This window comes from Bacillus sp. OV322, assembly GCF_900112495.1.
In the GTDB taxonomy this organism is placed as follows: domain Bacteria; phylum Bacillota; class Bacilli; order Bacillales; family DSM-1321; genus Peribacillus.
Window position 1 is genome coordinate 634,385 of record NZ_FOMA01000001.1, and the last position, 57,671, is coordinate 692,055.

54 protein-coding genes (2 of these 54 running past the window's edge) are annotated in these 57,671 nt (G+C 43.5%); 52 read left to right on the plus strand and 2 right to left on the minus strand.

What is annotated here, in order from left to right; all coding sequences use genetic code 11:
• From BM126_RS03175 to pyrE, 26 genes are all read left to right on the plus strand, one after another.
• A protein-coding gene (locus tag BM126_RS03175; protein ID WP_090988045.1) for a cell division protein FtsQ/DivIB crosses the window boundary here: on the plus strand, nucleotides 1-52 show its 3' portion. The gene continues 740 nt to the left of window position 1, outside the view; the window shows 52 of its 792 coding nt (coding positions 741-792); the start codon falls outside the window, past its left edge; its stop codon occupies nucleotides 50-52.
• 615 nt (nucleotides 53-667) lie between these two features.
• Nucleotides 668-1,969 (plus strand): cell division protein FtsA, encoded by a 1,302-nt coding sequence (gene ftsA, locus BM126_RS03185; RefSeq protein WP_071349421.1) that lies wholly within the window; start codon nucleotides 668-670, stop codon nucleotides 1,967-1,969.
• A 50-nt stretch (nucleotides 1,970-2,019) separates the two neighbouring features.
• Nucleotides 2,020-3,168 (plus strand): cell division protein FtsZ, encoded by a 1,149-nt coding sequence (gene ftsZ / locus BM126_RS03190; protein WP_071349422.1) that lies wholly within the window; start codon nucleotides 2,020-2,022, stop codon nucleotides 3,166-3,168.
• Between the two features lie 331 nt (nucleotides 3,169-3,499).
• Nucleotides 3,500-4,426, plus strand: coding sequence for a sigma-E processing peptidase SpoIIGA (gene spoIIGA, locus BM126_RS03195; protein ID WP_256212974.1), 927 nt, complete (start codon nucleotides 3,500-3,502; stop codon nucleotides 4,424-4,426).
• Between the two features lie 60 nt (nucleotides 4,427-4,486).
• On the plus strand, nucleotides 4,487-5,206 hold the full coding sequence (gene sigE, locus BM126_RS03200; protein ID WP_090988051.1) for an RNA polymerase sporulation sigma factor SigE: 720 nt from the start codon (nucleotides 4,487-4,489) through the stop codon (nucleotides 5,204-5,206).
• 236 nt (nucleotides 5,207-5,442) lie between these two features.
• Complete coding sequence (gene sigG / locus BM126_RS03205; protein WP_071349424.1) at nucleotides 5,443-6,222, plus strand: RNA polymerase sporulation sigma factor SigG; 780 nt, start codon at nucleotides 5,443-5,445, stop codon at nucleotides 6,220-6,222.
• Nucleotides 6,223-6,411: 189 nt separating this feature from the next.
• On the plus strand, nucleotides 6,412-6,672 hold the full coding sequence (locus tag BM126_RS03210; RefSeq protein ID WP_071349564.1) for a YlmC/YmxH family sporulation protein: 261 nt from the start codon (nucleotides 6,412-6,414) through the stop codon (nucleotides 6,670-6,672).
• Nucleotides 6,673-6,748: 76 nt separating this feature from the next.
• Nucleotides 6,749-7,570, plus strand: a complete 822-nt coding sequence (gene pgeF, locus BM126_RS03215; RefSeq protein ID WP_090988053.1) for a peptidoglycan editing factor PgeF — start codon at nucleotides 6,749-6,751, stop codon at nucleotides 7,568-7,570.
• A 7-nt stretch (nucleotides 7,571-7,577) separates the two neighbouring features.
• Nucleotides 7,578-8,255 (plus strand): YggS family pyridoxal phosphate-dependent enzyme, encoded by a 678-nt coding sequence (locus BM126_RS03220; protein WP_090988055.1) that lies wholly within the window; start codon nucleotides 7,578-7,580, stop codon nucleotides 8,253-8,255.
• A gap of 15 nt (nucleotides 8,256-8,270) precedes the next feature.
• Nucleotides 8,271-8,732, plus strand: a complete 462-nt coding sequence (locus tag BM126_RS03225; RefSeq protein WP_090988057.1) for a cell division protein SepF — start codon at nucleotides 8,271-8,273, stop codon at nucleotides 8,730-8,732.
• A 6-nt stretch (nucleotides 8,733-8,738) separates the two neighbouring features.
• Nucleotides 8,739-9,002, plus strand: coding sequence for a YggT family protein (locus BM126_RS03230; protein ID WP_090988059.1), 264 nt, complete (start codon nucleotides 8,739-8,741; stop codon nucleotides 9,000-9,002).
• Between the two features lie 42 nt (nucleotides 9,003-9,044).
• Nucleotides 9,045-9,818, plus strand: a complete 774-nt coding sequence (locus tag BM126_RS03235; RefSeq protein WP_090988062.1) for a YlmH family RNA-binding protein — start codon at nucleotides 9,045-9,047, stop codon at nucleotides 9,816-9,818.
• A gap of 113 nt (nucleotides 9,819-9,931) precedes the next feature.
• Complete coding sequence (locus BM126_RS03240; RefSeq protein WP_090988064.1) at nucleotides 9,932-10,435, plus strand: DivIVA domain-containing protein; 504 nt, start codon at nucleotides 9,932-9,934, stop codon at nucleotides 10,433-10,435.
• 402 nt (nucleotides 10,436-10,837) lie between these two features.
• Complete coding sequence (gene ileS / locus BM126_RS03245; RefSeq protein WP_090988065.1) at nucleotides 10,838-13,606, plus strand: isoleucine--tRNA ligase; 2,769 nt, start codon at nucleotides 10,838-10,840, stop codon at nucleotides 13,604-13,606.
• A 185-nt stretch (nucleotides 13,607-13,791) separates the two neighbouring features.
• Nucleotides 13,792-14,262, plus strand: a complete 471-nt coding sequence (gene lspA / locus BM126_RS03250) for a signal peptidase II (RefSeq protein ID WP_090988067.1) — start codon at nucleotides 13,792-13,794, stop codon at nucleotides 14,260-14,262.
• Nucleotides 14,255-15,169, plus strand: coding sequence for an RluA family pseudouridine synthase (locus tag BM126_RS03255; RefSeq protein ID WP_090988069.1), 915 nt, complete (start codon nucleotides 14,255-14,257; stop codon nucleotides 15,167-15,169). Before lspA ends, BM126_RS03255 begins: the two co-directional genes overlap by 8 nt.
• Nucleotides 15,170-15,381: 212 nt before the next feature.
• On the plus strand, nucleotides 15,382-15,927 hold the full coding sequence (gene pyrR, locus BM126_RS03260) for a bifunctional pyr operon transcriptional regulator/uracil phosphoribosyltransferase PyrR (RefSeq protein ID WP_071349433.1): 546 nt from the start codon (nucleotides 15,382-15,384) through the stop codon (nucleotides 15,925-15,927).
• Nucleotides 15,928-16,168: 241 nt separating this feature from the next.
• The gene (locus tag BM126_RS03265; RefSeq protein WP_090988071.1) at nucleotides 16,169-17,509 is read left to right on the plus strand and encodes a solute carrier family 23 protein; all 1,341 of its coding nucleotides are present in this window, start codon (nucleotides 16,169-16,171) and stop codon (nucleotides 17,507-17,509) included.
• Nucleotides 17,510-17,720: 211 nt separating this feature from the next.
• Nucleotides 17,721-18,650, plus strand: coding sequence for an aspartate carbamoyltransferase catalytic subunit (locus BM126_RS03270; protein ID WP_090988073.1), 930 nt, complete (start codon nucleotides 17,721-17,723; stop codon nucleotides 18,648-18,650).
• Nucleotides 18,616-19,899, plus strand: a complete 1,284-nt coding sequence (locus BM126_RS03275; protein WP_090988076.1) for a dihydroorotase — start codon at nucleotides 18,616-18,618, stop codon at nucleotides 19,897-19,899. Before BM126_RS03270 ends, BM126_RS03275 begins: the two co-directional genes overlap by 35 nt.
• A complete protein-coding gene (locus BM126_RS03280) occupies nucleotides 19,899-20,981 on the plus strand; it encodes a carbamoyl phosphate synthase small subunit (protein ID WP_090988409.1) in 1,083 nt (360 codons plus the stop codon). Before BM126_RS03275 ends, BM126_RS03280 begins: the two co-directional genes overlap by 1 nt.
• Before the next feature lie 2 nt (nucleotides 20,982-20,983).
• The gene (carB, locus tag BM126_RS03285; RefSeq protein WP_090988078.1) at nucleotides 20,984-24,190 is read left to right on the plus strand and encodes a carbamoyl-phosphate synthase large subunit; all 3,207 of its coding nucleotides are present in this window, start codon (nucleotides 20,984-20,986) and stop codon (nucleotides 24,188-24,190) included.
• Nucleotides 24,187-24,966, plus strand: coding sequence for a dihydroorotate dehydrogenase electron transfer subunit (locus BM126_RS03290; protein WP_090988079.1), 780 nt, complete (start codon nucleotides 24,187-24,189; stop codon nucleotides 24,964-24,966). The genes carB and BM126_RS03290 overlap by 4 nt, the downstream gene beginning before the upstream one ends.
• Nucleotides 24,963-25,904: a dihydroorotate dehydrogenase gene (locus tag BM126_RS03295; protein ID WP_090988081.1), complete on the plus strand. Its 942-nt coding sequence runs from the start codon at nucleotides 24,963-24,965 to the stop codon at nucleotides 25,902-25,904. The genes BM126_RS03290 and BM126_RS03295 overlap by 4 nt, the downstream gene beginning before the upstream one ends.
• The gene (gene pyrF / locus BM126_RS03300) at nucleotides 25,876-26,592 is read left to right on the plus strand and encodes an orotidine-5'-phosphate decarboxylase (protein WP_090988083.1); all 717 of its coding nucleotides are present in this window, start codon (nucleotides 25,876-25,878) and stop codon (nucleotides 26,590-26,592) included. Before BM126_RS03295 ends, pyrF begins: the two co-directional genes overlap by 29 nt.
• Nucleotides 26,589-27,221, plus strand: coding sequence for an orotate phosphoribosyltransferase (gene pyrE, locus BM126_RS03305; protein WP_090988085.1), 633 nt, complete (start codon nucleotides 26,589-26,591; stop codon nucleotides 27,219-27,221). Before pyrF ends, pyrE begins: the two co-directional genes overlap by 4 nt.
• A 134-nt stretch (nucleotides 27,222-27,355) precedes the next feature.
• Here the strand turns inward: pyrE and BM126_RS03310 are convergent, their stop codons facing one another.
• The gene (locus BM126_RS03310; RefSeq protein ID WP_090988087.1) at nucleotides 27,356-29,080 is read right to left on the minus strand and encodes an Rqc2 family fibronectin-binding protein; all 1,725 of its coding nucleotides are present in this window, start codon (nucleotides 29,078-29,080) and stop codon (nucleotides 27,356-27,358) included.
• Between the two features lie 819 nt (nucleotides 29,081-29,899).
• On the opposite strand from BM126_RS03310, the gene BM126_RS03315 reads away from it, so the two are divergent.
• The 17 genes from BM126_RS03315 to spoVM all read left to right on the plus strand — a co-directional run bounded on the left by BM126_RS03315 (nucleotide 29,900) and on the right by spoVM (nucleotide 48,396).
• On the plus strand, nucleotides 29,900-32,578 hold the full coding sequence (locus BM126_RS03315; protein WP_090988089.1) for a calcium-translocating P-type ATPase, SERCA-type: 2,679 nt from the start codon (nucleotides 29,900-29,902) through the stop codon (nucleotides 32,576-32,578).
• Nucleotides 32,579-32,737: 159 nt separating this feature from the next.
• The gene (locus BM126_RS03320; RefSeq protein WP_090988091.1) at nucleotides 32,738-33,613 is read left to right on the plus strand and encodes a YicC/YloC family endoribonuclease; all 876 of its coding nucleotides are present in this window, start codon (nucleotides 32,738-32,740) and stop codon (nucleotides 33,611-33,613) included.
• Between the two features lie 54 nt (nucleotides 33,614-33,667).
• The gene (gene remA / locus BM126_RS03325; protein WP_071349446.1) at nucleotides 33,668-33,931 is read left to right on the plus strand and encodes an extracellular matrix/biofilm regulator RemA; all 264 of its coding nucleotides are present in this window, start codon (nucleotides 33,668-33,670) and stop codon (nucleotides 33,929-33,931) included.
• An 8-nt stretch (nucleotides 33,932-33,939) separates the two neighbouring features.
• Nucleotides 33,940-34,554, plus strand: coding sequence for a guanylate kinase (gmk, locus tag BM126_RS03330; RefSeq protein ID WP_071349447.1), 615 nt, complete (start codon nucleotides 33,940-33,942; stop codon nucleotides 34,552-34,554).
• 1 nt (nucleotide 34,555) lies between these two features.
• Nucleotides 34,556-34,762 (plus strand): DNA-directed RNA polymerase subunit omega, encoded by a 207-nt coding sequence (rpoZ, locus tag BM126_RS03335; protein WP_071349448.1) that lies wholly within the window; start codon nucleotides 34,556-34,558, stop codon nucleotides 34,760-34,762.
• Between the two features lie 251 nt (nucleotides 34,763-35,013).
• Entirely contained in the window at nucleotides 35,014-36,222 is a 1,209-nt protein-coding gene (gene coaBC, locus BM126_RS03340) for a bifunctional phosphopantothenoylcysteine decarboxylase/phosphopantothenate--cysteine ligase CoaBC (RefSeq protein WP_090988093.1), read from the plus strand.
• A 6-nt stretch (nucleotides 36,223-36,228) separates the two neighbouring features.
• Nucleotides 36,229-38,640, plus strand: coding sequence for a primosomal protein N' (gene priA, locus BM126_RS03345; protein ID WP_090988095.1), 2,412 nt, complete (start codon nucleotides 36,229-36,231; stop codon nucleotides 38,638-38,640).
• A 503-nt stretch (nucleotides 38,641-39,143) separates the two neighbouring features.
• Nucleotides 39,144-39,629 carry a peptide deformylase gene (def, locus tag BM126_RS03350; protein WP_090988096.1) on the plus strand — a complete coding sequence of 162 codons (486 nt, stop codon included), beginning with the start codon at nucleotides 39,144-39,146 and terminating at the stop codon, nucleotides 39,627-39,629.
• Nucleotides 39,626-40,585 (plus strand): methionyl-tRNA formyltransferase, encoded by a 960-nt coding sequence (gene fmt, locus BM126_RS03355; protein ID WP_090988098.1) that lies wholly within the window; start codon nucleotides 39,626-39,628, stop codon nucleotides 40,583-40,585. The genes def and fmt overlap by 4 nt, the downstream gene beginning before the upstream one ends.
• Entirely contained in the window at nucleotides 40,572-41,921 is a 1,350-nt protein-coding gene (gene rsmB / locus BM126_RS03360; protein ID WP_090988100.1) for a 16S rRNA (cytosine(967)-C(5))-methyltransferase RsmB, read from the plus strand. The genes fmt and rsmB overlap by 14 nt, the downstream gene beginning before the upstream one ends.
• The gene (gene rlmN, locus BM126_RS03365; RefSeq protein ID WP_090988102.1) at nucleotides 41,922-43,013 is read left to right on the plus strand and encodes a dual-specificity RNA methyltransferase RlmN; all 1,092 of its coding nucleotides are present in this window, start codon (nucleotides 41,922-41,924) and stop codon (nucleotides 43,011-43,013) included. It abuts the gene before it with no gap.
• A 4-nt stretch (nucleotides 43,014-43,017) separates the two neighbouring features.
• Complete coding sequence (locus BM126_RS03370) at nucleotides 43,018-43,767, plus strand: Stp1/IreP family PP2C-type Ser/Thr phosphatase (protein WP_090988104.1); 750 nt, start codon at nucleotides 43,018-43,020, stop codon at nucleotides 43,765-43,767.
• A gap of 5 nt (nucleotides 43,768-43,772) precedes the next feature.
• Nucleotides 43,773-45,803: a Stk1 family PASTA domain-containing Ser/Thr kinase gene (gene pknB / locus BM126_RS03375; protein WP_090988106.1), complete on the plus strand. Its 2,031-nt coding sequence runs from the start codon at nucleotides 43,773-43,775 to the stop codon at nucleotides 45,801-45,803.
• A 21-nt stretch (nucleotides 45,804-45,824) separates the two neighbouring features.
• Entirely contained in the window at nucleotides 45,825-46,706 is an 882-nt protein-coding gene (gene rsgA / locus BM126_RS03380) for a ribosome small subunit-dependent GTPase A (RefSeq protein ID WP_090988108.1), read from the plus strand.
• Between the two features lie 2 nt (nucleotides 46,707-46,708).
• Nucleotides 46,709-47,353 carry a ribulose-phosphate 3-epimerase gene (gene rpe, locus BM126_RS03385; RefSeq protein WP_090988110.1) on the plus strand — a complete coding sequence of 215 codons (645 nt, stop codon included), beginning with the start codon at nucleotides 46,709-46,711 and terminating at the stop codon, nucleotides 47,351-47,353.
• Nucleotides 47,354-47,547: 194 nt separating this feature from the next.
• The gene (locus BM126_RS03390; RefSeq protein WP_090988112.1) at nucleotides 47,548-48,201 is read left to right on the plus strand and encodes a thiamine diphosphokinase; all 654 of its coding nucleotides are present in this window, start codon (nucleotides 47,548-47,550) and stop codon (nucleotides 48,199-48,201) included.
• Nucleotides 48,202-48,315: 114 nt separating this feature from the next.
• Nucleotides 48,316-48,396 (plus strand): stage V sporulation protein SpoVM, encoded by an 81-nt coding sequence (gene spoVM / locus BM126_RS03395; protein WP_046522178.1) that lies wholly within the window; start codon nucleotides 48,316-48,318, stop codon nucleotides 48,394-48,396.
• A 180-nt stretch (nucleotides 48,397-48,576) separates the two neighbouring features.
• Here spoVM and rpmB read toward each other — a convergent pair whose 3' ends face one another.
• The gene (gene rpmB / locus BM126_RS03400) at nucleotides 48,577-48,765 is read right to left on the minus strand and encodes a 50S ribosomal protein L28 (RefSeq protein ID WP_028392895.1); all 189 of its coding nucleotides are present in this window, start codon (nucleotides 48,763-48,765) and stop codon (nucleotides 48,577-48,579) included.
• A gap of 250 nt (nucleotides 48,766-49,015) precedes the next feature.
• Here rpmB and BM126_RS03405 point away from each other — a divergent pair, with 250 nt between their 5' ends.
• The 9 genes from BM126_RS03405 to fabG form a co-directional block, all read left to right on the plus strand.
• Nucleotides 49,016-49,378 (plus strand): Asp23/Gls24 family envelope stress response protein, encoded by a 363-nt coding sequence (locus BM126_RS03405; RefSeq protein WP_071349460.1) that lies wholly within the window; start codon nucleotides 49,016-49,018, stop codon nucleotides 49,376-49,378.
• Between the two features lie 15 nt (nucleotides 49,379-49,393).
• Complete coding sequence (locus BM126_RS03410; protein ID WP_090988114.1) at nucleotides 49,394-51,067, plus strand: DAK2 domain-containing protein; 1,674 nt, start codon at nucleotides 49,394-49,396, stop codon at nucleotides 51,065-51,067.
• 205 nt (nucleotides 51,068-51,272) lie between these two features.
• Nucleotides 51,273-51,935 carry an L-serine ammonia-lyase, iron-sulfur-dependent subunit beta gene (gene sdaAB / locus BM126_RS03415; protein WP_090988116.1) on the plus strand — a complete coding sequence of 221 codons (663 nt, stop codon included), beginning with the start codon at nucleotides 51,273-51,275 and terminating at the stop codon, nucleotides 51,933-51,935.
• A 54-nt stretch (nucleotides 51,936-51,989) separates the two neighbouring features.
• Nucleotides 51,990-52,874 (plus strand): L-serine ammonia-lyase, iron-sulfur-dependent, subunit alpha, encoded by an 885-nt coding sequence (sdaAA, locus tag BM126_RS03420; protein WP_090988118.1) that lies wholly within the window; start codon nucleotides 51,990-51,992, stop codon nucleotides 52,872-52,874.
• On the plus strand, nucleotides 52,871-54,919 hold the full coding sequence (gene recG, locus BM126_RS03425; RefSeq protein ID WP_090988120.1) for an ATP-dependent DNA helicase RecG: 2,049 nt from the start codon (nucleotides 52,871-52,873) through the stop codon (nucleotides 54,917-54,919). The genes sdaAA and recG overlap by 4 nt, the downstream gene beginning before the upstream one ends.
• A 125-nt stretch (nucleotides 54,920-55,044) precedes the next feature.
• Nucleotides 55,045-55,629, plus strand: a complete 585-nt coding sequence (gene fapR / locus BM126_RS03430) for a transcription factor FapR (RefSeq protein ID WP_071349465.1) — start codon at nucleotides 55,045-55,047, stop codon at nucleotides 55,627-55,629.
• On the plus strand, nucleotides 55,626-56,609 hold the full coding sequence (gene plsX, locus BM126_RS03435; protein WP_090988122.1) for a phosphate acyltransferase PlsX: 984 nt from the start codon (nucleotides 55,626-55,628) through the stop codon (nucleotides 56,607-56,609). Before fapR ends, plsX begins: the two co-directional genes overlap by 4 nt.
• Before the next feature lie 21 nt (nucleotides 56,610-56,630).
• Complete coding sequence (gene fabD, locus BM126_RS03440) at nucleotides 56,631-57,572, plus strand: ACP S-malonyltransferase (RefSeq protein ID WP_090988124.1); 942 nt, start codon at nucleotides 56,631-56,633, stop codon at nucleotides 57,570-57,572.
• 1 nt (nucleotide 57,573) lies between these two features.
• Nucleotides 57,574-57,671, plus strand: partial view of a 3-oxoacyl-[acyl-carrier-protein] reductase gene (gene fabG, locus BM126_RS03445; protein WP_090988126.1) — the 5' end (the start) only. 646 nt of this gene lie beyond the right edge of the window; 98 of the gene's 744 nt are visible here — the first part of the coding sequence; the start codon lies at nucleotides 57,574-57,576; its stop codon lies off the right edge, out of view.

The following is a 57,671-nucleotide window of genomic DNA, read 5'->3' on the forward strand; positions in this document are numbered from 1 at the left end:
TAAGACTCCGGGACAGACTGATGGCACCGGGGATGATAGCAGCGGAAACTAGGGCTATATAGCTTAGTACCATGATTAAAACATGCTAACTGCATGGGGGCATGGGGTAAGATGCCCTTTGCTGATGAAGCTGAAGCTCCATTGCTCATGGCGGATCAGCTTCTGCAGGCGGAAACTTCGGGAGCGGGGGAGGCTCTGTGAATGGGCCTTGCATCTGAAGAAATCAGCAGGAAAGTTTTGCAGGGCATATTTCTTTATCCTGGAAAGGGCAAGTTTAGCTTTTCTAGGCGTACTTCTTGGTGTAGACTTGTATGTAGCCTCCCGCATAGCATGGAGGGAGATGGAAGCCTTGTTTCCCATATTAGAATTCTATTGCTGTTTCTTAATATAAAAATCATAAAAAGTTGAAATTTTAAAAGGGAATAGACACTGAGTGACGAATAATAAAGTAATGTATAACGATTGAAAAGACAGAAATAGATTGCCCTTAACAGGAGAAAAAAGGCATGAAATGCCAGAAGGCAAGAACAGTCAGCTCCTTTTTTTATATTTTTGGTAGTAATTTGCAGACAAGTATACTATCCTTTACTCTATAAGTATTTTAATATAAAAAAGAACCGGTATATAATCAGCTGAAAACGTTCAATATTGAAGGAGGTGCCATGGAATGAGCAGCAATGAAATTTATGTAAGTCTTGACATCGGTACATCCAGTGTAAAAGTTATCATTGGGGAAATGGTCAATGACTCGTTAAACATAATTGGAGTAGGCAATGTTAAATCTGATGGTTTAAAAAAGGGTTCAATCGTTGATATAGATGAAACGGTGCAATCCATTCAGCGTGCAGTGGAACAGGCCGAAAGAATGATAGGAATGGAAATTAAAAATGTAGTTGTCGGAATAAGCGGAAATCATGTATTGCTTGAGCCTTGCCATGGGGTAGTGGCTGTATCAAGCGAAAATAAAGAAATAACAGAGCATGATGTTCAGCGTGTAAGAGAAGCGGCAGAATTGGTGACCATCCCTTCCGATAGGGAAATCATAGATGTATTGCCGATTCATTACAAAGTTGATGAACTGGACGAAATCAGTGATCCCAGAGGCATGATCGGTGTGCGCCTGGAAATGCGGGGAATATTGATTACCGGATTGCGGACTATACTACATAATTCGTTAAGATGTGTTGAGAAAGCTGGGTTGGAAATTACTGACATAGCACTTCAGCCGCTTGCAGCAGGTTCACTTGTCCTTTCAAAAGACGAAAAGGAATTGGGTGTAGCGCTTGTGGATATTGGCGGAGGTTCTACTACTCTGTCTATCTTTGAACAAGGGTACCTTAGATATGCCTCTGTCATCCCTATAGGCGGAGAAACCATCACCAAGGATCTTTCCATCGTACTCCGCACGACTACTGAAGATGCAGAGAAAATTAAGATTAAACATGGACATGCCTTTTATGATGATGCCTCAGAGGATGAAGTGTTCAATATTCCGATTATCGGAAGTGACCAGCAGCAGCCTTGCAACCAGCTTATGATTTCAGAAATCATTGAAGCAAGGATGACTGAAATATTTGATCTTATCCAAGAGGACTTAAGCCGGCTTGGCTATCAGGATGTTCCGGGAGGTTTTGTGCTGACAGGCGGTGTTGTGAAAATGCCTGGGGTCCTTGAGCTTGCACAGTATGTTTTCCAAAATCGGGTTCGGACTGCAGAGCCAAACTATATCGGGGTCCGGGAGCCGCAGTATACAACAGCAGTCGGTCTGATCAAATTCGCATGCAAAAAAGCAAGAATGCAAAAAAACACCTCAAAAACTCCTGTTGCAGCGGGAGGGGCCGTTTATGAAAAAAATGAAGCCCGCCCCCAAAAGCAGCAGCCGCAGCCTCCAAAGGAGCGGACTGAAAAGAAACAGGCAGAAAAAGGTGAATCTAAGTTCAAAAAAATACTAGGTTACTTTTTTGAATAATATCGAATAAATACGGATATACGGGATTTCGTCAAAATAGGAGGATTGTCATGCTAGAGTTTGATTCTAATTTAGAGCAATTAGCTACAATAAAAGTCATTGGGGTAGGCGGCGGAGGAAATAACGCAGTTAACCGGATGATCGAGCACGGCGTACAGGGAGTGGAATTCATTTCAGTCAATACGGATGCCCAGGCTCTCAATCTATCAAAAGCAGAAATTAAAATGCAAATCGGCGGAAAGCTTACCAGGGGCCTCGGTGCAGGCGCAAATCCTGAAGTAGGGAAAAAGGCGGCTGAAGAAAGCAAGGAACAAATTGAGGAAGCTCTCCGCGGAGCAGATATGGTCTTTGTCACTGCAGGCATGGGCGGAGGAACTGGAACAGGAGCTGCTCCAGTCATTGCACAAATCGCTAAAGATCTTGGAGCATTGACTGTTGGCGTTGTAACACGTCCTTTCACATTTGAAGGACGCAAACGCTCCACACAGGCACAAGGCGGAATTTCTTCCATGAAGGAATCAGTAGATACACTGATTGTCATTCCGAACGACCGGCTTCTTGAGATTGTTGATAAAAGCACTCCAATGCTCGAAGCATTCCGCGAGGCGGATAATGTTCTCCGCCAGGGTGTTCAGGGCATCTCTGACCTGATTGCTGTTCCTGGTTTAATCAACCTGGATTTCGCTGATGTAAAAACCATTATGAGCAATAAGGGATCTGCTCTGATGGGCATCGGTATCTCTTCAGGAGAAAATCGCGCGGCAGAAGCAGCAAAGAAGGCAATCTCCAGCCCGCTTTTGGAAACCTCTATCGATGGAGCGCAAGGCGTATTAATGAATATTACGGGCGGAACCAATCTGAGCCTGTTTGAGGTTCAGGAGGCAGCTGATATCGTTGCAACAGCTTCAGATCAGGATGTTAATATGATTTTCGGATCGGTCATTAATGAAAACCTGAAGGACGAAATCGTTGTCACTGTGATTGCCACAGGCTTTAATGAAGTGGAAGTCCAAGCACGGCCAAATGCTATGCGCCCTTCTTTCGGGCAGCAGCAGCAATCAAGACCTGCTGGAACCATGAAAAGAGAGCCAGAAAGAAAAGAGCAGACTGAACAGCCTGCAAGAAACAACAATCAAAATCAGGCAGAGGAAGCTTTGGACATTCCAACCTTCCTTCGAAACAGAAACAGAAGAAGATAATTTTTTTAAAAAGCCATTCCTTGAAATTAAAGGGATGGCTTTTTTTATGTCAGGAATTATTTCTCTTGCCGCTTATTGAGGTGATTGTCATTGTTTCATAGGAATTCAGGTTCTTGCCGGGCTCTGCTGGCTAATCATGGTTAATGGCCAGACATAAAATGGACGGGCTATGAATATAAGTATTTTAATAGTGTCCTTTCAACAAAAAATGAAAAAATGTGTAAAAAACTCTTAAGTTTCCTGTACAAAAAGTGACACACTTCAATGGAGAAGCTGGGTTATACTTTGTTCAAATGAATCAAATGCGGCAGTAATTAAGGAGGGGGTATATCTGGCGTTATACTTAGACGTTATCTGGCTGTTGAATTGGTTCTTTGACTGCCTTCTCTTATATTGGTCAGCCGTCCTTCTGAAAAAAAGGCCTGCCCCCTGGAGAATTGGCCTTGGAGGTCTGATTGGATCATTGATCATAATTTTGGCATTTACCCCGTTTCACCTACTTGCGGATAAAGTCTATATGAAGCTTTTGTTTTCCGTTTTTATGGTACTTGCTGTATTTGGCTTTAACAGGTTCAATGTCTTGCTTAAAGCACTTATGACTCTTTATCTTGTAACGTTTCTTTCAGGAGGAATACTGCTTGGACTGCACTATTTCTTTCAGTCACATATTTTATCAATGCATCCTGAGAGATACCAGGGCATCAATAGATTTGGGGACCCTATGAGCTGGATGTTTGTGGTATTTGGCTTTCCGATCGCATGGCAGTTTTCTAAGCGTGCCATCGGGAACATTGAAATGACGCAGATTGCATACGAGCAAATGGCGGAAGTTTCGATTAAAATCAAGGATTTCCACTGCAGTCTAAAGGGCTTGATTGACAGCGGAAATCAGTTGTATGATCCGATTTCCAGGGCGCCTGTCATGATTGTCTCCTTGACAGACTTAGAAAGCAGGCTGCCTGCAGATATGCTTGAACTGTTTCGGAATCCGCAGGTTTTTTTGGAAAACCAGGCGCCCATCTCTTATTCATGGGAAGACAGGATAAAAATCATACCTGCCAAGGTGGTTGGGAAAGATCATCAGCTATTGATTGCCGTTAAACCGGATGAAATAAAAATTTTCCAAGGAGATAAAACATTTCAGTACAAAAATGGCCTAGTGTCTTTTGCTTTTCAGGAACTTTCTTCAGACGGAAGCTACCAGTGTATTATCCACCCGAAGATGCTGACGGGCATACCTATCCAAAATGTCTCTTGACCTGCTGGCATAATAAATATTTATACTCGATTCCAGATCGAAATAGAAGGGAGAATCATTTTGAAAAAAATTATCCTTCGTATTACTTATTATTGGTATAAGCTGCTGATGAAACTTGGTCTGAAAACAGATGAAATATTTTACATAGGGGGAAGCGAGGCATTGCCTCCGCCTCTTACAAAAGAGGAAGAGGCTATTTTGATACACAAGCTGCCTAAGGGGGATGAAACAGCAAGAGCCATGCTGATTGAACGTAATCTAAGACTCGTTGTTTATATTGCCAGAAAGTTTGAAAACACTGGAATAAATATTGAGGATCTCATCAGCATCGGAACAATTGGACTGATTAAAGCCGTTAATACATTTAATCCGGAAAAGAAAATCAAATTAGCTACATATGCCTCCCGATGCATTGAAAATGAAATTCTAATGTACCTGCGAAGAAATAATAAAATCCGTTCGGAGGTTTCATTCGATGAGCCTCTTAATATTGACTGGGATGGAAATGAGCTGCTACTTTCCGATGTACTGGGAACGGATGAGGACATTATTACGAAAGATCTCGAAGCAAACGTGGACAGAAAGCTGCTTACTAAAGCACTTACTCAGCTGTCAGACAGGGAAAAGCAAATCATGGAGCTGCGTTTTGGGCTGGCAGGAGGCGAGGAGAAAACCCAAAAGGATGTGGCAGATATGCTTGGCATCTCCCAATCCTATATCTCTAGGCTTGAGAAGCGGATTATCAAAAGGCTAAGAAAGGAATTTAATAAGATGGTATAGTGTGAAACTTCCTCAGGGAAGTTTTTTTCTTGCTCCAAGGAGGAAAGTCTTCGGGCAGGGTGCTGCCGGCCCATTGCTGCAGGAAAAAATTTTATGTTCTAAAAGCTATACTTATCAATGGTTTGGCTAAGAAATTTGCCTGAATGAAGAAATATTGTTATATCGGCATGTGCATATTTTTCCTTCCCGCGGAAATACTGATTTTTGTACAGCAGCTCCTGTGAGGAGGGAATAATTTGTCTCGTAATAAAGTGGAAATCTGCGGTGTTGATACATCTAAATTACCGGTTTTGAAAAACGATGAAATGAGAAAACTCTTTAGAGAAATGCAAGATGGCGACATCTCAGCAAGAGAAAAACTGGTAAACGGAAATCTTAGACTCGTATTAAGCGTCATTCAGCGCTTTAATAATCGGGGAGAATTTGTAGATGATCTATTTCAGGTGGGCTGTATAGGATTAATGAAATCAATTGATAACTTTGATTTAGGCCAAAATGTCAAATTCTCCACTTATGCCGTACCGATGATCATTGGAGAAATAAGAAGGTATCTTCGGGATAATAACCCTATCAGGGTTTCGCGCTCTTTGAGGGATATCGCTTATAAAGCACTTCAGGTCAAGGAAAAACTCATGAGCCAGACACTAAGAGAACCAACAGCAGAAGAAATAGCAAAAGAGCTTGACGTGTCTCATGAGGAAATCGTTTTTGCACTGGATGCCATTCAAGACCCTGTTTCCCTGTTTGAACCTATTTACAATGACGGGGGAGATCCCATCTATGTGCTCGATCAGTTAAGTGATGAGAAAAACAGGGACAGTAATTGGATTGATGAAATAGCTTTGAATGAAGGCATGAGAAGGTTAAATGAGCGCGAAAAAATGATACTGCGCAAACGATTTTTCCAGGGCAAAACACAAATGGAAGTGGCTGATGAAATCGGCATATCCCAGGCCCAGGTCTCCCGTTTGGAGAAGGCGGCTATAAAGCAAATGAATAAAAATATTCAGCAATAAACTGTTGACGAAGCATATGGGGCACGTTCAGGGCATCTAAACCTGGTTCCTGCCTTATCTGCTTTGCGGCAGTTTTTTTTCGCTAATAAACGAAAACAGGTTTTTGGTGTTTAAAATTTTTTTAACCCACATTGTCAGGTCAATCCTTACATATATTTTATAAAAGTATCATGGGGGAGCTGATTGCATTTGGTAAGGATTTCCGATTTTCAAATAAAGGATATTGTCAATATCTCAGACGGCAAGAAGCTGGGCAATATGTCTGACCTTGAAATTAATGTCGACACAGGGGCGATTGAAGCTATTATTGTGTCGAATTCCGGGAAATTAATGGGGTTTTTCGGGAGAGAGCAGGACTTAATTATTCCTTGGAGGAAAATCAAGAAAATCGGCGCAGATGTCATTCTTGTCGATTATCATAATACATTCAAAGAAAGCATCCATTCTTAGCGGAAATTTGTCTTTTTATAGGGTGCTCCCACCCATCATATGTTACACTATAGAAAAAATGATGAGGTAGAATAGGATGCATGAACCCTTTCAATTAAAAAATCAGCAAAGCTTTACAATAGAATCATGGAATAGCCAGCATCCGGGTTTAATTGCTGGCTTTACGACAAAAAACGGCGGTGCTGGCAAAGGTCATTTCCAAAGTCTGAATATGGGGTTTCATGTGGGAGAGGATGCGGAGGATACAGCCGCCAACCGGCGCATCCTGGCCCGGCAGATCGATTTTCCTTTATCCCGCTGGATAGGTGCAGAGCAGACACATGAAACAGCTTTGATAAAGGCCAAGCCAGAGGATGCAGGCAAGGGCGCGGCTGAATATGAATCAAGTTTTAAAAGGACAGACGGTTTTTATACGCGGGACAAAAATATCCTTTTGACCCTTTGCTTTGCGGACTGTGTGCCCCTTTACTTCATTGCGCCAAAACATGGAATGATCGGGGCCGCACATGCAGGCTGGAAGGGCACAGTCAGCGGGATTGCAAAGAACATGGCAGAGGCCTGGATGGAAGAAGGCATTTCCCCTGAAGATATATTTGCTGTAATCGGTCCGTCCATATGCAAGGAATGCTACAAGGTAGATAGCAGAGTTATGGACAAAGTGCAGAAATTGCTAGAAGAAAATGACGAAAAGCCATATAATTTAATCAGTGAAGGCCAATACAAGCTTGATTTGAAGGAACTTAATAAAATCATCTTGATGAAGGCCGGTGTACCGGGAAGCCAAATAGAAGTATCTTCATACTGTACCAGCTGTGACAGCGACCTGTTTTTCTCCCACCGGCGGGATAATGGGAAAACGGGACGATTGATGAGTTTTATCGGCTGGAAGGAGGATTAGTTAAACATTGAAAGTGAAGGATAAGCTTGCAGATATTGAAAAAAAGATATTGGGAGCCTGTGAACGGAGCGGACGCAGCAGAAGGGATATCCAGATTATAGCTGTCACCAAGTATGTCTCCATCCCCCGGGCTGAGGAGGCATTCGAAGCAGGAATCATGCATTTAGGTGAAAACAGGGACGAAGAGTTATTGAACAAGTACAGCGTATTAAAGGACAAGCCAGTTTGGCACTATATTGGTTCTCTACAAACAAGAAAAGTTAAAAGTATTATAGATATAGCAGATTACATTCATTCACTTGACAGGACATCACTTGCTGCCGAGATACAAAAGAGATCATCTAAGCCCATCAGGTGCCTGGTTCAAGTCAATGTTTCCGGTGAAGAATCCAAACATGGCTTGAAGCCGGAAGAAGTCATGCCGTTTATAAAGGAGCTTCAAATGTATGATCGAATCATTGTTGCAGGCCTGATGACAATGGCACCACTGACAGATGATGATGTCTTCATAAGAAGCTGCTTCAGGAAGCTGAAGGATCTGCAGGATGAGATCATTACAGAGAAGTTTGCACATGCACCTTGTCTGGAACTGTCCATGGGAATGTCGAATGACTTTGAAATAGCCATTGAAGAGGGAGCTACGATGATTCGTATAGGAACCGCTTTAGTTGGCGAAGATTCATAAGGAGGTCAGCAAATTATGTCAATGATGTCGAAATTCAAATCTTTTTTCGCTTTGGAAGACGAATACGAGTATAGAGAAGAAGTGGTTGAAGAAGAAATGGAGGAACCGAGAATACAAAAATCATCCAAACAGCCGCAGTCTAATCAAAACCATTCTTCAGGCCAGAATGTAGTGAGCCTCCAAAGCATCCAGAAATCATCAAAGGTCGTTTTATTAGAGCCGAGGGCCTATGCGGAAGCACAGGAAGTGGCTGACCATTTAAAAAACAGGCGTGCTGTCGTGGTAAACCTGCAGAGAATCCAGCATGACCAGGCAAAACGAATTGTTGACTTCCTAAGCGGCACGGTTTATGCCATCAGCGGTGATATACAGAAAATAGGAACAGATATATTTCTTTGTACCCCTGATAATGTCGATGTTTCGGGAAATATTACGGGATTTGCATTGGAAGAGGAGTATGAAGAAGCGAGGTGGTAAATCATAATGGGAGTATTGCTGCAAATTATTTACTATGCATTTGAGTTCTATTCCATGGCACTGGTCATCTTCATTTTGATGTCATGGTTCCCAAAGGCCTATGAAACTGGGGTAGGCCGATTTTTATCGAAAATATGCGAGCCCTACCTGGAGCCGTTCAAAAGATTCATTCCTCCAATCGGCATGATTGATATTTCACCGATTGTAGCCTTGCTCGTCCTCCAATTTGCCAGAGGCGGACTTCTGCAGCTGTTTAATTGGGTTCTGTAAGCAGAAAATAGATGCTATTCACAATGGGGGAAAGGTTCTTCGATGAGTATTTACCAGCATTTCAGGCCAGAGGAAAAGGACTTTATCGATACAGCGCTTGGATGGGCAGAGCATGTTAAATCTGCTTATTCTCCAAAGCTGACGGATTTCCTTGATCCAAGACAGCAGCATATCCTTGCTTCGCTTATAGGCAAGGATGATGAGGCACGCCTGCAGTTTTTTGGAGGCAATATAAATGCAGAGAGAAAAAGAGCGCTGATATATCCCGAATATCTGGTTCCAAGTGAAGAGGACTTTCAGGTATCCCTGTATGCCGTACATTACCCTGCGAAATTCGTTACCCTGGAACACAGGCAAATTTTGGGTACACTGATGTCCATTGGCTTAAAAAGAGAAAAATTTGGAGATATCCTCATTACGGGAGAAACTGTTCAATTTCTTGCTGCACAGGAGATCGACCACTATCTGGAAATGAACCTTGAAAGAATTGGGAAGTCATCGGTCTCCATTCAAAAAATCTCTATGGATCAAATATTGGACCTGCAGGAAAACTGGCAGGAGCAGATGGTGACAGTCAGTTCAATGCGGCTCGATGCCGTTTTGTCTTCTGTTATAAATCTCTCAAGACAAAAGGCACAGGTTCTTATTTCTTCCGGAAAAGTGAAAGTCAATTTCAAAGAAACCGAAAATGCATCGGTCCTTTGTGAAGAGGGAGATACCCTTTCAGCAAGGGGATTCGGCCGTGTAAGGATATTGTCGGTTGAAGGAAAAACTAAAAAAGATAAATGGCGAATCCTGGTGGGCCGCCAAAAATAAATGACACATAAGAAGGATTTACAAAGCTTTTGTCGAAACGTAGAATAGATGAATGAAGTTATCCTTATAAATCGCTTCTGTCTAAGGAAGAGAAATTGTTTTGGAGGTGCCCTATGCCCTTAACCCCGATAGATATACATAATAAGGAATTCAATAAAGGATTCCGCGGGTATGATGAAGATGAAGTTAATGAATTTCTTGATCAGATTATAAAAGATTACGAGATTATCCTGAGGGAGAAAAGAGAGCTCGAGGATAAACTTAACGAAGTCCATGACCGCCTGGGCCACTTCACTAGTATTGAAGGGACTTTGAATAAATCAATCCTCGTAGCGCAGGAAGCAGCGGAAGAGCTGAAAAGGAATGCGCAGAAAGAAGCTAAGCTCATCATAAAAGAAGCAGAAAAAAATGCGGACAGGATTGTAAATGATTCCCTGACCAAAGCAAGGAAAATTGCAATGGATATAGAGGAACTGAAAAAACAGTCTAAAGTATTCCGTACAAGATTCAAAATGCTTGTTGCTGCACAGCTTGATTTGCTGGATAATGACGATTGGGATCACCTGATGGAATATCAGACAGATGCTGCAGAGTTAACCAAAGAAGAGGAAATGTAGAGGAAAACTTGACTGATTGCCATGCTTTCGCATATAATTTTTTACAACACAATTAAGAAACGACACGTTGAAAGGGACAGTAGATTTCTCTGAATTCTATAACCAGCGAAACAGGGATAGTGAAAGCCTGCCATATAGAAGAGAATTCGAAAATCACCCTGGAGTTCCAAGTCGAACCTGCCTTAAGGCATAAGTAAACAAGGCGTCACATTCACGTTACGAATGCTAGAGAGGATGTATTGTATGGCCAGCAATTAGCCTGCTTATATCTAACCAGGGTGGTACCGCGGGAAGCAAGCTTTCTCGTCCCTATTTTCATAGGGATGAGAGGGCTTTTTTTGCGTGCTGCGCTAATTTTCGTATTTGTTTCACAGAGTTGAAAATCAGGATGGAGGAATAATTATGGAATTCAAAAATACATTATTGATGCCTAAAACAGAATTTCCGATGCGCGGCAATCTGCCGAAAAGAGAACCAGAAATGCAAGAATCATGGAAAGAAATGGATATATACAGCAAGGTTCAGGAAAAAACAAAAGACCGTCCGATGTTTATCCTTCATGACGGACCTCCATATGCAAACGGTGATATCCACATGGGCCATGCACTGAACAAGGTGCTTAAGGATTTTATCGTCCGCTTTAAGTCCATGAGCGGCTATAATGCCCCATATGTTCCAGGATGGGATACGCACGGTCTGCCAATTGAAACAGCGTTGACTAAAAAAGGTGTTAAACGCAAAGAAATGACAGTGGCTGAGTTCCGCAGATTATGCGAAGAGTATGCATATCAGCAAATCGACAATCAGCGTGAACAATTCAAGCGTCTTGGAGTGCGGGGCGACTGGAACAATCCTTATGTTACTTTGAAGCCTGAATATGAGGCACAGCAAATCAAGGTCTTCGGTGAAATGGCGAATAAGGGATATATCTATAAAGGCCGCAAGCCAGTTTATTGGTCTCCTTCAAGTGAATCTGCACTTGCAGAAGCTGAAATTGAATATCAGGATAAGAAATCTGCTTCCATATATGTAGCTTTTGAGGTTTCCGACGGCAAAGGTGCAGTTGAAGAAGGAACAAAAATTGTTATTTGGACTACTACTCCTTGGACCATCCCTGCCAATCTTGGGATCTCGGTACACCCTGACTTGAATTACGTTGTGGTTCAGGTGGGAGAGGAAAAATTCCTTGTTGCAGAGGCTTTGCTGGAAAATGTTTCACAGACAATTCCGTGGGAAAATCCTCAAATCATCAAGACTGTAAAAGGAAAAGATCTTGAAAGAGTGATTGCTAAGCATCCTCTTTACGGACGTGAATCACTTGTAATGCTGGGTGAACACGTAACGACAGATGCAGGAACAGGCTGTGTGCATACTGCACCAGGACATGGTGAAGATGACTTTATCGTAGGTCAGAAATATGGTCTTGATGTACTTTGCCCGGTTGATGAAAAAGGATATATGACAGAAGAAGCAGGTGAATTTGCAGGTTTATTTTATGATTCAGCAAACAAGCCGATTACTGAAAAGCTTAAAGAAACCGGCGCGCTATTGAAGCTTGAGTTTATTACACACTCTTATCCGCATGATTGGCGTACAAAAAAGCCGACAATCTTCCGGGCAACAGCGCAATGGTTTGCTTCCATTAAAGATTTCCGGGGCGAGCTTCTTCAGGCAGTTAAAGATACAAAATGGGTCCCTGCATGGGGGGAAACCCGTCTTTATAATATGGTGCGTGACCGCGGGGACTGGTGTATTTCCCGTCAGCGCGCATGGGGAGTGCCTATTCCGGTATTTTATGCGGAAAATGGCGATCCAATCATTACTGAAGAAACGATTGATCATATCTCAAGCTTGTTCAGAGAGCATGGCTCCAATGTCTGGTTTGAGCGTGATGCGAAAGATTTGCTTCCTGAAGGATTCACTCACAGCGGCAGCCCTAATGGAGAATTTACTAAAGAAACCGATATTATGGATGTCTGGTTTGATTCGGGATCTTCACATCAAGCCGTTCTTGAAGAAAGAAGCGATCTCAAGCGTCCAGCTGACCTCTACCTGGAAGGCTCTGACCAATACAGAGGCTGGTTTAACTCATCTCTTTCCACTTCTGTTGCTGTTACCGGTAAAGCTCCATATAAAGGTGTTTTAAGCCACGGTTTTGCACTCGACGGAGAGGGAAGGAAGATGAGCAAATCAATCGGCAATGTAGTGGTTCCCGAGAAGGTAATGAACCAGCTTGGTGCTGATATCCTTCGTTTATGGGTTGCTTCTGTTGATTACCAGGCAGATGTCCGTGTTTCTGACCCGATTTTAAAGCAAGTGGCTGAGGTTTACCGCAAAATCCGCAATACCTTCCGCTTCCTTTTAGGAAATCTCGATGGCTTCAATCCTGTATCTGATAAAGTGGATGTGCAAAGCCTTAAGGAAGTAGACCAGTATATGCTGGTTAAATTAAATAAACTGATTTCATCAGTGAAACAGGGCTATGAGAATTACGAATTTGCCAACATTTATCATTTGGTGAATAATTTCTGTACCCTTGATCTGAGCGCTTTTTACTTGGATTATGCAAAAGACATTTTATATTGTGAGGCACCAGACGGAACAGAACGGAAGGCGATTCAGACAGTTCTTTATGAAGTCCTTGTCAGCCTTGCTAAGCTGGTATCTCCAATTCTCCCTCATACAGCAGATGAAGTCTGGGCTTATATCCCTGGGGCTGAAGAAGAAAGCGTCCAGCTGACATTAATGCCTGAGGGCAGAACTTTGGAAAATGCAGAAGCACTTGAAGAAAAATGGAGTGCCTTTATGGATCTTCGCAATGATGTGCTAAAAGCACTCGAAGAAGCCCGCAATAAAAAGATTATCGGAAAATCACTGAATGCAAAAGTTGCAGTTTATGTGAATGAAAAAACCAAGCAACTGCTTAACAGCATCGAAGAAAGCTTTGAACAGCTTTTCATCGTTTCTGCATTTGAAGTAAGCGACATCGAAAAAGCACCAGAAGGCGCATTAAGTCTGGAGCATGCAACAATCACAGTGACAAAAGCTGAAGGTGAAACATGTGAACGCTGCTGGAATGTTACAGAGGAAGTGGGCCAGGTTGAAGAGTATCCTACACTTTGCCCAAGATGTGCTTCTGTCATCAAAGATTACTACGAACCACAGCAGTAATGTAAGAAATGCATAGAAGAGGGGCACGGCTTAGCTCGTGCCCCTTTTTATTTATAAAACCGGCTTGCAAGCCATCTATAAATAGGAAATCGAGTTTGCAGGAAATCTTCATTAGGCAATGTACAGAGAGTATGCTACAATTCAAAAAGAAGAATAGAGACTTTTTTTAGTTTGGGGGATTGTCTGTGCCATATTACTTACTGGCCCTTTTTGTTATAGCGCTGGATCAGGCGACAAAATGGCTCATTGTGAAAAAAATGAATTATGGAGACAGCATTGAAATTATCCGGAATTTTTTCTATATCACTTCACACAGAAACCGCGGTGCAGCATGGGGGATTCTGCAGGGGCAAATGTGGTTCTTCTATCTGATTACCCTTGCTGTGATTGCTGGATTGATTTACTATATTCAAAAGATGGGAAAAAAGAGCGCTTTACTGGGTGCATCACTAGGACTGATGCTTGGAGGTGCAATTGGCAACTTCATTGACCGGGCAGCCCGTAAAGAGGTAGTCGATTTTATTCACACCTATATTTTCGGCTATAATTTTCCGGTATTCAATATTGCCGATTCAGCCCTTTGCATAGGGGTTATTTTACTTGTTATTTTCATGCTTCTTGAAGAGAAGCTTTCAAAGGAGAAAAAGAATGGATAAACATACGTACATCCTGGATGACAACCAGAAAAATGAAAGAATTGATAAGGTCCTGTCCTCTTTAAATGGAGAATGGTCAAGAACACAGGTTCAGCAATGGATAAAGGAAGGACATGTGACAGTTAACGGATCTGCCGTCAAGACCAACTATAAAGGATCACCTGGAGATGAAATCACTGTCACGATTCCTGATCTTGTGAACCTCGATGTTTTGCCTGAAGAAATGAACCTTGAAATTTATTATGAAGATGCCGATGTTCTAGTCGTGAATAAACCAAGCGGTATGGTTGTCCATCCTGCACCAGGCCATACAACAGGGACACTGGTCAATGGCCTGATGGCGCATTGTACTGATTTATCCGGAATCAATGGTGTTATGCGTCCAGGCATTGTTCATCGAATTGACAAGGATACATCAGGATTGCTTATGGTCGCCAAGAATGATATGGCTCACGAAAATCTTGTTCAGCAGCTTGTTGATAAAACGGTCACAAGAAAATATCAGGCAATTGTCCACGGAGTGATTCCTCATGACTACGGAACAATTGATGCACCGATAGGCCGAGATAAAAAAGACAGGCAGAGCATGACGGTAACAGAAGAGAACTCAAAGCATGCTGTCACGCATTTCAGGGTTATCGAAAGATTTAATTCTTTTACACATGTTGAATGCCAGCTTGAAACAGGAAGAACACACCAAATCCGTGTGCATATGAAGTACATCGGCTTTCCGCTCGCAGGAGATCCTAAATATGGGATAAGGAAGACCCTGGATATTAACGGGCAGGCTCTTCATGCCGGGCTTCTTGGTTTTGTGCACCCAAGGACGAAGGAATATATGGAATTTGAAGCCCCGCTTCCGAAAGAATTTTTGGAAGTCCTGGATTACGTTTCAAAAAGCAATTGACAAAACGGGATTAAAAATATAATATAAGAATAACTTATATGACCCTTTAAAACAGTCCAGAGAGACTGGCAAGGAAAACGGATTGCCTGGCTATGCAAAGCATAACCAGCCTTAAATCCCCATGCCCTCTCAGGCATGGGGATTTTTATTTATTCCCTGGGACATGTGCGGTATTAAAAAACTAAAAGAATGTAAAAGTGGGGCGAAATGCTATGAAGGAAAAAGCCATAGTGCTGGATGAACAGGCGATTCGCAGAGCGCTGACCCGGATTGCACATGAAATAATCGAAAGAAATAAAGGCATAGAAGACAGCATCCTCATTGGGATAAAGACTCGCGGGATATTCCTGGCAAATAGACTTGCCTCAAGAATTTATGAAATTGAGGGAAAAGAAATTGCTGTAGGCGAACTGGATATTACTTTATACCGCGATGATTTGACGAAGAAGACAGAAGATGGAAATCCGCTGGTGAAAGGCTCAGATATTCCTGCCGATATCTCTGAAAAGAAAGTAATCGTGATTGACGATGTGCTATATACTGGAAGGACAGTAAGAGCAGCCATGGATGCTCTAGTTGATATCGGGAGGCCATCGCAAATACAGCTGGCAGTCCTTATAGACAGAGGCCATCGTGAATTGCCGATCAGAGCTGATTATGTGGGGAAAAACGTCCCGACATCACAAACTGAAAAAATTATGGTCGCTTTAAAGGAAATAGATGCAACAGACCAGGTAAGCATTTTTGAAACTGAATAGTATACCCTTTTAACGAGCAGTCCAGAGAGGCTGACAAAGGGGAGAAACAGACAATGCCGGAGGTGCCGGCATGTCTGCAGGACCCTCTTTGTATACAAAGAGGGTCTTTTTCATGCAATAATACGGGACAGCATAACCCGGCAAGGTCATTGAATTGGCAAATTAAATAAAAAATGAAAGTCCATGCCTGCCGTGGCTGTAAGATAACGGCTCATTTCTGAAAAATAAGGGGGATTACATGATGGAAGAAAAGAAAAAAACGGCCGTTCTTGATGTAAGGGATGTGCCTAAAGCAGGACAATGGGTTACATTAAGCCTGCAGCATTTATTCGCAATGTTTGGAGCAACGGTGCTTGTACCGTTTCTAGTGGGGCTTAGCCCAGGTATTGCCCTAATATCAAGCGGGCTCGGGACCCTTTCCTATCTGCTGATTACTAAGGGCCAAATACCTGCCTATCTGGGATCATCATTTGCATTCATATCCCCGATAATAACCGCCAAGGCTGCCGGCGGACCTGAATCGGCCATGATTGGCTGTTTTGCAGCCGGCCTGGTATACGGACTAATTGCCCTCATTATAAAAAAAGCCGGCCTGCGCTGGCTGATGAAGCTTCTTCCGCCAATAGTTGTGGGACCCGTCATTATCGTAATCGGACTCAGTCTTGCGGGAACTGCCGTGAATATGGCCATGTATAAAAATTTTGGTGCTCCGGCCAGTGAGCTGATTTACAGCAAAACACATATAGCCATTGCACTTATAACACTGGCCGTGACCATTTTAAGCTCCGTATTCTTCAAAGGATTTTTTGGGATTATCCCCATATTAATCGGAATAATTACCGGCTATGCCTCATCTGTTATTGCAGGAATAGTGGATTTTTCCGGAATAAAGGCCGCACATTGGTTTCAAGTCCCGGATTTCATGATTCCTTTTGGGACATACACGCCGCATTTTTCCTGGCAGGTAGTGTTTATCATGCTTCCGGTGACCATTGTCACTCTGTCTGAACATCTAGGACATCAAATGGTTTTAAGTAAGGTAGTCGGCAGGGATTTTATCAAAAAACCGGGCCTTCACCGTTCCATCATGGGTGACGGGGCAGGGATCATAATTGGCTCATTGATAGGGGGCCCGCCGCTGACCTCTTATGGCGAGAATATCGGAGTTTTGGCCATTACAAGGGCTTTCAGTGTCTACGTGATTGGCGGCGCTGCTGTAACGGCTGTCATCTTTGGTTTTGTAGGGAAGATATCGGCTGTCATCAGCTCCATCCCGCAGGCGGTTATGGGAGGCATCTCCATCCTGCTGTTTGGCATCATTGCCTCTAGCGGATTAAGAATGCTTGTAGATCATAAGACAGATTTTGAAAGCAAACGCAATTTAATGATTTCTTCAGTGATCCTGGTTGTTGGGGTAGGAGGAGCTTTTGTAAAGCTCAATAAAGACGTCTCACTTTCCGGGATGGCCTTGGCAGCACTGATCGGAATTGTGCTTAACCTGATTCTCCCGGGAAAAGAAAAGGATGTTAAGGTTTTTGAGGATGCAGAACGGGATGAAAAGGGCAGCCGTTCAGTTTCCTGATTTAATGTGTGTATAGGATGAATGAAATAGATGTGAAAAAATAAATACAGAGATTCACCTTTTAAAGGAAGTCCAGAGAGGCTGATAAGGGTGTAGCAATAAAAGTCCATACTGTGTGCAGTTTCACTGCATCACAGGCTTTTATTATATGCACCCTGCCTTGATGGCAGGGATTTTTTTTGAGATAAAGCGGTAAAGGGGAGTGTTTTGGATGAAAGATTTATTAACGATGAATGCCTTAACCACTCATGAAATGAAAGAAATCATCAATTTGGCTGAAGGTTTTTCAAGAGGTGATGAGTGGAAGCCGGAACACCAGACGATGATTAGCAATCTTTTTTTTGAACCCAGTACAAGGACGAAATGCAGCTTCGAAGCAGCGGAAAGGAAGCTTGGCCTAGATGTAATTCCTTTTGAAGCAGGCTCTTCGAGTGTGTTAAAGGGAGAATCCCTGTACGATACAGCAAGGACGCTGGAAGCGATTGGCATACAAGCTCTGGTCATCAGGCATGAAAAGGATCATTACTTTGATGAACTGGCAGACAGGCTCAAGCTTTCGATCATCAATGCCGGAGATGGCTGCGGACATCATCCGACACAATCCCTATTGGATTTAATGACAATCAAACAAGAGTTTCATGGTTTTAAAGACTTGAAGATTTCAATCATTGGAGACGCTGCACATAGCCGGGTTGCGAGGTCAAATGCAGAGGCACTTAAACGATTAGGTTCAGAGGTTGTTTTTTCTGGGCCAGAAGAATGGTTTAACGATGATCGTGCGAGCAGTTACGTGGAAATAGAGGAAGCGATAGAAACATCCGACGTGGTCATGCTGCTGAGAATCCAGCATGAAAGGCATCAAAAACCATCATTTCTTGTGAAGGAGAATTACCTGCAGCAATATGGGCTCACCAAAAAGAGAGAGTCCAGCATGAAAAAAGGCGCAATCATTATGCACCCGGCCCCCGTCAATAGAGGAGCAGAAATAGACAGTGACTTAGTTGAATGCAGCCGTTCCCGGATATTTAAGCAAATGGCAAATGGAGTATTTATCAGAATGGCTGTTTTAAGGACACTATTAGAGCGAAATGAAGGGAGATTTAACAATGAAAAAACTGATCAAAAATGGAGTATGGCTTGATGAAAATCATAATCTGGTGAAAATAGATATCGAAATAGATGGTAAAGTGATTTCAAAAATTGGCCGCGATCTTCCTGATGAGGGTTCTGAAATTATAAATGCAGAAGGACTGTTTATTTCACCGGGGTTTATCGACCTTCATGTGCACTTGCGGGAGCCTGGCGGGGAGGAAAAAGAAACAATTGCTACAGGTACGCTTGCTGCTGCAAGAGGAGGTTTTACAACAGTGGCTGCCATGCCAAATACAAGACCGGTGCCAGACAGTGCGGAGCATTTGGAAATGCTGGCAAAAAAAATTGAAGAAACGGCTGCAGTCAGGGTACTGCCTTACGCGTCAATTACGGTACGTGAAGCCGGCAAAGAGCTTACGGATTTTGAAGAATTGAAAAATGCAGGGGCGTTTGCCTTCACCGATGATGGTGTAGGCATTCAGGAAGCGGGAATGATGCTCAGGGCTATGAAGAGGGCTGGGGAACTTGGAATGTCCATTGTTGCCCATTGTGAAGAGCATACATTGATTAATAAAGGGGCCGTCCATGAAGGGGCATTCTCAGCTGAACACGATATTCCCGGTATTCCTTCTGTTTGTGAAAGTGTACATATTGCAAGAGATGTTTTACTGGCGGAAAATGCCGGCTGTCATTACCATGTGTGCCACATCAGCACAAAGGAATCGGTAAGGACGGTCCGTGATGCAAAAAGGGCAGGAATCCGGGTTACGGCTGAAGTGACTCCCCACCATCTGCTGTTATGTGAAGAAGATATTCCCGGACTTGACCCTAACTATAAAATGAACCCTCCTTTAAGAGGAAGGGAAGACCAGCAGGCTCTTCTCGAGGGGCTGCTTGACGGTACCATTGACTTTATTGCTACAGACCATGCACCGCACACAGCTGAAGAAAAAGCAGAAGGCATACTTCTTGCGCCATTTGGCATTACAGGCCTTGAGACAGCTTTTCCGCTACTTTATACCAATCTTGTTAAAACAGGTGTAATTACCCTTGGTGAGCTAATTGATTTCCTGACCGTAAAACCTGCCGGGAGCTTTTCACTTCCATATGGCAGGCTTGAAGAAGGCTCGCTGGCAGACATTGTGCTGATTGATCTGGAATACAAAAAAGAAATCAGGAGCGAGGATTTCCTTTCCAAAGGAAAAAATACCCCATTCATTGGGAAGATGTGCAATGGGTGGCCGGTCATGACAATCTCAGCAGGAAAAATAGCGTGGGAACTTGGAGGGGGAAAATGATGAAACGGCAGCTTATCTTAGAAGATGGAACCATTTTTACAGGTGAAGCATTCGGAAGTGATTCAGAAAGATTCGGCGAAGTGGTATTCAATACAAGCATGACAGGCTATCAGGAAATCTTGTCAGATCCGTCATACTGCGGACAGATTGTCACACTGACTTATCCTTTAATTGGGAATTACGGAATTAATCGTGACGATTTTGAATCGATTTCTCCTGCGGTTGCCGGTTTAGTGGTGAGGGAAGCTGAGGATTTCCCCTCGAATTGGAGAAGCGGGATGTCACTGCACGAATATTTGAAGCGGAAAAATATTCCAGGTATCAGCGGCATCGATACAAGAAAGCTCACAAGGTTGATCCGGAAGCATGGAACTCTAAAAGGTATTTTCTCAAACGAAGGGCGGAATGCCGAAGAAGCTCTTCAACAGCTGAAAGCTTCGGTGATTTCAGCTGATCAGGTGAAAAAGGTATCCGTTAAGACGGCATACCCTAGTCCTGGCAGGGGAAAACGGGTGGTTCTTGTTGACTTTGGCATGAAGCACGGAATCCTCCGGGAACTCAATAACAGGGACTGTGATGTGGTTGTCGTTCCATATAATGTTTCACCTGAAGAAGTACTAAGCTTAAGCCCTGATGGAGTGATGCTCTCTAATGGACCTGGAGATCCAAAAGATGTTCCAGAAGCAATCCATATGATTAAACACATTCAGCAAAAGGTGCCGCTATTTGGAATATGTCTTGGCCATCAGCTTTTTGCACTTGCAAATGGCGCGGATACAGAAAAAATGAAGTTTGGGCATAGAGGGGCGAATCATCCTGTCAAAGACTTAAAAACAGGAAAGGTTTCCCTTACTTCCCAAAACCATGGCTATACAGTCCAGGAAAGATCAGTTGAAGGGAAAGAGCTTGAAATCACCCATATCGGATTGAATGACAGCACAATAGAAGGATTAAAACATAAACATTTTTCTGCATTCACTGTCCAGTATCATCCAGAGGCCTCACCAGGACCGGAAGATGCCAACTATTTATTTGATGAATTTCTTAGCATGATGCAAACATCTCAGAAAGAGGGGGAATAAATATGCCTAAACGAACAGACATCAAAAGCATTCTAGTAATTGGATCAGGGCCGATTGTAATCGGCCAGGCGGCAGAATTCGATTATGCCGGTACCCAAGCCTGCATCGCATTAAAAGAAGAGGGATACAGGGTGATACTGATCAACTCCAATCCGGCTACCATCATGACGGACAGCGAAATGGCGGATGCCGTTTACATAGAGCCGATTACACTTGAATTCGTCTCAAGAATTATCCGTAAAGAACGGCCGGATGTGCTGCTTCCTACATTGGGAGGACAAACAGGCTTGAATATGGCAGTGGAGCTTGCTAATTCAGGAATTCTCGAGGAATGCGGTGTTAAAGTCATCGGCACGAAACTCTCTGCCATTGAAAAGGCGGAAGACAGAGATCTGTTCAGGTCCTTGATGAATGAACTGGGTGAACCAGTCCCTGACAGCGATATCATCCATTCCATTCAGGAAGCAAAGAATTTTGTCGAAAAGATTGGCTTTCCCATCATTGTCCGGCCGGCATTCACGCTTGGAGGAACCGGCGGCGGCATTTGTGAAAATGAAAAGGAGCTGGAAGAAATCGTAGCAGGCGGACTGAAAAGCAGCCCTGTTTCACAATGTCTGATTGAAAAAAGCATTGCAGGCTTCAAGGAAATCGAATATGAAGTCATGAGAGATTCAAAGGATAATGCCATTGTCGTCTGCAATATGGAAAATTTTGATCCGGTCGGAATCCATACTGGTGATTCAATCGTTGCAGCCCCAACCCAGACTCTAAGCGACAGAGAGCATCAAATGCTAAGAAATGCATCCCTTAAAATCATCCGGGCGCTGAAAATTGAAGGAGGCTGCAATGTACAGCTTGCCCTGGATCCTGATAGCTATCAATATTATGTAATAGAGGTAAACCCGAGAGTAAGCCGATCATCTGCGCTGGCTTCAAAAGCAACCGGCTATCCGATCGCCAAACTGGCAGCGAAAATTGCAGTGGGGCTTACGCTTGACGAAATGATGAATCCTGTTACGGGCAAAACCTATGCAAGCTTTGAGCCGGCACTCGATTATGTGGTAACAAAAATCCCGCGCTGGCCTTTTGATAAATTCGAATCGGCTAACCGCAGGCTTGGCACTCAAATGAAAGCTACGGGAGAGGTTATGGCCATTGGACGTACATTTGAGGAATCGATTCTAAAAGCGGTTCGATCGCTTGAGGCAGGATTGCACCACCTGGAGCTGCCAGGCGGATATGAAGCCGCCATGCTGGAAAAACGTATCCGCAAAGCAGGGGATGAACGCCTGTTTTATATAGGGGAAGCAATACGCAGCGGAATAAGCATCGAAACCATCCATGAATGGAGTAAAATTGATTTATTTTTCCTTCATAAACTGAAAAAAATAATATCGTATGAAACAGAAGCTGCTTCTTCTCCATTTAATAAAGAAACAGCCTGGAAAGCAAAGAGATTAGGATATTCCGATAAAAAGCTTGCTTCACTATGGAATGCAAATGAAAAAGAAATCTACGCCTGGCGAAATGAGGAAGGAATTGTTCCTGTGTTCAAGATGGTGGATACTTGTGCAGCGGAGTTTGAATCAGAAACTCCTTATTTCTACGGAACATACGAAGAAGAAAACGAGTCTATAGTCACTGATAAGGAGAGTGTCGTTGTCCTTGGATCAGGTCCGATCAGGATCGGCCAGGGTGTGGAATTTGATTATGCAACCGTACACTCAGTCCGGGCGATAAAAGAGGCTGGCTATGAAGCGATTATCATCAACAATAATCCTGAAACGGTTTCAACGGATTTCAGCATTTCAGACAAGCTGTATTTTGAACCCTTGACAACAGAAGATGTCATGCATATTGTCGATCTGGAAAAACCGATTGGTGTTGTTGTGCAATTTGGGGGCCAAACAGCAATTAATCTGGCTGCACAGCTGGCGGAAAGGGGAGTCAGGATTCTCGGGACCTCCCTTGAAGACCTTGACCGTGCAGAAAACAGAAATAAATTCGAGCAGGCATTAACAGAGCTTGGCATTCCCCAGCCAAAAGGAAAAACCGCTTTTTCAGCAGAAGAAGCGGCAGCCATCGCAGATGATATAGGCTATCCAGTTTTGGTAAGGCCATCCTATGTGCTTGGCGGAAGGGCTATGGAAATCGTTTATAAAGAAGATGAACTGCTTCACTATATGAAGAATGCGGTTAAGGTGAATCCGAAGCATCCAGTGCTTATTGACCGTTATTTAACAGGCAAAGAAATTGAAGTAGACGCCATTTCGGATGGAGAAACCGTGATCATCCCAGGCATCATGGAACATATAGAGAGGGCAGGAGTGCATTCGGGCGACTCGATTGCAGTATACCCCCCGCAGAGCCTTACGAAAGATCAAAAAGAGAGAATTGCAGAATACACCGCTCGCCTTGCCAAAGGCTTGAATATTATCGGTTTATTAAACATCCAATATGTGATCAGCAATGATGAAGTCTATGTAATAGAGGTAAATCCGAGATCCAGCCGGACCGTCCCCTTTTTGAGCAAGATTACAAGTGTGCCGATGGCCAATCTTGCAACAAAGGTTATTTTGGGAAACAGCCTCGAAAAACTTGGATGGCCCGGTGGTCTTATCGCTGAGAAAAAAGGAGTTTATGTAAAAGTTCCTGTGTTTTCTTTTGCCAAGTTAAGAAGAGTTGACATTACACTTGGGCCTGAAATGAAATCTACCGGAGAAGTGATGGGTAAGGACCATACACTTGAGAAGGCTTTATATAAGGGGCTTGTAGCATCGGGGATCAGGATAAAAGAGCATGGATCTGTTCTTCTGACAGTGGCGGACAAGGACAAACAGGAAGCCTTGAAGCTTGCACGCCGTTTTCATAATATCGGATATAAGCTGCTGGCAACTAGCGGGACAGCGGCTCTATTAACGGCGGCTTCTATACCGGTTTTGACTGTAGGGAAAATCGGCGAAGGGGAGAGAAGCCTGCTGGATGTAATCCGCAGCGGCGAGGCACAGCTTATTGTCAATACTCTGACAAAAGGAAAACAGCCTGAACGTGATGGTTTTAGAATCAGGCGTGAATCTGTAGAAAATGGCATTCCATGTTTGACATCCCTTGATACAGCTGCAGCAATTTTACGGGTTATCGAATCGATGAATTTTTCAGCAGAAGCTATGGAAAAGACCGATAATAGCCGGGAGATGATTAATTCGTGATTAAAAAAGAAAAAATGAAAATTGCAAAGCAGACAGAAATTGCAGAAAACATTTTCGAATTGACACTTCAGGGCGGACTTGTTTCTGAAATGACACAGCCTGGGCAGTTTGTGCATGTGAAAACCGGGCAAGGAAGCGAGCCGCTCTTAAGAAGGCCCATCAGCATTTGTTCCATTAACAGTAATGAAAATCAGTTTACTATGATATATCGGGCAGACGGAAAAGGTACAGCGCTTTTGTCCGAGAAAAAGGAAAATGATTCAGTGGACGTGCTTGGTCCGCTAGGAAATGGCTTTCCGGTTGAAAAAGTAAATGCTGGCGATAATGTGCTTCTGGCAGGAGGCGGCATCGGTGTGCCGCCATTGTACGAACTTTCCTGCAGGCTGAAAAAACGCGGTGCAAATGTTCTTCACACATTGGGTTTCCAGACGAAAAAAGCTGTTTTCTATGAAAGACAATTTGCAAAACTCGGTGAAACACGTATAGCAACCGCAGATGGAACATACGGAAAGAAAGGCTTCGTCACTGATATTATGGACAGTATTGCCGATGATTTTGACTTTATCTTCTCTTGCGGGCCAACCCTTATGCTGAAGGAACTGGCAAAAAGATATGAAGATAAAAATTTGTATCTTTCACTTGAGGAACGGATGGGATGCGGAATTGGGGCGTGCTTTGCATGCGTCTGCCGTACTGGTGATGATCATGATGGAACGGGCTATAGAAAAGTTTGCAGCGATGGTCCGGTTTTTCGTGCAGGAGAGGTGATTTTATGAACAAGCTATACACTGAATTGCCTGGCCTGGAGCTGAAAAATCCTGTTATGCCTGCATCCGGATGTTTTGGATTTGGCAGGGAATTCAGCGGGCTATATGACTTAAACGAGCTTGGGGCTATCATGATCAAAGCTGCAACACCAGAGCCCAGGTTTGGAAATGATACCCCGAGGGTCGCAGAAACTCCTTCCGGAATGCTAAATGCTATTGGACTGCAAAATCCAGGTCTCGAAAAGGTTATAAACGAAGAGCTAAAATGGCTAAGCCGATTTGATGTGCCCATCGTGGCGAATATAGCCGGCTCGCAGATTGAAGACTACATCACAGTCGCAAGGGAAATCAGCAAATCACAAAATGTGAAAGCGCTGGAGCTGAATATCTCCTGCCCGAATGTCAGGGAAGGCGGCATTGCTTTCGGAACAAATCCGGAAGTGGCTAAAACAGTCACAAAAGCAGTAAAAGAAGTATCTGAGGTTCCTGTCTATGTAAAGCTGTCCCCAAATGTAACAAATATAACAGAAATGGCTAAAGCAGCGGAAGACGGAGGAGCAGACGGATTAACCATGATCAATACACTTTTGGGGATGCGCCTGGACGTAAAAACAGCAAAACCTGTACTGGCAAACAAAACCGGGGGTCTTTCCGGCCCTGCAATCAAGCCGGTGGCACTTCGGATGATTTACGAAGTAAGCCAGCAGGTGAATCTCCCGATTATTGGCATGGGCGGAATTTCGTCCGCAGAAGATGTAATTGAGTTTTTTTACGCAGGTGCAAGTGCTGTTGCAGTCGGCACAGCGAACTTTACCGATCCGTTTATATGCCCGGAAATCATTAAAAAACTGCCTGTGCTTCTTGAGGAACTAGGGTTTGATCACATTTCTGAATGCAGGGGAAGGAGCTGGAAAAGACATGGAAAACCCGCTTATCATCGCGCTTGATTTTCCCGACACAAAAAAAGTGAAGGAATTTTTATCGGATTTTAGAGATTCGGGGCTCTTTTTAAAAATAGGGATGGAGCTTTATTATCAAAATGGGCCTTCAATCATATATACATTGAAGGAACTCGGACATAAGGTTTTTTTGGATTTGAAATTGCATGATATTCCAAATACCGTTAAATCAGCAATGAAGGGTCTTGCTTCGCTTGAACCGGATATTGTCAATGTTCATGCAGCAGGAGGGAAGAGAATGATGGAGTCAGCGCTTGAGGGCCTTGATGCAGGAACGGCTGCCGGGAAGAAGCGCCCCATGTGCATCGGCGTTACACAGTTGACTAGCACTTCTCAACTGCAAATGCAAAATGAACAGCTGATAAAAGAAACACTTGATGCCTGTGTTTTGCACTATGCAAGACTTGTCAGCGATTCAGGCCTTGATGGTGCAGTTTGCTCAATACATGAAGTCAAAAGAATCCATGAACATCTCGGTACAGGTTTTTTTACGGTTGCTCCTGGAATCAGGGTAAAAGAAAATGATATTCATGACCAAAATAGAGTGGCTACGCCAGAGCAGGCAAGATCGGCTGGTGCCGATGCCATTGTGTGCGGCAGGGCAATTACAGGTTCGGCTGATCCTGCCCAAGCCTATGAAACTATTCTTAAAGCCTGGAAGGGGACAAGGGTATGAAAAGGAAAATAGCAGAGCATTTATTAGACATTGGTGCAGTCAGCCTCAAACCGCATGAACCGTTTACATGGTCTTCCGGAATTAAATCTCCTATATATTGCGATAATCGCCTGACGATGTCGTACCCGGAAGTGCGCAATGAAATCGCGCTGGGCTTGAAGGAATTAATTCTTCAGCATTTCCCTGGAACAGAATTGATAGCGGGTACGGCCACGGCAGGTATTCCGCATGCTGCATGGGTCAGCAGCCTTATGGATCTCCCAATGTGCTATGTTCGTTCAAAGGCAAAGGGGCACGGCAAACAAAACCAGATTGAAGGGAAAATCAATCCAGGACAGAAAGCAGTCGTCGTGGAGGATTTAATCTCAACGGGCGGAAGCTCCATAACGGCTGTTAAAGCCCTGCAGGAAGCTGGATGTGCAGTAGCTGGGGTGGTTTCAATATTCACCTATGGATTATCCAGCGGAATTGAGAGGTTTGAAAAAGAGCAAATCAAAACTTATTCGCTATGTGATTATACATCTTTAATTCAAGCAGCAAGTGAATCTGGATATATTGAAAAAGGAGATCTGGAAAAACTTCGTCAATGGAAAAAGGACCCGGCTGATAGAGCCTGGCTCAGCGTATAAAGCACAAACAAGCTTGCCCCCGCTGCGTGGGGCAAGCTTGTTTGTTTTTTCCAGATTTAGCGAATGGCATACTCTAGTCCAGACTTGAAAGCCATGAAGAACTTCGGTGCATGGCGGAGAAAACCATTGATGTTTTATTTTACAGAACGGTTTTCTTTTAAAGAGATGACCAGATCGGCTTGTGGTGTGACGTAAACCGTCTGCTGGTTATCATAAATGACAAAACCGGGTTTTGAGCCATTTGGTTTTTTTACATAGCGGACTTTTGTAAAATCCACCGGGACAGAACCAGAATCTTTTGCCTTGCTGAAGTAGGCCGCCAAAGCAGCTGCTTCCTTGATTGTTTGTTCGCTTGGTTCCTCGCTGCGGATGACCACATGGGAGCCAGGAATATCCTTTGTATGGAACCACAATTCATCTCTTCTGGCAAACTTATTTGTTAGATAGTCATTTTGCTTATTGTTTTTGCCGACGAATATGGGATCTCCTTCAGAAGAATAGTAGGTTTCCAGCTGCGGTTTGGTATTTGCCGGTTTTTTCATTCCTTTTCTTTGCTTCTGGCGGATGTAACCTTCTTCCTGAAGCTCTTCCCTTATTTCTTCAATATCCCGCGGAGAAGCGGATTGAAGCTGCTGATAAAGGGTTTCGAAGTAAGCAACTTCTGTTTCAGCCTTTTCAATTTGATCCAGTACGAAGCCTACTGAATTCTTTGCTTTTTGGTATCTGGAAAAGTATTTTTGCGCATTTTCAGAAGGTGATTTTTGCGGACTTAAAGGGATTTTTACCGTCTGGCTATCTTCGGTATAATAATTAACCACTTCTACTTCTTTCATGCCGCGTTTAATCTGGAATAAATTTGCTGTCAGAAGCTCGCCAAACAATTGATATTGTTCGCCGCGTTCACTATCCTTCAGTGTCTTTTGCAGCTTTCCTATTTTTTTCTGATTTTTGTCGATTTCATTTGAGATAAAACGCTCTAAATCATTCCCCTGCTGCTTGACCCTGTCCCTCTCAGCTTTTCCAAAATAATAGCGGTCCAATAGCTCGCTTAAAGTAGGAAAGGTTCGCGTATTATGCCCAATATGTTCAAGCGGAATCATATAGTACGATTCTTTATTTTCATCACTTATTAATGAAGGGGAATATTCCTGCCCTTTGAGAATATTAATTAGAGAAAAAAATGCGGCAGGAACTGTTGACCGGTTCGCTAATCCTGCGAGGCTGATCACTTCCTTTGCAAATAATGGAGAGACGCCGGCATAATGGTCAACAAGCTGGCGATCAAGCTTTCCGGCATTGAAGTCAAGCACTCTTGAAAGTTCTTCTTCATTGGAAGTAAAAGGATTGATTTTCTCCTGCGGCGGCGGAGCCAGATACGTTTGGCCCGGCAGGACAGCCCGGTAGCTGTTGACAGCGTATGATACGTGTTTAACGCTATCAAGAATCATATTTCTCTCTTGGTCAACAAGGATGATATTGCTGTGCCGTCCCATAATTTCCACAATTAATTTCTTCTGTGAAATATCGCCAAGTTCATTTCTTCCTTTCACCTCAAAAATAATGATTCTGTCCAGGCCGGACTGATAAATTTTTTCTATTGTGTACCCTTCAAGGTGCTTTCTTAAAAGCATGCAGAACATAGGCGGCTCTTTAGGATTCTCATAGCTCTCCTGTGTCACCTGAACCCTGGCATAGCTTGGATGTGCGGAGAGGAGCAGCTTATGGTTTTTCCCGCCGGCGCGGACGATAAAAACAAGTTCATTTTTATACGGCTGATTAATTTTATTGATTCTGCCGCCTGTTAAAAGTGCGGAAATTTCCTCAGTCATTGCTTTGGTAAATAAGCCATCAAAAGACATATATCATACTTCCTTTACTCTAGTACTTGCATAATAAATATAAGGTTATCTTCCATCTTAACATTGAAACGGGCAACTTTCGCTATAAGATGCTTTATTATTGCCATTTCCAAGGGGCTTTTCGCTAGATCCAGCTGCAGCGCCTAGCCTCTCGAGGTCATAAGCCACATAAGCATTGAAGGCAAAGAGCGCCTTCTATGCTTATGTGGCTGGCGCTTACGCTTTTCGGTTGTCCAGCTGCAGCGCCTAGCTCGCTGGGGCCTGCAGGATGCAGGTCATGAAGGCGTTTCTGCAGGAAGCAGAGTATTTAGCCTTCGAACATTGAAAGATGATTTGTCACCCGAAGGCAAAGAACGCCTTCGAATGCCAAATCCCTATTTGCTTAGGCCCCCAGGATGGGGGTCACAAAGACGTTGCCGCAGGACGCGGCGTTCCTAGTCTTTGATCCTATGAACAAGGCGCTTACGCTTTTCGTTATATCCAGCTACAGCGCCTAGCTCGCTATGCAAAAGATGATTTGTCCTCCGAAGGCAAAGAACGCCTTCGAATGCCAAATCCCTATTTGCTTAGGCCCCCAGGATGGGGGTCACAAAGACGTTGCCGCAGGACGCGGCGTTCCTAGTCTTTGAACCTATAAATAAGGCGCTTTCGCTTTTCTTATAATTATATCATTTTTTTGGACGAGTCTGAATATGCATGGAAGAAGAGACGTGATGGATGTTTCATTGGTTCAGTGAAGTGAAGGTGAGTTTGGATTTTATGGCTGCTAAAAGGAAACCGGCCGCCGTTTCATTCTAAGTGGAGGATGTGTGATACTGAATGAAGTTCCGGGAAATGAATGCAAAAGAAATCGAGGCTGCCCTGGGGACAAATAGGAAGCTGGGGCTGACAGATGAAGAAGTTAAAAAGAGGCAGCAGGATAAGGGTTATAACGAACTTCACGAGGGTGAAAAACAATCGGCACTTTTACTGTTCTTTGCGCAGTTTAAAGATTTTATGGTAATCGTTTTGCTTGCAGCAACCTTGATATCCGGACTGCTCGGAGAATATATCGATGCCATTGCAATTATTGCTATCGTCTTCGTAAATGGTATTTTGGGCTTTTTTCAGGAAAGAAGGGCAGAGAAATCGCTTGAAGCTTTAAAAGATATGGCTGCACCGCAGATACAGGTTCTGCGGGACGGTGAATGGAGGAAAGTCCCATCGAGAGAAGCTGTCGTCGGTGATGTTTTTAAGTTTTCCAGCGGTGACCGTATCGGGGCTGATCTGAGAATTATAGAATCTTCGAGCCTGGAGATTGAGGAATCTGCTCTAACAGGAGAATCTCTGCCTGCTGTCAAGACACATGAACCAATCGGACATGAACCTGATGGAATCGGTGATGAGGAAAATATGGCCTTTATGGGAACCATGGTTACACGGGGAAGCGGTACAGGTATTGTTATCGGAATTGGCATGAATACAGCCATGGGCAAAATTGCAGACCTCCTGCATTCCGCAGAAACGGTGGTTACTCCTTTGCAGCGCAGGTTAGAGCAGCTTGGCAAGATCTTGATCGTTACAGCCTTGTTTCTGACTCTGATTGTAGTAGTTACAGGCGTAATTCAGGGCAATAATCTTTATACTATGTTCCTTGCAGGTGTATCGCTTGCAGTTGCTGCCATTCCTGAAGGACTTCCGGCCATAGTGACAGTAGCTTTATCTCTTGGTGTGCAGCGCCTGATAAAAAAGAAGGCAATCGTGCGCAAACTGCCAGCTGTCGAAACCCTCGGCTGCGCTTCTGTCATTTGTTCGGATAAAACAGGAACCATGACCCAAAATAAAATGACTGTAACTCATTTATGGAGCGGAGGTACAACCTGGAATGTCAGCGGGACGGGATATGAGCCCCAAGGAGAATTCTTTCATGAAGGAAAAAAGATATCGCTGAAGGATGAAAAGTCATTGAGGCAATTGCTTACATTCGGCATGCTTTGCAATAACGCAGAGCTTCTTGCAAAAGATGAAAAATACATCATGGATGGTGATCCCACCGAGGGAGCACTTCTAGTTGCAGCCATGAAGGCCGGGTTAAACAGAAAACAGTTAAACGAAAAGTTCAAGATTATAAAAGAATTTCCGTTTGATTCAACGAGGAAAATGATGAGTGTTGTAGTGAGCGATGAGGCCGGCAAGCATTTCGTTGTGGCCAAAGGAGCTCCTGATGTGCTTATATCTCAATGTGAATCAGTATTATGGGATGATAAAACACAGTACCTGACAAGAGACAGTGTCCAGCAAGTTCAAAAGGCAGTTGACGGCTTGGCAGAACAAGCTCTGAGAACTATTGCTGTAGGATATAAGCCGATTTCTTCCGGCACAGTACTGCTTGACGAATCAGAAGCAGAGAAAGACCTGATTTTCATGGGCCTGCAAGGGATGATAGATCCACCGAGGCCCGAGGTAAAACAGGCCGTAAAGGAGTGCCGGGAAGCCGGCATCAGAACGGTGATGATAACAGGAGATCATGCGGCTACCGCAAAGGCGATTGCAAGACAGCTTGGGATATTACGCGGAAAGGAAAAGGTCATGGAGGGAAGGATGCTCTCGAATATGTCTATAGAAGAACTGGAAAATACGGTGGAAGACGTAGCCGTTTTTGCCAGGGTTTCTCCAGAACATAAACTGAAAATTGTTAAAGCTCTCCAAAATAAAGGCCATGTTGTCGCCATGACAGGAGATGGGGTAAATGATGCGCCTGCCATTAAGTCAGCAGACATTGGAATTTCAATGGGCATCACAGGAACAGACGTTGCAAAAGAAGCTTCGTCTCTGATTTTGCTTGACGACAACTTTGCCACCATCAAATCAGCCATTAAAGAAGGAAGAAATATCTACGAAAACATCCGTAAGTTCATCCGATACCTTCTTGCTTCAAATGTAGGAGAAATCCTGGTTATGTTTTTTGCCATGCTGTGTGCATTGCCGCTTCCCTTGATTCCTATCCAGATTCTTTGGGTGAATTTAGTGACAGATGGACTTCCTGCAATGGCATTGGGACTCGATAAGGCAGAGGGTAATGTGATGAAAAGAGGTCCGCGCAGCCAGAACGAAGGCGTTTTCGCAAGAGGGCTGGGCTGGAAAATTATTTCACGTGGATTTTTAATCGGGCTATCCACATTGATCGCCTTTATGGTTGTGTATAAAGCACACCCGGACAGGCTGCCATATGCACAGACTGTTGCTTTTACAACATTGGTACTGGCCCAGCTCATCCATGTATTTGACTGCCGCAGCGAGGTTTCCATTTTTTCAAGAAACCCATTTGGCAATCCTTATCTGGTAGGTGCAGTTCTGTCTTCACTGGTTTTGGTACTGCCTGTCATTTATTATCAGCCGCTTCAGACGATATTTCATACTGTTCCAATCGTTCCCAGAGACTGGCTATTAATTCTCGGCATGGCATCAATTCCAACTTTTTTGCTTGCTGGATCTTTTTTAGTAAGAAAAACAAAGTGAAATATGATATAATTGTCAAGGTAGTAGAGTCCGCCTCTATTACCTTTTTATTTTATAATGATTTTAATGATATGCACTCATAATAGATTGCGTTTGTTTAAGTAAAGATTTAGAGCTGACAGGATTCATTAAAACAGTCATTGAAGGATGTGCCTCCACATGGTTATCAGTATGACAGGATACGGCAGAGGCATAGCGGAAAACAGCTCTGTGAAGGTGGCAGCAGAAATAAAGACTGTGAACCATCGATTTTGCGAATATAATATCCGGATGCCGCGGCAAATTTTGGTGCTTGAAGAAAAGCTAAAGAAAAAAGCGAATGAATACATACGAAGAGGCAGGGCTGAAATCATGATTTCTATAGATGGTGCAGGCATGTCTCATAAAACGCTGGAGCTTGATTGGGGACTCGCAGAGCAATATTTTACGCTTATGGATGAGGCAAGCCGCAAATTCCAGTTAACTTCTTCAGCTTCCGCTTCTGATTTGCTTCAAATTGAAGGCATGTTTGCCATCAGGGAAACGGCACATGATCCCGATGCCATTGAACCTCTTTTAATGGATGCTTTTTCGTATGCTCTCGATGCTCTCAGCAAGATGAGGGTTCAAGAAGGAACAGCTCTTGCTAAAGATCTTGGGATGCACCTGAAGAAGTTTGCACATTGTTTGCAGAGTTTAAAGGATTACGCCCCTGCTGTTGCACAGCATTATAAAAAACGGCTGGCAGACAGGATGATGGAACTCTCAGGAAATTTAATTGAAGAAGGCAGGCTGCTGACCGAAGTGGCGATATTTTCTGACCGTTCAGACATTAATGAAGAAATTACAAGGCTTGAAAGCCACCTTGCCCAATTTTCCGGCACGCTGAATGAGAAAGAGCCGGTGGGAAGAAAGCTTGATTTTTTGGTTCAGGAAATGAATCGGGAGGTCAATACAATTGGTTCGAAATCCTCTGATGCAGCTATTGCGCAAAATGTTGTGCAATTGAAAAGTTTTCTTGAAAAAATGAAAGAACAGGTTCAAAATATCGAGTAGTTTGATTATGATAATTGTTACATGGTCACAATAGAATATGGATGGGGGACAAAAATGTCTATCAAGCTCATAAATATCGGTTTTGGAAACATTGTTTCCGCAAACCGGATTGTTTCAATCGTGAGTCCGGAATCAGCTCCGATAAAGAGAATCATACAGGATGCCCGTGACAGGGGATCTTTAATAGATGCTACATATGGAAGAAGGACAAGGGCGGTTATTATAACTGATTCTGATCATGTTATTTTATCTGCCGTTCAGCCAGAGACAGTTGCAGCCCGTCTTCATGACCGGGATGACAGCGTGGAAGAGGGGTAAATAAAGAAATGAGAGAAAAAGGGTTACTGATTGTTTTATCTGGTCCTTCGGGAGTTGGAAAAGGAACTGTGCGAAAAGAAATTTTTTCACAGCCGGATACTGCCTTTGAATATTCAATTTCAATGACAACAAGGCTTCCTCGTGAAGGGGAAGTGGACGGAATTGATTATTTCTTTAAGACAAGGGAGGAATTTGAGGCCCTGCTGGATCAAGGGAAGCTTTTGGAGTATGCTGAGTTTGTGGGCAATTATTACGGCACCCCTGTTGATTATGTAAGAGAAACTCTGGATGCCGGAAAAGATGTTTTCCTGGAAATTGAAGTACAGGGAGCAAGGCAGGTTCGGGAAAAATTCCCTGAGGGCTTGTTCATTTTCCTTGCACCGCCAAGTTTGTCGGAACTCAAAAACCGCATAGTCACCCGCGGAACAGAGTCAGATGATCTGATACACCGCAGAATGACTGCTGCGAAGGAAGAAATTGAGTTAATGGACTTATATGATTATGTAGTGGAAAATGATCAAGTAGAGCTTGCGTGCAATCGTATCAATGCTATTGTTATTGCTGAACATTGCCGCAGGGAAAGAGTTTCATTACGATATAAAAAAATGCTGGAGGCTGAATAATATGTTATATCCATCTATCGATTCATTACTGCAAAAAATTGATTCAAAATACTCCCTGGTTTCTGTGGCTGCTAAACGTGCAAGGGTCATGCAGATCAAGAATGACTGCAAGATTGAAAAGCCGGTGAGCTTTAAGCCAGTTGGCAAAGCGCTGGAAGAAATCCATACTGGCGAACTTACTTACAAAAATCAGTATGAAGAGCAATAATTAATTAACTGATTTATTTCCGAATATAGTCGTTTTTATTCATTTTAGAGGGTTTGACACCGGATACTAATTGAATTGAAGCTTTGAGAAAAGGTTTCCTTCAATTTTGGCCGGCTGTCTGCCCTTTTCATTTGCAGAAATAAGGCAGGACCCAGCAAAAAAAGAGTCAGATGCCTTAACCGCTAATACGTGATTTTTTTGCCGGGTTCCTTCATAATGAAGGAAAAAAGAGAGTAGTTGGGGGATATTAGATGCTTACAGATAAGAAAATTCTCTTGTGTGTTACAGGAGGCATTGCCGTATTTAAGGCAGCTGCTTTAACTAGTAAACTTACTCAGGCAGGTGCAAAGGTGAAGGTCATTATGAGTGAATCAGCATGCAAGTTTGTTGCCCCGCTGACCTTCCTGGCTCTGTCGAGAAATGATGTGTTTACAGATACATTTGACGAGAAAAATCCTGAAGTTATTGCACATATTGATCTCGCTGACTGGGCGGATCTCATTGTTGTGGCTCCTGCTACGGCAAATATAATCGGAAAGCTTGCAAACGGAATTGCTGATGATATGGTAACGACAACAATTTTGGCTTCAAACTCTCCTGTTTGGATTGCTCCTGCCATGAATGTAAATATGTATAGCAAACCTGCTGTACAAAAAAATATATTACAGCTTCATGATTATGGATTCCGGTTTATCGAACCCTCCGAAGGCTATCTTGCCTGCGGATATGTTGGAAAGGGCAGACTTGAGGAACCGGAAAAAATTATCAGCAATATCGAAAAGCATTTCAATCCGGTAAAAAACAGTAAACCCCTCAGCGGGAAAAAGTTTATCATTACCGCTGGCCCCACAAGGGAACATATTGATCCGGTCCGGTATCTTACAAATCAGTCGTCCGGAAAGATGGGGTATGCCCTTGCAGAGCAGGCAATTGAAATGGGAGCGGAGGTCTTGCTGATTTCCGGCCCGGTTTCCCTGTCTCCTCCCGCTGGTGTAAGCTTTATTTCTGTCGAATCTGCTGAAAATATGTACCAGGAAGTCATGCACGCATTTAAGGATTGTGACGCTGTCATAAAAACAGCAGCTGTAGCGGATTACACACCGGAAGAGTATCATGGGCAAAAAATGAAAAAACAGACTGGCGAGCATGTCCTTAGGCTGAAACGGACCAGAGATATCCTGCAGGAATTAGGCAGGGAAAAGTCTGGACAAATTCTGATAGGCTTTGCCGCTGAAACAGAAAATGTAGAAAATTATGCGCGCGGTAAACTGGAAAGAAAAAATGCAGACATGATTATTGCCAATAATGTATCCCTAGATGGAGCAGGATTTGGAACGGATACAAATATTATCACCATATATAAAAAAGATGGGACAAGCTTGGAGCTCCCTAAAATGAGCAAAAGGGATGCGGCCTTAAATATTCTTAACGAAGCTGTCCATCTGCTCAAAAAGGACTGATGATTCATGAATATAGCCTCGGTTATCGTTGATGTTCCTGCTAAACAGACAGACAGGGAATTCGATTACCGGATTCCTGATAAATGGATAGATGCAATCAGGCCAGGGATGAGGGTTATTGTCCCTTTTGGCCCGCGGATGGTCCAGGGGTTCGTTACTGCCCTAAAATCCGCCAGTGAGTTTGGGAAGCTGAGGGAAATAAAAGAACCTATGGATCTTGAGCCTGTTTTGAATGAAGAACTTCTGGGTCTTGGAGATTGGCTTACGGAGGAAACAATGTGCTTTAAGATATCTGCCCTGCAATCCATGCTTCCTGCAGCAATGAAAGCAAAGTATGAAAAAGTGCTCCAGGCTCCTCCAGGCAAACAAGAAACTCTGCATCCTGCCATCAAGCAATTGCTTGATCGAAACGGCTCTATAGAATGGAATGAAGCATTAAACAGCAATCATATGGCATTGCTCCAGGGAGAAGTCCAAAAAGGAAATCTGGAGCTGGTTTACCATGTGAAAAACAGGACTAATAAAAAAACGGCCCGTTATATCGAGCCGCTTCTTTCTCCTGAAGAGCTGGAGGAATTTGATAAAACGCTATCGCAGAATTCAAAAAAACAGCGGGCTGTTGTCAGGTTTTTCATCAGCAGCCCTGGAAAGATCAGCTTAAAGGAGCTTACGGAAAAAACGAATGCCTCCACAAGTACCATTAAGGCGCTTGAGGATAAGAAAATCCTTGCTGAAACAGAAGAGGAAATTTACCGCAATCCTTATCAAGACAGGGTATTCGAAAGAACAAAGCCTTTTGACCTGACAGACGAACAAGCAGTAGCGCTAAAGCCGGTGGTCTCGGCTATCGAAGCTGAAAAACATGAAGTATTCCTTTTGTATGGCGTGACTGGAAGCGGCAAAACGGAAATTTATCTCCAGGCTATTGATTCGGTTTTGCAAAAAGGAAAAGAAGCAATTATGCTTGTTCCTGAAATATCCCTGACTCCTCAAACAGTCAAACGTTTTAAGGAACGTTTCGGAGAACAGGTGGCCGTCATGCACAGCGGGCTGTCTGCGGGTGAAAAATATGACGAGTGGAGAAAAATCCACCGCAAGGAAGTAAAGGTTGTTGTTGGAGCACGTTCTGCTGTTTTTGCTCCATTTGAAAATTTGGGGATTATCATAATTGATGAGGAGCATGAATCAAGCTATAAACAGGAAGAAACTCCAAGATACCATGCCAGGGATGCTGCAATTGAAAGGGCTCTTTCCCATAAGTGCCCGGTTATCTTAGGAAGTGCGACTCCTGCACTGGAATCCTTTGCACGGGGGCAAAAAGGTGTGTACACCCTTTTGACTCTAACTAAGAGGATGAACAATCATGCCATGCCTTCTGTCCAGATTGTGGATATGAGAGAAGAACTCCGTTCAGGAAACAGATCTATGTTTTCAGAAATCCTTTTTGAGAAGATGAAAGATCGTGTGGAAAAGGGAGAACAAATGGTACTGCTCTTAAATAAAAGGGGCCACTCTTCCTTTGTGATGTGCCGGAGCTGCGGTATCGTACTGAACTGCCCGAACTGCGACATATCGCTGACCTATCACCGCTTTAATGACTCCCTTAAGTGCCACTACTGCGGACATGAAGAAGGCATGCCGTCTATTTGTCCAGAATGCTCAAGCGACCATATCCGATTTTTTGGTACAGGCACCCAAAAGGTGGAGGAGGAGCTGGTAAAGCTTTTACCCCAAGCGAAGGTTATCCGGATGGATGTTGATACAACAAGCAGAAAAGGGTCACATGAGCGCCTGCTTACGGCATTTGGAGAGGGAAAGGCAGATATCCTCCTCGGAACGCAAATGATTGCCAAGGGGCTCGATTTTCCCAATATTACTCTTGTGGGTGTGCTCTCGGCAGATACCATGCTTCATTTGCCGGATTTCCGTTCTTCTGAAAAAACGTTCCAGCTGCTGACCCAGGTTAGCGGCAGAGCAGGACGGCATGAATTAGAAGGGGAAGTTATCATTCAGACCTACACTCCTGAACACTACAGCATTGAATTATCAGGTACTCAGAATTATGATGCTTTCTATGAACGGGAAATGATGATCAGGAGACAAAATCATTATCCGCCATATTACTATGTAGCACTTGTTACGGTTTCTCATGAGGATTTAATGAAAGCCGTGTCCACTACCGAAAAAATCACAAAGTATCTAAGTTCAGGCTTGAGCAGCAAATCCATCATACTTGGTCCGGTAGCGTCACCAATTACCCGGATTAACAATAGATATCGTTATCAATGTCTGATAAAATACAAAAGGGAACCGATGCTGCCCAAGCTCATGAGAACCATTCTGGAGCACTACCAGCAGGAAACATCTCAGCATCACCTTCAAATTTCAATTGACTTAAAACCTCAAATCATGATGTAAACAGAACGAACTAAAAAATATACATGAATGCCATTCTTTAGTCCGGCCCATTATAATAATAATTAAAGCCTTCCTGAAAAACGGTCATCAGGAAGGCTTTTCTTTTGGCAAAATGCGTGTACCTTCATCGTTTGGAATGGGGGTCACGAAGACATTGCCGCAGGCCGAGGCGAGGCGTTCTTAGTCTTTGTTCCCCTAAACAGGCACTTGCGCTTTTTAATCCAGCTTCAGTGCCCAGCCTCTCGAGGTCATAATTCACGAAAGAATTGAAGTCAAAGAGCGCCTTCTATTCTTCCGCGCCTTATGCTGGTCAAGGCTAAACAGGCACTTGCGCTTTTTGGGGATGAAGATTTTTGTTTTTTAGCTTATAATGGTTTCTAGTTGTTGAGACTTCAGTTTCCTGCCGGCTGCCTGGTTTGTTTACGGAAGCCGGCTGATTAATTAATAGGGTTGTTTTTAAGCGGAGAACGTGTGCCGTTTTTATATAGGAGGTTTATTTTATATTGGCTATATTACCGATTGTTATGTTTCCGGATAAAATTCTGGAACAAAAATGTGATAAAGTTACGAATTTTGACCGAAATTTGGCCAAGCTGCTAAATAATATGCACGAAACGATGATTGAAGCTGATGGCGTGGGGCTGGCTGCTCCGCAAATCGGCTTGAGGAAAATGATTGCTGTAGTCGAGATTGATGACGAATCAGGTGTAATAGAATTAATCAACCCTGTTATTGTTGAACAGGACGGAGAACAAACGGGACCTGAAGGATGCCTTAGTTTCCCTGATATTTATGGAGAAGTGAAACGAGCTTACAAAATAAAGGTTCAGGCACAGGACAGAAAAGGCCATCACTACGAAATCGAAGCAGAGGATTTTCTGGCAAGGGCAATCCAGCATGAAATAGACCATTTAAATGGCATTTTATTTACAAGCAAAATTACACATTATTTAACACAAGAAGAATTGGAAGGATATGAAGAAGAATGACAAAAATTGTTTTTATGGGAACGCCTGATTTTTCGGTGCCAGTCCTTCAGCGGCTCATCACGGATGGATATGAAGTCATCGGGGTTGTCACCCAGCCTGACCGCCCTGTGGGAAGAAAAAGGGTGCTTACACCGCCGCCGGTCAAAATCGAAGCAGAAAAACACGGAATCCCTGTATTTCAGCCGGAAAAAATCCGCGTGAAAGAAGAGTTGGATAAAATAATCTCATTAAAACCGGATTTAGTCGTTACAGCGGCTTTTGGACAGATTCTTCCTAATGAACTTCTTGATTCTCCGACATTAGGCTGCATCAATGTGCATGCCTCACTGCTTCCGGAACTAAGAGGAGGAGCTCCAATTCATTACGCAATCCTCCAGGGAAAAGAAAAAACCGGCATAACGATCATGTATATGGCGGAAAAATTGGATGCCGGAGATATTCTGACCAAAGCTGTAGTGGATATAGAGGAAAATGATAATGTAGGGACTCTGCATGAAAAGCTAAGTGCTGCAGGAGCTGATTTATTATCTGAAACCATTCCTAAACTCATCAAGGGTGAATTGTCCCCAATTAAACAAAATGATGAGGAGGCTACATTTGCACCAAATATAAAGCGTGCTGATGAGAAAATAAAATGGGATCATTCAGGTGAAGATATTTATAATCAAATTCGCGGGTTGAATCCTTGGCCGATCTCTTACACTTTGATGAACGGGGAAGTTTTAAAAATCTGGGAAGCGGCAAAACTGCATACTGACAAAGAAAAACCTCCAGGTGAAATTATTTCAATTGAAGATAATGGGATTTTAGTAGCAACCGGAAATAAGACTGCCGTATTAATCACGGAGCTGCAGCCGTCCGGGAAGAAAAGAATGAGTGCAAAAGATTACTTGCGCGGTGCCGGTTCGTTTATTACAGCCGGATTGAAGTTAGGAGAAGAGAATGAGTCAAAATAAGAAAAATGTCCGAGAAATAGCATTGGATGTTATAGAATCAGTTGAAAAAAATCAGGCATACAGTAACTTATTGCTGAACACTGTCATTAATAAAAATAAGCTGTCCCAAGCAGACAGCGCACTGCTTACGGAAATTGCTTATGGCACCATACAAAGGAAAATGACACTGGATTATTATTTGCAGCCGTTTATCAAGAACCAAAAGAAAACACTTTCCTGGGTCATCAATCTTCTGAGGCTGTCGTTGTATCAAACCATCTACCTAGACAAAGTCCCTGATCATGCGATTATTTTCGAAGCTGTAGAAATTGCCAAGAAGCGCGGCCATAAGGGGATTTCCTCTATGGTAAATGGAGTACTGAGAAACATTCAGCGAAATGGCGTTCCTTCATTGGAAGATATTGAAGACGAAGCAAAAAAGATATCCATATCAACAAGCACCCCCGAGTGGCTTGTTGAACGCTGGATTGGACAGCTTGGGAAAGAAAGAACCGAAGAAATGTGCGAGCTGAACCTGATACCGCCAGTACAGACAGCAAGGGTAAATACGAAAAAAATTACCAGGGATGAGCTGATCAGCGCATTAACAGAGGAAGGGTTTCAAGTCGAGAAAAGTACCATCATACCTGAAGCAATACATTCCCTTAGCGGAAATCTTGCTCATTCGGAAAGCTATTCAATGGGTCTTCTTTCCATTCAGGATGAAAGCTCCATGATGGCTGCATATGCACTGGGAGCCAGCGGCAATGATATGGTTCTTGATTGCTGTGCGGCACCTGGAGGCAAAACGACTCATATTGCAGAAGGTTTGTCGACTGGGCAGGTTACTGCTCTTGATCTTCATGAACATAAAGTGAAGCTGATTAAAGAACAATCGGAACGGCTGGGTCTAAGGAATATTAAAGTTTTGGCATATGACAGCAGGAAAGTGCAGGAAGTTTTTAATAAGGAAGGATTTGACCGGATCCTTGTAGATGCCCCGTGTTCAGGACTTGGCGTCATGCGCAGAAAGCCTGATGTAAAGTATACAAAATCAAAAGATGATATAATGAGACTGTCCGTCATTCAGCAAAATCTTCTCGAGGCAGCTGCACCGCTCCTCAAAAAGGGAGGAAGGCTGATTTACAGCACATGCACAGTAGACAGGGAAGAAAATGATGAAGTCGCAGAAGCGTTTTTGGCGGCTAATCCCGATTTTGAAATGGATACGGAATTGAAGGACAGAATGCCGGATGGAATTAAACCATTCGCAGTTAATCATAAAATCCAGGTCTTGCCTCAGGATTTTGGCGGCGATGGCTTTTTCATTGCCAGCTTTAGAAAGAAGGTACAGTAAATGGCAGAAGTGTTAACAGTAAGAAATAAAAAAGAAAAATCTCAGGAGAAGCCTTCCATCTATTCACTCGAGCTGCATCAGTTAAGGGAGTGGCTTTCAGATAACGGCGAAAAGCCATTCAGGGCAGAACAGGTATATGACTGGCTATACAAAAAAAGAGTCGGAAGCTTTGAAGAAATGTCCAATTTAAATAAAGGGCTTCGCGACAAATTAGAGGACAGCTTTTCCATAACAACTCTAAATACATTAATACAGCAAACATCAAACGATGGCACAATCAAGTTTTTATTCGAACTCCATGACGGGTATTCCATTGAAACAGTTTTAATGCGCCATGAATATGGTAATTCAGTTTGTGTCACTACACAGGTAGGGTGCCGTATTGGCTGTACATTCTGTGCTTCCACGCTTGGAGGATTAAAACGGAATCTTGAAGCAGGAGAAATCGTCGCACAAGTCGTAAAAGTACAGCAGGCGCTCGATGAAACTGGCGAAAGAGTAAGTTCTGTCGTTATAATGGGTATAGGTGAACCATTTGACAATTATGACCATATGCTTTCATTCCTTAAAAATATTAATCACGAAAAAGGATTGAATATTGGTGCCCGCCATATCACGGTTTCAACGAGCGGAATCATCCCGAAAATTTATAAGTTTGCGGATGAAGAAATGCAGATAAACTTTGCCATTTCCCTGCATGCCCCAAATTCAGAGCTTAGAAGCAAGCTTATGCCGATCAACCGTGCCTATAAGCTTCCAGATCTTATCGAAGCTGTGAAATATTATACAGAAAAGACAGGCAGAAGAATCAGCTTTGAATATGGCCTGTTTGGCGGTGAAAATGATCAGGTAGAGCATGCAGAAGAGCTTGCAAGGCTGATTAAAGGCATTAAGTGCCATGTGAATTTAATTCCGGTTAACTATGTGCCGGAACGCAACTATGTGAGAACACCTCGGGAACAAATTTTCCTTTTTGAAAAAACGCTGAAAAACCATGGTGTCAACGTTACGATCCGCAGGGAACAAGGCTCGGATATTGACGCTGCATGCGGCCAGCTTCGGGCTAAGGAGCGAAAAGAAGAGACGAGGTGAACCTATGAAGGCAATATTTATGACAGACAGAGGAAAGGTCCGCCAGCATAATGAAGATAATGGCGGTATCTTTCTTAATCCGCAAGGCGTCCGCCTTGCCATCGTTGCAGATGGCATGGGCGGCCACCGTGCCGGTGATGTTGCCAGTGAAATGACGATAGATTATATGAGCAAAAGCTGGTCGCAGTCTGTTGACATTCTATCTCCGGATGATGCAGAGGAATGGTTTCGCGACCACATAGTCAAAGTGAACAAACTGCTGTTTGAGCATTCGGAAAAGAACACAGAATGCCAGGGTATGGGGACAACCATTGTTGCTGCCATATGTACGGAGGCTTTTATTACGATTGCCAATATAGGTGACAGCAGATGTTATTTATTTGACGGAAGCGAATTCAAGCAGGTTACTGAAGATCATTCTTTAGTTAATGAACTTGTCCGGTCTGGGCAGATTTCGAGGGAAGATGCAGAGCATCATCCGCGGAAGAATGTTTTATTGCGCGCTTTGGGAACAGAGTTATATGTGGAGATTGATATAGCGACCATTTACATGGATCGGGGCAGCTTGCTTTTATTATGCTCTGACGGCCTGTCCAATAAACTAAATGCAGATGATATGAAGAATATTGTGCTGAGAGAAAAGCAGCTCCAGGATAAAGCGGGTTCTTTGATCGGCCAGGCCAATCAAAATGGCGGAGAAGACAATATCACCCTAGTGCTTGTTGAATTTTCGAATGAAAGCGAAAGCGGGTGAGTGGGATGCTGATCGGTAAAAGAATTAATGGCCGCTACAAGCTGTTGGATATGGTTGGCGGCGGAGGAATGGCCAATGTGTACCTTGCAAGGGATATGATCCTTGAACGCGAGGTGGCATTAAAAATTCTGCGCATGGATTTTAACAATGATGAAGAATTCATCAAACGTTTTAATCGTGAAGCCCAATCCGCAACTAGCCTTGCCCACCCTAATATTGTGAGCATATATGACGTCGGGGAAGAAGACGATATCTATTATATCGTGATGGAATATGTTAATGGCCTCACATTAAAGCAATACATACAAAAGCATTATCCTGTTCCGATAAGAAAAGCGCTGGATATTATGAAACAAATTACAGCAGCCATTTCACATGCCCATCATAACGGAATTATCCACAGGGATATTAAGCCGCAAAACATTCTTATTGATGAACAGGGAACCGTGAAGATCACGGACTTTGGCATAGCCATGGCACTCAGTTCCACAAATATTACCCAGACAAATGCTGTTCTGGGATCCGTCCATTACCTTTCTCCAGAACAGGCACGAGGAGGAATGGCTAATAAAAAGTCAGATATTTACTCGCTTGGGATTGTTATGTTTGAACTTCTGACAGGAAGGCTGCCGTTTTCCGGGGAGTCGGCTGTTTCTATTGCCCTTAAACATCTTCAGTCAGAAACCCCGTCGCCAAAGCGCTGGAATCCGGCAATCCCGCAAAGCGTAGAAAATATTATTCTGAAAGCTACTGCCAAGGACTCTTATTACCGCTATGAAAGTGTAGATGCGTTGGAAGAGGATATCAGAACTGCACTTGACCCTGAAAGGCAGAATGAAAAGCCCTTCATCATTCCAATGGATGATGATGCTACCAAAGCCATCCCGATCATAACCCAAGACAGTATTTCCAATTATGATGAAACTATTGTCAGAGGACACGAGAAGTCTGCAGATCCTGTTGATAAACAGGCAGGAGCCGAGGAACCAGAGCCCGTGGTGAAACCGGATGGAAAAAAGCTTAACAACAAGAAGAAAAAGAAAACCAAAACCAAAACCAAGAAAAGACGGAAAAGGCTGCCTATTATTCTAGTCACTACTTTTGTGGTATTAGCCTTGCTCGGAGTAATGGCCCTTACAGTATTCCCTAACCTGTTTGCTGCAAAAGAAATTAAGATTCCAAGTGTTAAAAATGAAAATCTTGATGATGCAATGACTCTTTTGCTCGATAAGGGATTGGCAATAGGAGAAACTATAAAGCTTGAAGATGAAGATGTTCCAGATGGAAAGGTGATCAAAACAGATCCGGCAGAAGGCCAGGTAGTCAAAGAAGGAACCGAAGTGAATATCTACCAAAGTATTGGCAGGGAAAAGACCGATGTCGCGGATTATAGGGATATGGATATCGATGATGTAAGATCCAGCCTTAAAAAGTTGGGTATCAAAAATATAAACATCACAGAAGAATATGATGACAGCGATGCGGGTACCATCCTTTCGCAATATCCTGGAGCAGGATTGAAAATTGTGCCTTCTGATACAGTATTTGATTTTACAGTAAGCAAGGGCCCGGAAAAAGTAACTTTAAGAGATTTAACAAAGTACAGTAAAGCGAGCCTGGATGATTATGAAGCAGAAACGGGAATTACCATCGATTCAGATAAAGCAGAGTATAATGATGCCATTTCTGAAGGTCTGGTCATATCTCAGTCCCCTTCTGCCGGCACGGAGATTAAAAAAGGCAGCACGGTCAGTGTCATACTTTCAAAAGGGGCAAAGGAACCGCCGCCTAAAACGGTCAGCAAAGAAGTTTCTATCGACTATGAACCAGATACCGAAGGGAAATCCCAGCTGGTGAAAATTTATATAAGTGACCTGACAAGAACCATGAAGGAGCCGGCAGATAGCTTTACAATCACCAGTCCTGACAAAAGAAAAATTGAGCTTACAATCCCTTTTAACGATAAAGCGGAAATCAAAGTAATGAGAGACGATCAGGTCATCATGGACGAGCAGGTGCCATATCCGGAAGATTGACTTTAAAAAAGGAGTGAGGCTATGCCGGAGGGCAAAATTATAAAAGCACTAAGCGGTTTTTACTATGTGCTGGACGGCGGGAATGTGATTCAATGCCGCGGCAGGGGAGTATTCCGTCTGAATAAAGTGACTCCGCTTGTTGGCGACTCAGTTGTATATCAGGCTGAAAATCCAACGGACGGCTATATTTTAGAAGTGAAAGACCGGAAAAATGAGCTGGTCCGGCCGCCGATTGCCAATATAGATCAGGCTATCCTTGTATTTTCTGCGGTCGAACCTGACTTCAGCACGGCCCTGCTGGACCGTTTTTTGGCTTTGATAGAAGATAATGAAGTTGAGCCGATAATCTGTATCAGCAAAATGGACTTGCTGCAGGAGTCCAAGGTAAAAGAAATTGAAAAATATATCGCCGATTATAAAAAAACTGGATATGCAGTGATCACCACTTCTTCAAAAACAAACGAAGGGATTGAAAAGCTGCAGCCGTATTTACAGGGTAAAACCAGTGTTTTTGCAGGGCAGTCCGGCGTAGGGAAATCATCCTTGCTTAATGCCATGAAGCCCGAACTCAAACTCAAGACAAATGATATCTCCTCACATCTTGGCCGGGGAAAGCACACAACCCGGCATGTTGAACTGATCCATGTAGGTTCTGGACTTGTGGCGGATACGCCCGGCTTCAGTTCGCTTGATTTTTTGGAGATGGAGGCTGAAAGGCTTTCATATTGTTTTCCTGAAATCTATCAGACAGGCGAGCGCTGCAAGTTCCGCGGATGCCTTCATGACAAAGAACCAAAGTGTGCAGTAAAAGAAGCTGTAGAAATCGGAGAAATACCTCAATACAGGTACAATCATTATCTGCAGTTTTTAGAAGAAATAAAAGACAGAAAGCCGAGGTACTAAAAATGGTTAAAATCGCACCATCAATCTTATCAGCAGATTTTGCAAAATTGGGGGCAGAAATCACGGATGTCGAAAAAGGAGGAGCAGACTTCATTCATGTTGATGTAATGGATGGAAAATTTGTTCCGAATATTACCATCGGCCCGCTGATTGTTGAAGCAATCCGTCCAGTTACAAATCTTCCTCTGGATGTTCATTTAATGATTGAAGACCCTGATTCATACATTGAAGCTTTCGCGAAGGCAGGCGCAGATATTCTGACTGTGCATGTAGAGGAATGCAGACATCTGCACCGCACTATCCAATTGATTAAATCTCATGGAGTGAAGGCGGGAGTGGTCTTGAACCCTGCTACTCCGGTTTCGACTATACAGCATGTTATCAATGACATTGATATGGTATTGCTGATGACGGTCAATCCTGGGTTTGGAGGCCAAAAGTTCATTGAATCTGTATTGCCTAAAATTTCTGAAGTCAAAGCATTGGCTGAGGAAAAAGGTGCTGCAATTGACATTGAAGTCGATGGCGGTGTAAATGAGGAAACAGCAAGGCTATGTGTTGAACATGGAGCAACTGTCTTGGTTGCGGGATCTGCTGTTTTTAATCAGGAAGACCGGAAAGCTGCCATCGGAAAACTGCGTAGCTAGACGCAAGAAAGCCGGACTTTAAGCATGTATGGTTTATGGCATCACTTGCCTGCCATATTTGCTTAAAGGCGGCTTTTTTGTTATAGGCTAAAGATACATATTAACGGGACGTTATGATGATTTGTAAAGGCAGCGGCTGAAGCGGCAAACAATAGGCAAAAATAACAGAGCTTAATATAAAAGGGAGGTTTAACATGATTATTTGCATGCTGGCAGGAGGACCTGTTCATTTATTGCCTGATCTTCTTCCTTATATAAATAAGGCGGACGTGTGGGTTGGGGCAGACAGAGGTGTGCATCATCTGCTCGAAAGCGGGATTGTTCCTGATGCTGCATTTGGTGACTTTGATTCTGTAACTGAAGGAGAACTGGAAAACATCCAGCAGAAGCTGGAAAATCTGAAGGTATATCCTTCAGAGAAAAATGAGTCGGACCTGGAGCTTGCCTTTCAATGGGCAATACGGCAAAAACCAGAAGAAATTTATATTTTGGGGGCAACAGGAGGGCGGCTGGACCACTTTTTCGGAAACATGCAGCTTCTGCTTAAAGAATCAATCCTTCCGCTGCATAACTCAATTTCCATATACATTGCAGATAAACAAAATACAATCACGGTTAAAACACCGGGAACTTATCAAATCGGCCGTGATCCCGAAAAAAAATACATTTCCTTCATCCCGGCAGCAAGCTGTATTGAAGGGTTAACGCTTCAAGGCTTTAAGTATCCGCTCAAAAACCGCCGTGTAAAGAGAGGCTCTACTCTTTGCGTCAGCAATGAACTAATTTCTGATATTGGTCATCTTTCCTTTTCTAAAGGCATATTATTGGTGATAAGAAGCAGTGATTAAAATTCACGCTTGAATGAGGATACGGACTTATTTTATTTCCTATATCCCTATTTTGGCTTATCTCGTAAAATGCAGATTCGCTTTAAAAGAAGCGGTTTACAGAGGAGGGGCATTATGAAATTTTATACAATTAAGCTGCCAAAGGTGCTGGGAGGCCTGGTAAGGGCCATGCTTGGAGCGTTTAAAAAAGGCTGACATAATGAAAACTGCTATAGCATCCTCTGCGGGGGGTGCTATTTTTTGATGCTTCAGGTTTATGCTAAATGAGGATTGAAAAAGGCGTGAGGCAGGTTTTATCTTGTTTCACTAAACCGGCAAGGGGCGGACAAACCAAAAATAGAAAAAAGGCATCCTTTCTGGAAGGATGCCTGTACATTATACGCGTTCTACTTTGCCTGATTTAAGAGCTCTTGCAGAAACGTATACACGTTTAGGTTTGCCATCAACTAAAATACGCACCTTTTGAAGATTAGCGCCCCAAGTACGCTTGTTAGCGTTCATTGCGTGTGAGCGTTTGTTACCAGAACGAGTTTTTCTTCCTGTGATTACACATTGACGTGCCATGTTAAATTCCCTCCTAACTACAGCAAGCTTAAGTTACAATCAATCTTAAGTCTTTAGAAATACTTTAATAATTTACCATACCTAAAACGATAATGCAATACTTCTGTGCATTACTTTCAAGAAAAAAACCTTGACATAGACTTAGGGGGATTGATTTATAATAGTACCGTAAGACAATAGCTTTTAAATGACCTGACATTATAGTAAAATGTTTTATAGCTAATAAGAGTTTTGGGAGGGGGAACGTATTATGTCAATCGAATTACAAACGAAATTTGGGCAAATTGATATATCAACAGATGTCATTGCCACTGTAGCGGGAGGCGCTGCTGTAGATTGCTACGGAATAGTCGGAATGGCATCCAAGAAACAGTTAAAGGATGGTATTGCAGAAATCCTGAGAAGAGAAAACTTCACTAAAGGTGTAATCGTCCGTCAGGAAAATGGCCAAGTGCATATCGATATGTTTATCATCGTAAGCTATGGAACCAAGATTTCCGAGATTGCGCATAATGTACAATCGAAAGTAAAATACACCCTGGACAAGACGGTAGGGTTAGCTGTGGACTCTGTAAATATTTTTGTACAGGGAGTCCGCGTGACGAACCTTTAGTTAGGAGGAAAGTTAGTGTCTATTACGAATTTAAACGGAAAACATTTTGCGGAAATGATTATTCAGGGTGCCAACCATTTGGCAGCCAATGCAAAAATGGTGGATGCACTGAATGTTTTCCCGGTTCCGGATGGAGATACCGGAACAAATATGAATTTATCTATGACTTCCGGAGCGAAGGAAGTAAAAAATAATGTTCAAGAACATATCGGGAAAGTTGGAGTTTCTTTATCAAGAGGCCTGCTGATGGGGGCTCGCGGCAATTCAGGAGTCATCCTCTCCCAGCTGTTTCGCGGATTTTCCAAATCCATTGAAGCAAAAGCATCCATAAGCAGTACGGAATTTGCCAAAGCTTTTCAAGATGGTGTTGAAACGGCCTACAAAGCTGTCATGAAGCCTGTGGAGGGAACAATCCTTACTGTAGCCAAGGATGCAGCAAAAGCTGGCCTCGCTGCGGCAAAGCAGTACACAGACATCATTTCCGTTATGGAGGAAATCACAAAGGAAGCAAGGGCGTCCTTGAACCGCACACCGGATCTCCTTCCAGTTCTTAAGGAAGTGGGAGTTGTTGACAGCGGAGGTCAGGGCCTTCTCTTAGTATATGAAGGGTTTCTTGCTGAATTGAAAGGCGAAAAACTGCCTGAAACACTAAGTTTCCCTACAATGGATGAACTCGTAAGCGCCGAGCACCATATGAATGTCCAAGGGCATATGAATACAGAGGACATTGTTTACGGATATTGCACAGAATTCATGCTAAGGCTGGAAGAAGATAAAACAGCCGAACATCCTTTTGATGAAGATAAATTTAAATTGGATTTAAGTGAGTATGGAGATTCTCTTCTGGTAATTTCTGATGATGAAATTGTTAAAATACATATTCACTCTGAAAAGCCTGGTTCTGTGCTGAATTACGGCCAGCAGTACGGAAGCCTGATTAAACTGAAAATCGATAACATGAGAGAGCAGCATTCCGGCATAGTCGGCGAAACTCATGCTGCCCTTCAGACAGAGAACAAGCCTAAAGAAAAAGAAAAATACGGCATTGTCTCCGTTGCTATGGGATTGGGAATCAGTGAATTATTCAAAAGCATTGGTGCAGATTCCGTGATAGAAGGCGGCCAGACAATGAACCCGAGCACTGAAGATATTGTGAAGGCCATTGAAGAGGCAAATGCCGAAAATGTCATCATTCTGCCGAATAATAAGAACATCATAATGGCTGCCCAGCAGGCGGCTGAGGTAGTTAAGGAAAATGTAATAGTCATTCCTTCCAAAACTGTGCCGCAGGGCCTTTCAGCACTTCTGGCATTCAATTCTTCCAGGGGGACTGAAGAAAACCAGAGTGCTATGGCGGAAGCCCTGTCCCATGTGAAAACTGGGCAAGTGACGTATGCTGTACGGGACACGAGCATAGATGGTCTTGAAATCGAAAAAGGAGATTTCATGGGTCTTGAAGAAGGTAAAATAATAGTAAAAAGCAAGAATAAATTAGATGCCGCGAAGGATTTGCTTTCACGTTTGATTGATGAAGATTCCGAAATTCTGACCATTATATCCGGTGAAGAAGCATCTCAGGAAGAAGTCAGCGAGCTTGCGGCATATTGCAGCGAAATGTTTGAAGACGTAGAAATAGAATTGCATAATGGAAAACAGCCGTTATATCCTTTTATTTTCTCAATTGAATAAGGGGATTGCCGGAAAGTGGACAGGCGTACGAGAAACACATCAGTAAAATTCCATTGATGAGCTTTAGAAATGATTTGCTCCTTTAACGGGGAAAGAAGTAAAATAGAACTGCATATGCCAGGAGGCTATGCAGTTTTATTGTGCATGAGGCCGACTATTCCCAGCTTGCAGCAGGAATCCCAGGACTCTATTTAGGAGGCAGAATATGAAATATAAAAGTGTTTTTGATATAATAGGACCAGTGATGATCGGGCCATCAAGTTCCCATACTGCCGGTGCGGCCAGAATTGGCAGGGTAGCCAGGAACTTATTCGGCAGAGAACCAAAATGGGCAGAAATATCTTTTTACGGCTCTTTTGCAAAAACCTATAAAGGGCATGGGACGGATGTTGCGATTGTCGGCGGACTTCTGGATTTTGACACCTATGATGAACGTATTAAAGAATCGCTGATTCTGGCAAAAGGAAATGGCATGAAAGTAAAATTCCATGAAGAAGATGCAGTGATGGACCACCCTAACACAGCGAAAATTGTGATGGGCGACGATGCAGGCGAATTGGAGCTTGTCGGAATATCCATTGGAGGAGGAAAGATTGAAATCATTGAACTGAATGGTTTCCAGCTTAACCTTTCAGGCCACCATCCGGCGATACTGGTTGTTCACAATGACCGTTTCGGAGCCATTGCAAATGTGTCCAATATACTGGCCAAGCATCAGATCAATATTGGGAAGATGGATGTTTCCCGCAAAGAAAAGGGCAAAATGGCATTAATGACAATTGAAGTTGATCATAATATTGAAAACCATATATTGCAGGAAATAGCAGAAGTACCTGATATTACACAGGTTGCGAGAGTTTCAGATTGATAGGTTAAAAAATATGAAAACGTTTGCAGATGAAAGATGGGGAGGACAACAAAATTGTTTCGTAATGTCGCTGAGCTGGTAGAACTGGCTCAATCTCAGAATAAAAAAATATCCGCTATCATGATTGAACAGGAAATGGAAGTAACGGGCAGGTCCAGGGAACAAGTGATCGAACTTATGGAAACCAACCTGGATGTCATGGAAAAGGCCGTCGAAAGAGGCCTTCAGGGTGTTCAGTCCCATTCCGGACTGACCGGAGGTGACGCAGTACTTCTTCAGGAGTATATAAAAAAAGGGAACTTTCTTTCAGGTGAGCTGCTGCTGGACGCTGTAAGCAAGGCAGTTGCAACCAATGAAGTAAATGCTGCGATGGGAACGATCTGCGCAACACCGACTGCAGGTTCTGCGGGAGTAGTGCCTGGCACATTATTTGCCATCCAAAGGAAGCTTAATCCCACACGCGAGCAGAAGATCGAGTTTTTATTTGCAGCAGGAGCATTCGGCTTTGTCGTGGCAAATAATGCATCCATTTCCGGGGCGGCAGGAGGGTGCCAGGCGGAGGTAGGCTCAGCTTCCGGAATGGCTGCGGCCGCAATTGTGGAAATGGCAGGGGGATCTCCTGCACAAAGTGCGGAGGCTATGGCCATTACACTGAAAAATATGCTGGGTCTTGTATGCGATCCTGTAGCCGGATTGGTTGAAGTGCCCTGCGTGAAGAGAAATGCAATGGGAGCAGCCAATGCCATGGTTGCAGCAGATATGGCATTGGCCGGTATTACCAGCAGAATTCCATGCGATGAGGTTATCGATGCCATGTACAAAATTGGACAAACAATGCCCGTGGCACTGCGGGAAACTGCACAGGGAGGGTTGGCGGCAACACCGACCGGCCGTGAAATTGAGGCCCGGATTTATGGTCTTCCGCTAAATAAGAAGTGAGCAAATCAATGAATGACCCCATTACCTTAATAAAGGGAATTGGAGAAGAAACGGCTGCTGCATTAAACGAAATGAATATTTTTAAGGTGGCTGACCTGCTGGATTATCTTCCTTTCCGATATGAAGATTATCGCTTGAAGGATCTGGAGGCAGCAGAGCATGATGAAAAAGTGACTGTTGAAGGAAAACTCCATAGTGAGCCATTGCTAAGTTATTTCGGCAGAAAAAAATCAAGGCTGACAATCAAGCTTCTGGTTGGAAGGATCCTTGTTACGGTCATATATTTTAATCAGCCTTATCTCAAGAATAAGATGCATATCAATGATATCGTCACAGTTACAGGGAAATGGGACCGCAATCGGCAGACAATTACGGGAAGCGAGTGCCAGCTTGGCCCTTACCAGAAAGAAAAAGAATATGAACCGGTCTATTCGGTACATGGGAATGTTACGGTAAAAGCTCTTCGCCGTTATATTACAAAGGCGTTTGCAGAGTATGGAAAGCAGGTGCAGGAAAACCTGCCCAAGCAGATAGTCGAGCAATACCGGCTGATGCCAAGGGGGGATGCTCTGCATTCCATGCATTTTCCTTTGTCGGCAAGTGATGTTAAACAGGCAAGAAGAAGATTTGTATATGAAGAGTTTTTGCTCTTCCAGCTGAAGATGCAGGCCATCCGCAAAATTCAGCGTGAGCAATCTAAAGGGATTCAGCAGAATTACAATCTTAAAAATGTTAAAAACTTTATTGAATCCCTTCCTTTTTCTTTGACTGGAGCACAAAAACGGGTGGTAAATGAAATACTCTCTGATTTAAAGTCTCCATACAGAATGAATAGGCTGCTGCAGGGCGATGTTGGATCTGGAAAGACGGCAGTGGCCGCCATTGCATTATTTGCAGCCGTTTCTGCAGGCTACCAAGGCGCATTAATGGTTCCTACTGAGATACTGGCTGAGCAGCATGCGCGTTCTTTGAATAACATGCTGGCGCCTTCTGGCATCAGGACAGCGATGCTTACAAGCTCAGTCAAGGGCAAAAAGCGCCGGGAGCTTTTAAGTTCCCTGGCTTGCGGTGAATTGGACATTCTGATCGGCACCCATGCACTGATACAGGATGAAGTGGATTTTTTAAAACTTGGGCTTGTGATTACAGATGAGCAGCACCGCTTTGGTGTCCAGCAGCGCAAAGTGCTCAGGGAAAAGGGGGAAACACCTGATGTGCTTTTCATGACGGCAACTCCTATACCAAGAACCCTTGCGATTACAGCATTTGGCGAAATGGACGTTTCAACAATCGATGAGATGCCTGCAGGGCGTAAAGTCATTGAAACCTATTGGGCTAAACACGATATGCTTGACAGGATCCTTTCATTTGTTGAAAAAGAATTAAAGCAGGGTCGTCAGGCTTATGTGATTTGCCCCTTAATCGAGGAATCAGAAAAGCTTGATTTGCAGAATGTACTTGATGTCCATTCTATGCTCAATCAATATTTCGTCCCAAGGTATAGGGTAGGCCTTATGCATGGCCGCTTGCCTGCTGCTGAAAAAGATGCCGTCATGAACGAATTCAGCCAAAATGAAGTGCAAATCCTCGTATCTACCACCGTGGTTGAAGTCGGTGTCAATGTTCCCAATGCAACTGTAATGGTTATCTATGATGCAGAGCGATTCGGGCTGGCGCAGCTCCATCAGCTCAGGGGAAGAGTCGGCCGCGGATCTGACCAGTCCTATTGTATATTGCTTGCGGATCCTAAAACGGAAACAGGCAAAGAAAGAATGAAAATCATGTCGGAAACCAATGATGGCTTTGTCCTCTCTGAAAAAGACCTCGAGCTTCGGGGGCCTGGTGACTTTTTTGGAAAAAAACAAAGCGGCGTGCCTGAGTTTAAAGTAGCAGATATGGTTCATGATTACAGAACGCTTGAGGTGGCCAGAAATGATGCTGCGAAACTGATTAGCTCAGACAGTTTTTGGCATGATCCGGAATACGGTTCCCTAAGAAAGCATCTTGAAGATACCGGCGTATTAAAAGGTGAAAAGTTAGACTAATAGCCTCACAGAAAGCTTACGGCTTTATTAAGGCAGAATGCAGGATGGCGTATCTTGCATTCTGCTTTTTTTATCTATATACTACTATTAGTACCTAGTCTTAATACTGTGGATGGTGACCTTCAATGCGAAGAAATAAGAAGGAACGCCAGCAGCATTTAATCGAAACGATTAATGAAAATCCTTTTATCACGGATGAGGAGCTGGCTGATAAATTTTCGGTGAGCGTCCAGACTGTAAGGCTGGATCGTCTGGAATTATCTATTCCTGAGCTGCGGGAAAGAATTAAAAACGTGGCAGAGAAAAGATTCAGCGACGAAATCCGGTCTTTGCCATTGGATGAGGTCATCGGGGACGTGATTGATATAAATCTTGATCGGCATGCGATATCTATATTGGATATAGGAAAAGAGCATGTTTTTAAACGCAATAAAATTGCAAGGGGACACCATTTGTTTGCCCAGGCCAATTCGCTTGCTGTTGCGGTCATTAATGATGAACTGGCGCTAACCGCAAAGGCTACTATTTTATTTACACGTTCCGTGAAAGAAAATGAAAGAGTCATAGCAAAGGCGGCAGTGAAAGATCTGGAACACTCAGGAGACAGGACAACGGTCGAAGTGAACAGCTTTGTCGGAAACGAACTGGTTTTTAAAGGAGAGTTCGAAATGTTCCGTTCTCATCACCAGGAAAAGGATGAAGAAAGATGAAAATAGCTATTGATGCCATGGGCGGAGATCATGCGCCCAAGGAAACTGTACTTGGCGCGATGAAGGCTGTACAGGAGTTTTCCGAAATAGAAATCCTGCTGGTTGGAAATGAACCAGAAATCAATCAATATTTAAATGCACATCCAAGGATCAGTGTCCTGCATACCGAGGAAAAGATTTTAAGCACGGATGAACCTGTCCGGGCAGTTCGCCGTAAGAAGAACAGTTCTATGGTTCTTGCAGCACAGCATGTTGCAGACGGAAAAGCCGATGCATGCATTTCTGCTGGAAATACTGGGGCCTTAATGGCTTCCGGATTATTTGTGGTCGGCCGCATCGAGGGGATAGAACGTCCGGCATTAGCCCCTACACTTCCTACCATAGACGGCAGCGGCTTTGTTCTCCTTGATGCCGGGGCAAATGCTGATGCGCGCCCTGAACATCTTGTCCAATATGCAATCATGGGCTCGATATATGCGCAAAAGGTCAGGAATATCGAGAAACCAAGAGTGGGCCTTTTGAATATTGGAACAGAAGAGAAAAAAGGAAATGAATTGACTAAGCAGGCATATGGGCTCTTAAAAGAATCCGGGATTCATTTTATCGGAAATGTTGAATCGAGGGATTTGCTTCAAGGTGCTGCCGATGTTGTTGTAACCGATGGATTTACGGGAAATATGGTTTTGAAAACGATTGAAGGAACGGCATTGTCTGTCTTTTCTATGTTGAAAACCGCATTGACTGCCAGCTTTAAGAGCAAACTTGCTGCAGGAGTCCTGAAGCCCCAATTGAAAGAATTGAAAAATCAGATGGATTACTCTGAATATGGCGGGGCAGCTTTGTTCGGCCTAAAGGCGCCAGTCATTAAAGCGCACGGCTCATCAGATGCCAACGCTTTTTATAACAGCATCCGCCAGACGCGTGATATGGTCGGGAATGAGATGGTCAGAACCATCAGCAAGGCGATTGAAGTAAATTAAAAGAAGATAGGAGCTAGAGATATGGGTAAAATTGCATTTGTATTTCCCGGTCAGGGATCTCAAATCGTTGGCATGGGCCAGGATTTATTCGAGAAGGATGAACAGGCTAAGAAAATATTCCAAAAAGCGGATGAAGCACTGAGTGCTCCTCTGTCCCGGCTGATTTTTAATGGACCGCAGGAAGAACTTACACTGACTGTTAATGCACAGCCGGCTTTAGTGACAACCAGCTATGCCCTATTTCAGGCTTTAAGCGAGGCTGGAATAAAACCTGATTATACAGCCGGACATAGTCTTGGGGAATATTCAGCTCTTGCTGCTTCGGGGGCAATAAGCTTTGAGGATGCGGTCACTTCTGTCCGCCGGCGAGGTGAATTCATGGAAGATGCTGTACCAAATGGCACAGGATCTATGGCAGCCATCCTGGGAATGGAACGAGGGCTGCTTTCAGAGGTAACTGCAGAGATTTCTTCCAAGGGTGAACCTGTTCAGCTGGCAAATATTAATTGCCCTGGCCAGATTGTCATTTCAGGAAGTGCGGAAGGTGTCAGGCTGGCAGGGGAGCTTGCTAAGGAAAAAGGAGCAAAACGCGCCATTCCTCTAGTAGTGAGCGGACCGTTCCATTCTGAGCTGATGAAACCTGCAGCTGCACGCCTTCAGGAAGTACTGGATTCAATTTCAGTCCAGGATGCAGCCGTTCCGGTCATCTCAAATGTTACCGCACAGCCAATACATAGACCTGAAGAAATAAAAGAAAAACTCATTGAACAGCTATATTCCCCGGTCCTCTGGGAAGATAGTGTAAACACCCTTCTTTCACTGGGTGTTGATACATTTGTTGAAGTCGGGCCCGGGAAAGTATTAAGCGGGCTTATTAAGAAAATTGACAGGAAGGCTTCCGTTTACTCGGTATCCGATCAGGAAAGCCTGCAAAACACTCTACAGGCTTTGAGGGGGAATTAATATGTTGCTTGAAGGAAAAAAAGTACTTGTTACTGGAGCGTCAAGAGGCATTGGCCGTGAAATCGCCCTTGAAATGGCCAGGCAGGGAGCAGATGTTGC

Excerpts from the sequence above, each read along its gene's own strand:
- pyrF (WP_090988083.1), top strand. The coding sequence starts at position 25,876 with ATGGAAAACCCGCTTATCATCGCGCTTGATTTTCCCGACACAAAAAAA.
- BM126_RS03230 (WP_090988059.1), top strand. The coding sequence starts at position 8,739 with ATGGGAGTATTGCTGCAAATTATTTACTATGCATTTGAGTTCTATTCC.
- plsX (WP_090988122.1), top strand. The coding sequence starts at position 55,626 with ATGAAAATAGCTATTGATGCCATGGGCGGAGATCATGCGCCCAAGGAA.
- carB (WP_090988078.1), top strand. The coding sequence starts at position 20,984 with ATGCCTAAACGAACAGACATCAAAAGCATTCTAGTAATTGGATCAGGG.
- fmt (WP_090988098.1), top strand. The coding sequence starts at position 39,626 with ATGACAAAAATTGTTTTTATGGGAACGCCTGATTTTTCGGTGCCAGTC.
- BM126_RS03240 (WP_090988064.1), top strand. The coding sequence starts at position 9,932 with ATGCCCTTAACCCCGATAGATATACATAATAAGGAATTCAATAAAGGA.
- pknB (WP_090988106.1), top strand. The coding sequence starts at position 43,773 with ATGCTGATCGGTAAAAGAATTAATGGCCGCTACAAGCTGTTGGATATG.
- BM126_RS03310 (WP_090988087.1), bottom strand. The coding sequence starts at position 29,080 with ATGTCTTTTGATGGCTTATTTACCAAAGCAATGACTGAGGAAATTTCC.
- BM126_RS03370 (WP_090988104.1), top strand. The coding sequence starts at position 43,018 with ATGAAGGCAATATTTATGACAGACAGAGGAAAGGTCCGCCAGCATAAT.
- ftsZ (WP_071349422.1), top strand. The coding sequence starts at position 2,020 with ATGCTAGAGTTTGATTCTAATTTAGAGCAATTAGCTACAATAAAAGTC.
- pyrE (WP_090988085.1), top strand. The coding sequence starts at position 26,589 with ATGAAAAGGAAAATAGCAGAGCATTTATTAGACATTGGTGCAGTCAGC.
- BM126_RS03265 (WP_090988071.1), top strand. The coding sequence starts at position 16,169 with ATGGAAGAAAAGAAAAAAACGGCCGTTCTTGATGTAAGGGATGTGCCT.
- rpe (WP_090988110.1), top strand. The coding sequence starts at position 46,709 with ATGGTTAAAATCGCACCATCAATCTTATCAGCAGATTTTGCAAAATTG.
- priA (WP_090988095.1), top strand. The coding sequence starts at position 36,229 with ATGAATATAGCCTCGGTTATCGTTGATGTTCCTGCTAAACAGACAGAC.
- ileS (WP_090988065.1), top strand. The coding sequence starts at position 10,838 with ATGGAATTCAAAAATACATTATTGATGCCTAAAACAGAATTTCCGATG.
- coaBC (WP_090988093.1), top strand. The coding sequence starts at position 35,014 with ATGCTTACAGATAAGAAAATTCTCTTGTGTGTTACAGGAGGCATTGCC.
- ftsA (WP_071349421.1), top strand. The coding sequence starts at position 668 with ATGAGCAGCAATGAAATTTATGTAAGTCTTGACATCGGTACATCCAGT.
- BM126_RS03275 (WP_090988076.1), top strand. The coding sequence starts at position 18,616 with ATGAAAAAACTGATCAAAAATGGAGTATGGCTTGATGAAAATCATAAT.
- spoVM (WP_046522178.1), top strand. The coding sequence starts at position 48,316 with ATGAAATTTTATACAATTAAGCTGCCAAAGGTGCTGGGAGGCCTGGTA.
- fabD (WP_090988124.1), top strand. The coding sequence starts at position 56,631 with ATGGGTAAAATTGCATTTGTATTTCCCGGTCAGGGATCTCAAATCGTT.
- BM126_RS03270 (WP_090988073.1), top strand. The coding sequence starts at position 17,721 with ATGAAAGATTTATTAACGATGAATGCCTTAACCACTCATGAAATGAAA.
- BM126_RS03405 (WP_071349460.1), top strand. The coding sequence starts at position 49,016 with ATGTCAATCGAATTACAAACGAAATTTGGGCAAATTGATATATCAACA.
- gmk (WP_071349447.1), top strand. The coding sequence starts at position 33,940 with ATGAGAGAAAAAGGGTTACTGATTGTTTTATCTGGTCCTTCGGGAGTT.
- sdaAB (WP_090988116.1), top strand. The coding sequence starts at position 51,273 with ATGAAATATAAAAGTGTTTTTGATATAATAGGACCAGTGATGATCGGG.
- pyrR (WP_071349433.1), top strand. The coding sequence starts at position 15,382 with ATGAAGGAAAAAGCCATAGTGCTGGATGAACAGGCGATTCGCAGAGCG.
- BM126_RS03320 (WP_090988091.1), top strand. The coding sequence starts at position 32,738 with ATGGTTATCAGTATGACAGGATACGGCAGAGGCATAGCGGAAAACAGC.
- rsmB (WP_090988100.1), top strand. The coding sequence starts at position 40,572 with ATGAGTCAAAATAAGAAAAATGTCCGAGAAATAGCATTGGATGTTATA.
- BM126_RS03280 (WP_090988409.1), top strand. The coding sequence starts at position 19,899 with ATGAAACGGCAGCTTATCTTAGAAGATGGAACCATTTTTACAGGTGAA.
- BM126_RS03390 (WP_090988112.1), top strand. The coding sequence starts at position 47,548 with ATGATTATTTGCATGCTGGCAGGAGGACCTGTTCATTTATTGCCTGAT.
- rpmB (WP_028392895.1), bottom strand. The coding sequence starts at position 48,765 with ATGGCACGTCAATGTGTAATCACAGGAAGAAAAACTCGTTCTGGTAAC.
- BM126_RS03255 (WP_090988069.1), top strand. The coding sequence starts at position 14,255 with ATGGATAAACATACGTACATCCTGGATGACAACCAGAAAAATGAAAGA.
- rlmN (WP_090988102.1), top strand. The coding sequence starts at position 41,922 with ATGGCAGAAGTGTTAACAGTAAGAAATAAAAAAGAAAAATCTCAGGAG.
- BM126_RS03295 (WP_090988081.1), top strand. The coding sequence starts at position 24,963 with ATGAACAAGCTATACACTGAATTGCCTGGCCTGGAGCTGAAAAATCCT.
- rsgA (WP_090988108.1), top strand. The coding sequence starts at position 45,825 with ATGCCGGAGGGCAAAATTATAAAAGCACTAAGCGGTTTTTACTATGTG.
- rpoZ (WP_071349448.1), top strand. The coding sequence starts at position 34,556 with ATGTTATATCCATCTATCGATTCATTACTGCAAAAAATTGATTCAAAA.
- pgeF (WP_090988053.1), top strand. The coding sequence starts at position 6,749 with ATGCATGAACCCTTTCAATTAAAAAATCAGCAAAGCTTTACAATAGAA.
- BM126_RS03235 (WP_090988062.1), top strand. The coding sequence starts at position 9,045 with ATGAGTATTTACCAGCATTTCAGGCCAGAGGAAAAGGACTTTATCGAT.
- BM126_RS03225 (WP_090988057.1), top strand. The coding sequence starts at position 8,271 with ATGTCAATGATGTCGAAATTCAAATCTTTTTTCGCTTTGGAAGACGAA.
- remA (WP_071349446.1), top strand. The coding sequence starts at position 33,668 with ATGTCTATCAAGCTCATAAATATCGGTTTTGGAAACATTGTTTCCGCA.
- fapR (WP_071349465.1), top strand. The coding sequence starts at position 55,045 with ATGCGAAGAAATAAGAAGGAACGCCAGCAGCATTTAATCGAAACGATT.
- BM126_RS03315 (WP_090988089.1), top strand. The coding sequence starts at position 29,900 with ATGAAGTTCCGGGAAATGAATGCAAAAGAAATCGAGGCTGCCCTGGGG.